Origin of the sequence: Micromonospora okii, from assembly GCF_020884795.1 — a bacterium.
Classification (GTDB): Bacteria; Actinomycetota; Actinomycetes; order Mycobacteriales; family Micromonosporaceae; genus Micromonospora; species Micromonospora okii.
In genome coordinates this window covers 313,801-364,349 of the sequence record NZ_BBZF01000012.1, presented here as the reverse complement: position 1 = coordinate 364,349, position 50,549 = coordinate 313,801, and the positions used below count along the sequence as shown (strand labels likewise).

General features: G+C 74.8%; 36 protein-coding genes and 4 pseudogenes. 17 read left to right on the top strand and 23 right to left on the bottom strand.

Going from position 1 to position 50,549, the window contains the following annotated elements; all coding sequences use genetic code 11:
* Positions 1-968: acyltransferase family protein (locus LPU43_RS01055; protein ID WP_229397889.1), on the bottom strand; the 968-nt coding region annotated here is incomplete at its 3' end.
* Positions 969-1,168: 200 nt separating this feature from the next.
* Between LPU43_RS01055 and LPU43_RS01050 the strand changes: the two genes are divergently transcribed.
* Both LPU43_RS01050 and LPU43_RS01045 read left to right on the top strand, forming a co-directional pair.
* Positions 1,169-1,798 carry an alpha-ketoglutarate-dependent dioxygenase AlkB gene (locus tag LPU43_RS01050; protein WP_229397887.1) on the top strand — a complete coding sequence of 210 codons (630 nt, stop codon included), beginning with the start codon at positions 1,169-1,171 and terminating at the stop codon, positions 1,796-1,798.
* A 107-nt stretch (positions 1,799-1,905) separates the two neighbouring features.
* Entirely contained in the window at positions 1,906-3,252 is a 1,347-nt protein-coding gene (locus LPU43_RS01045) for a uracil-xanthine permease family protein (RefSeq protein ID WP_229397885.1), read from the top strand.
* Positions 3,253-3,295: 43 nt separating this feature from the next.
* Here LPU43_RS01045 and LPU43_RS28750 read toward each other — a convergent pair.
* The 4 genes and pseudogenes from LPU43_RS28750 to LPU43_RS01035 form a co-directional block, all read right to left on the bottom strand.
* Positions 3,296-5,377 (bottom strand): annotated as a pseudogene (locus tag LPU43_RS28750) (DNA gyrase subunit A); the annotation flags it as partial.
* Positions 5,378-5,770: 393 nt separating this feature from the next.
* A pseudogene (locus LPU43_RS28745) lies at positions 5,771-6,661 on the bottom strand (LAGLIDADG family homing endonuclease); the annotation flags it as partial.
* 3 nt (positions 6,662-6,664) lie between these two features.
* A pseudogene (locus tag LPU43_RS28740) lies at positions 6,665-7,072 on the bottom strand (DNA gyrase subunit A); the annotation flags it as partial.
* Positions 7,073-7,152: 80 nt separating this feature from the next.
* Positions 7,153-9,252: a DNA gyrase/topoisomerase IV subunit B gene (locus LPU43_RS01035; RefSeq protein ID WP_229397881.1), complete on the bottom strand. Its 2,100-nt coding sequence runs from the start codon at positions 9,250-9,252 to the stop codon at positions 7,153-7,155.
* Between the two features lie 317 nt (positions 9,253-9,569).
* Here LPU43_RS01035 and LPU43_RS01030 point away from each other — a divergent pair, with 317 nt between their 5' ends.
* On the top strand, positions 9,570-10,841 hold the full coding sequence (locus LPU43_RS01030; protein ID WP_229397879.1) for an SGNH/GDSL hydrolase family protein: 1,272 nt from the start codon (positions 9,570-9,572) through the stop codon (positions 10,839-10,841).
* Positions 10,842-10,887: 46 nt separating this feature from the next.
* Here LPU43_RS01030 and LPU43_RS01025 read toward each other — a convergent pair whose 3' ends face one another.
* Positions 10,888-11,322, bottom strand: coding sequence for an RrF2 family transcriptional regulator (locus tag LPU43_RS01025; protein WP_229397878.1), 435 nt, complete (start codon positions 11,320-11,322; stop codon positions 10,888-10,890).
* A gap of 176 nt (positions 11,323-11,498) precedes the next feature.
* Here LPU43_RS01025 and LPU43_RS01020 point away from each other — a divergent pair, with 176 nt between their 5' ends.
* The 7 genes from LPU43_RS01020 to LPU43_RS28505 all read left to right on the top strand — a co-directional run bounded on the left by LPU43_RS01020 (position 11,499) and on the right by LPU43_RS28505 (position 16,760).
* Complete coding sequence (locus LPU43_RS01020; RefSeq protein WP_229397876.1) at positions 11,499-12,722, top strand: globin domain-containing protein; 1,224 nt, start codon at positions 11,499-11,501, stop codon at positions 12,720-12,722.
* Between the two features lie 245 nt (positions 12,723-12,967).
* Positions 12,968-14,182, top strand: a complete 1,215-nt coding sequence (locus tag LPU43_RS01015) for a glycosyltransferase (RefSeq protein WP_229397873.1) — start codon at positions 12,968-12,970, stop codon at positions 14,180-14,182.
* Between the two features lie 61 nt (positions 14,183-14,243).
* Positions 14,244-15,107, top strand: coding sequence for an alpha/beta hydrolase family protein (locus tag LPU43_RS01010; protein WP_229398584.1), 864 nt, complete (start codon positions 14,244-14,246; stop codon positions 15,105-15,107).
* A gap of 87 nt (positions 15,108-15,194) precedes the next feature.
* Entirely contained in the window at positions 15,195-15,824 is a 630-nt protein-coding gene (locus LPU43_RS01005; protein ID WP_229397871.1) for a hypothetical protein, read from the top strand.
* A gap of 127 nt (positions 15,825-15,951) precedes the next feature.
* A complete protein-coding gene (locus tag LPU43_RS01000; RefSeq protein ID WP_229397869.1) occupies positions 15,952-16,347 on the top strand; it encodes a hypothetical protein in 396 nt (131 codons plus the stop codon).
* Between the two features lie 51 nt (positions 16,348-16,398).
* Positions 16,399-16,569 carry a hypothetical protein gene (locus tag LPU43_RS00995; RefSeq protein WP_229397866.1) on the top strand — a complete coding sequence of 57 codons (171 nt, stop codon included), beginning with the start codon at positions 16,399-16,401 and terminating at the stop codon, positions 16,567-16,569.
* 59 nt (positions 16,570-16,628) lie between these two features.
* Complete coding sequence (locus LPU43_RS28505; RefSeq protein WP_255684253.1) at positions 16,629-16,760, top strand: hypothetical protein; 132 nt, start codon at positions 16,629-16,631, stop codon at positions 16,758-16,760.
* Between the two features lie 9 nt (positions 16,761-16,769).
* On the opposite strand, the gene LPU43_RS00990 is transcribed toward LPU43_RS28505, so the two are convergent.
* Together LPU43_RS00990 and LPU43_RS00985 are read right to left on the bottom strand one after the other, a co-directional pair.
* Positions 16,770-16,964, bottom strand: coding sequence for a GTPase activator (locus tag LPU43_RS00990; protein WP_229397864.1), 195 nt, complete (start codon positions 16,962-16,964; stop codon positions 16,770-16,772).
* Between the two features lie 68 nt (positions 16,965-17,032).
* A complete protein-coding gene (locus LPU43_RS00985) occupies positions 17,033-17,935 on the bottom strand; it encodes a DUF72 domain-containing protein (protein WP_229397862.1) in 903 nt (300 codons plus the stop codon).
* Positions 17,936-18,056: 121 nt separating this feature from the next.
* Between LPU43_RS00985 and LPU43_RS00980 the strand changes: the two genes are divergently transcribed.
* Entirely contained in the window at positions 18,057-19,106 is a 1,050-nt protein-coding gene (locus LPU43_RS00980; protein WP_229397860.1) for an NAD(P)-dependent alcohol dehydrogenase, read from the top strand.
* A 28-nt stretch (positions 19,107-19,134) separates the two neighbouring features.
* Here LPU43_RS00980 and LPU43_RS00975 read toward each other — a convergent pair whose 3' ends face one another.
* A complete protein-coding gene (locus tag LPU43_RS00975) occupies positions 19,135-19,644 on the bottom strand; it encodes a mycothiol transferase (protein ID WP_229397858.1) in 510 nt (169 codons plus the stop codon).
* Positions 19,645-19,735: 91 nt separating this feature from the next.
* On the opposite strand from LPU43_RS00975, the gene recD2 reads away from it, so the two are divergent.
* Positions 19,736-22,000, top strand: coding sequence for an SF1B family DNA helicase RecD2 (recD2, locus tag LPU43_RS00970; protein ID WP_229397856.1), 2,265 nt, complete (start codon positions 19,736-19,738; stop codon positions 21,998-22,000).
* 7 nt (positions 22,001-22,007) lie between these two features.
* Here the strand turns inward: recD2 and LPU43_RS00965 are convergent, their stop codons facing one another.
* From LPU43_RS00965 to LPU43_RS00945, 5 genes are all read right to left on the bottom strand, one after another.
* The gene (locus LPU43_RS00965) at positions 22,008-22,391 is read right to left on the bottom strand and encodes a VOC family protein (protein ID WP_229397854.1); all 384 of its coding nucleotides are present in this window, start codon (positions 22,389-22,391) and stop codon (positions 22,008-22,010) included.
* A 17-nt stretch (positions 22,392-22,408) separates the two neighbouring features.
* Entirely contained in the window at positions 22,409-22,720 is a 312-nt protein-coding gene (locus LPU43_RS00960) for a DUF5988 family protein (protein ID WP_229397852.1), read from the bottom strand.
* Positions 22,721-23,009: 289 nt separating this feature from the next.
* On the bottom strand, positions 23,010-23,747 hold the full coding sequence (locus LPU43_RS00955) for an ABC transporter permease (RefSeq protein WP_229397850.1): 738 nt from the start codon (positions 23,745-23,747) through the stop codon (positions 23,010-23,012).
* Entirely contained in the window at positions 23,744-24,685 is a 942-nt protein-coding gene (locus LPU43_RS00950) for an ABC transporter ATP-binding protein (protein ID WP_229397848.1), read from the bottom strand. The genes LPU43_RS00955 and LPU43_RS00950 overlap by 4 nt, the downstream gene beginning before the upstream one ends.
* A gap of 171 nt (positions 24,686-24,856) precedes the next feature.
* Positions 24,857-25,582: an HAD-IA family hydrolase gene (locus tag LPU43_RS00945; protein ID WP_229397846.1), complete on the bottom strand. Its 726-nt coding sequence runs from the start codon at positions 25,580-25,582 to the stop codon at positions 24,857-24,859.
* Between the two features lie 235 nt (positions 25,583-25,817).
* Between LPU43_RS00945 and LPU43_RS00940 the strand changes: the two genes are divergently transcribed.
* On the top strand, positions 25,818-27,227 hold the full coding sequence (locus LPU43_RS00940; protein ID WP_229397844.1) for an acyl-CoA synthetase: 1,410 nt from the start codon (positions 25,818-25,820) through the stop codon (positions 27,225-27,227).
* A gap of 48 nt (positions 27,228-27,275) precedes the next feature.
* On the opposite strand, the gene LPU43_RS00935 is transcribed toward LPU43_RS00940, so the two are convergent.
* The 3 genes from LPU43_RS00935 to LPU43_RS00925 all read right to left on the bottom strand — a co-directional run bounded on the left by LPU43_RS00935 (position 27,276) and on the right by LPU43_RS00925 (position 28,846).
* A complete protein-coding gene (locus tag LPU43_RS00935) occupies positions 27,276-27,767 on the bottom strand; it encodes a hypothetical protein (RefSeq protein ID WP_229397842.1) in 492 nt (163 codons plus the stop codon).
* A 141-nt stretch (positions 27,768-27,908) separates the two neighbouring features.
* Positions 27,909-28,262 carry a hypothetical protein gene (locus LPU43_RS00930; RefSeq protein ID WP_229397840.1) on the bottom strand — a complete coding sequence of 118 codons (354 nt, stop codon included), beginning with the start codon at positions 28,260-28,262 and terminating at the stop codon, positions 27,909-27,911.
* Between the two features lie 395 nt (positions 28,263-28,657).
* Positions 28,658-28,846, bottom strand: coding sequence for a hypothetical protein (locus tag LPU43_RS00925; protein ID WP_229397838.1), 189 nt, complete (start codon positions 28,844-28,846; stop codon positions 28,658-28,660).
* 661 nt (positions 28,847-29,507) lie between these two features.
* Between LPU43_RS00925 and LPU43_RS00920 the strand changes: the two genes are divergently transcribed.
* Positions 29,508-29,786, top strand: a complete 279-nt coding sequence (locus LPU43_RS00920; protein WP_229397836.1) for a hypothetical protein — start codon at positions 29,508-29,510, stop codon at positions 29,784-29,786.
* Positions 29,787-30,154: 368 nt separating this feature from the next.
* Here the strand turns inward: LPU43_RS00920 and LPU43_RS00915 are convergent, their stop codons facing one another.
* Positions 30,155-30,817, bottom strand: coding sequence for a 4'-phosphopantetheinyl transferase family protein (locus LPU43_RS00915; protein WP_229397833.1), 663 nt, complete (start codon positions 30,815-30,817; stop codon positions 30,155-30,157).
* 238 nt (positions 30,818-31,055) lie between these two features.
* Between LPU43_RS00915 and LPU43_RS00910 the strand changes: the two genes are divergently transcribed.
* The gene (locus LPU43_RS00910) at positions 31,056-31,508 is read left to right on the top strand and encodes a cold-shock protein (protein ID WP_229397831.1); all 453 of its coding nucleotides are present in this window, start codon (positions 31,056-31,058) and stop codon (positions 31,506-31,508) included.
* Positions 31,509-31,537: 29 nt separating this feature from the next.
* Here LPU43_RS00910 and LPU43_RS00905 read toward each other — a convergent pair whose 3' ends face one another.
* A complete protein-coding gene (locus LPU43_RS00905) occupies positions 31,538-32,920 on the bottom strand; it encodes an AMP-binding protein (RefSeq protein ID WP_229397830.1) in 1,383 nt (460 codons plus the stop codon).
* Between the two features lie 1,358 nt (positions 32,921-34,278).
* Here LPU43_RS00905 and LPU43_RS00900 point away from each other — a divergent pair.
* Together LPU43_RS00900 and LPU43_RS00895 are read left to right on the top strand one after the other, a co-directional pair.
* A complete protein-coding gene (locus LPU43_RS00900; protein ID WP_229397829.1) occupies positions 34,279-37,113 on the top strand; it encodes an AAA family ATPase in 2,835 nt (944 codons plus the stop codon).
* Between the two features lie 469 nt (positions 37,114-37,582).
* Positions 37,583-40,420, top strand: coding sequence for a helix-turn-helix transcriptional regulator (locus LPU43_RS00895; protein WP_229397828.1), 2,838 nt, complete (start codon positions 37,583-37,585; stop codon positions 40,418-40,420).
* Between the two features lie 55 nt (positions 40,421-40,475).
* Here LPU43_RS00895 and LPU43_RS00890 read toward each other — a convergent pair whose 3' ends face one another.
* The 4 genes and pseudogenes from LPU43_RS00890 to LPU43_RS00875 all read right to left on the bottom strand — a co-directional run.
* Positions 40,476-41,309, bottom strand: coding sequence for an ABC transporter permease (locus tag LPU43_RS00890; protein ID WP_229397827.1), 834 nt, complete (start codon positions 41,307-41,309; stop codon positions 40,476-40,478).
* Positions 41,306-42,337, bottom strand: coding sequence for an ABC transporter ATP-binding protein (locus LPU43_RS00885; protein WP_229397826.1), 1,032 nt, complete (start codon positions 42,335-42,337; stop codon positions 41,306-41,308). Before LPU43_RS00885 ends, LPU43_RS00890 begins: the two co-directional genes overlap by 4 nt.
* A gap of 104 nt (positions 42,338-42,441) precedes the next feature.
* A pseudogene (locus LPU43_RS00880) lies at positions 42,442-46,548 on the bottom strand (type I polyketide synthase); the annotation flags it as partial.
* Positions 46,549-46,624: 76 nt separating this feature from the next.
* A partial coding sequence (locus LPU43_RS00875) for a type I polyketide synthase (RefSeq protein WP_229397824.1) occupies positions 46,625-50,549 on the bottom strand: 3,925 nt, incomplete at its 5' end.

Below are 50,549 nucleotides of genomic sequence, written 5' to 3'. Positions count from 1 at the left end.
GCGCCGAGCTTCCCGGCCAGCCGCAGCACGGTGACCATGACGAAGACGTGCACCAGGTAGAAGGCGAAGGAGACCTCGCCGAGCCACACCATCGGCCGGGACCGCCACGGCGTCCGCGCGCCCCGCACGTCCGCGTCGGCGGCGGCGGCGATGACCAGCACGTACGCCGCCGCGAGCAGCCCCGCCCACAGCTCGGCGCGGACCCACTGCGCGGCCACGACCCAGGTCACCACGAAGATCACGCTCGCGCCGGTGAGCCCCGGGCCCCGCCACCGCCCCCGGCGCAGCAGCTCCGCCGCCGCGACCCCCATCCAGAACTCCAGCGAGCGCACGACCGGGAAGATCTGGGTGAACCACCAGGTGCTCTCCTGCGGCACGAGGCGCTGCCCCGGCCAGAGCGCCACGATCAGCAGCGGCACGGCGACCACCACCGCCCACAGCACGCCGACCCGCGCCCGGCGGACCAGCGGCAGCGCGAACGGCAGACAGAAGTAGAAGAACAGCTCGCAGGAGAGCGACCAGCTCACCGAGTTGACGCTGTAGAAGTAGCCCGGGGTCGGGTCCCACGCCTGGACCAGGAAAAGGTTCTCCACGGCGGCGCGCACGTTCACCGGGTCGGCGAAGACCCAGACGCCGGTGAGCAGCACCACCGCCCACATCAGCAGGTGGTTGGGGTAGATCTTGGCGAGCCGGCGACGCCAGAAGTCGCGGCGGCGGTCCCCGTCCCGGGCCGACCAGACCAGCACGAAGCCGCTGAGGATGAAGAAGAACTCCACCCCCGACAGGCCCAGGCTGAACAGCCAGTTGACGACGGCCTGGTAGTCGGGCTCGGCGACGATCCGCATGGTGCCGACGTGGTAGCCGAAGACCAGCAGGGCGGCGACCCAGCGGAGCCCGGTCAGCGAGGGCAGCCGGCTCGCGGGGCGGGGCGGCGCGTCGGGGCGTACGGCGGTGGGTGCGCTCGTCATGCCGGCGGCCCGGCCGTCCGCAGGGTCACCAGCACCGCGTCTCCTCCTCGGACGTGTTCCCCGGCGGCGTGCGCCGCCGCAGTGGCGGCGGGCGCGCTCGACGCCGCCCGCCGCACCCTACCGGTTGCCCCGGCCCCCACCCCAAGGCGACGAGCGGCGGCGCTCGTACGGGTGTACGAACAGGCAGGTAGGGTGGGGCCATGACCGCTGCCTACCAGCCGTCGATGCTCGACCTCGCCGCCGACGGGCCGTCCCTCGGCCCGCTCGCCGGGCTGCGCCGGCACCCGCTGAGCCGGGGCGCCTGGGTGGACCACCTCCCCGGCTGGGTGCGCGGCTCCGACGCGGTGCTCGACACCCTCCTCGCCGACGTGCCGTGGCGGGCCGAACGCCGGGCCATGTACGACGCGCAGGTCGACGTCCCCCGGCTGCTCTGCTGGTACGCCGCCCGCCGCGAGCTGCCCCACCCGCTGCTCACCGAGGCCCGCGCCGCCCTGACCGCGCACTACGCCCCGGAGCTGGGCGAACCGTTCGTCACCGCCGGGATGTGCCTCTACCGCGACGGGCACGACAGCGTCGCCTGGCACGGCGACACCCTCGGCCGCTCCGCGCACACCGACACCATGGTGGCGATCGTCTCGTTCGGCTCGCCGCGCCCGCTGCTGCTGCGCCCGCGCGGCGGCGGGGCCGGCCTCCGCTTCCCGCTCGGCCACGGCGACCTGGTCGTGATGGGCGGCTCCTGCCAGCGCACCTGGGAGCACGCGATCCCGAAGACCGCCCGCCCGGTCGGCCCGCGCGTCAGCGTCCAGTTCCGCCCCGCCGGCGTGGCCTGAAGGCCCAGCTCAGCCCGGCCCGGCCGCGAGTGCTGCGGCAACGGCGTGCTAGAAACAACTCTCAGGGTCCGTTGCGCCCCCGTCCCCGACGACGCGAAGGGCGTTCCATGACCCACACCCCCACCGAGCGGCGCTCCCGCTGGTCCGCGTGGACCCTGCACGGCGACGGCCGATCCGTCGCCCCCGGCGCCGTGGTGCGCCCCGACGAGCGGCTCTCCTGGCCGCGCACCCTCGGGGTGGGCGTGCAGCACGTCGTCGCCATGTTCGGCGCCACGTTCACCGTGCCGCTGATCACCGGCTTCCCGCCCGCGACCACGCTCTTCTTCTCCGGCATCGGCACCCTGCTCTTCCTGCTGATCACCGGCAACCGGCTGCCCTCGTACCTGGGGTCGTCGTTCGCGTTCATCGCCCCGGTGCTCGCCGCGAAGGCCGGCGGGGACCTCGGCCCCGCCCTCGGCGGCATCGTGGTGGCCGGCGCCGCCCTGGCCCTGGTCGGCGTCGTCGTCCAGGTCGCCGGCACGCGCTGGATCGACGCGCTGATGCCGCCCGTGGTCACCGGCACCATCGTCGGGCTGATCGGGCTGAACCTCGCCCCCGTCGCCTGGGGCGCGGAGGGCAGCGGCACCGGCTTCCGGGCCCAACCGCTGATCGCCCTGGTCACCCTGGCCGCGATCCTGCTCACCACCGTGGCCTTCCGGGGCTTCCTGGCCCGGCTGTCGATCCTGCTCGGCGTGCTGGTCGGCTGGCTGCTCGCCGCCGCCCTCGGCGACCTCGACCCGAAGGCCGTCGACGGGCTGCGCGAGGCCGCCTGGATCGGCCTGCCGCAGTTCCACGCCCCGAGCTTCAGCCTGCGCGCGACCGTCCTGGTCATCCCCGTGATCCTGGTGCTGATCGCGGAGAACGCCGGGCACGTCAAGGCGGTCGCCGCGATGACCGGCCGCAACCTGGACCGCGACATGGGCCGGGCGCTGCTCGGCGACGGCCTGGCCACCATGCTCGCCGGCTCCGGCGGCGGCTCCGGCACCACCACGTACGCGGAGAACATCGGCGTGATGGCCGCGACCCGGGTCTACTCGACGGCCGCGTACTGGGTGGCCGGGGTGGCGGCCGTGCTGCTCGGGCTCAGCCCGAAGTTCGGCGCGCTGATCCTCACCGTCCCCGCCGGGGTCCTCGGCGGCGCGACCACCGCCCTGTACGGCCTCATCGCCATCCTCGGCGCCCGCATCTGGATCGAGAACCGGGTCGACTTCCACGACCCGGTCAACCTGATGACCGCCGCCGTGGCCCTCATCGTCGGCGCGGCGAACTACACCGTCACCACCGGCGACCTCTCCTTCAACGGCATCGCCCTGGGCACCGCCGCCGCCCTGGTCATCTACCACGGGATGCGCCTGGTCGCCCGCCTGCGGGGCACCACCCCGGGCCCCCGCCCGGGGCCCGAACCCGAGCTCTGAGCCGACGGCGCGGGCGGGGGCGGTGCCCCCGCCCGCGCCCGCGTCAGTCCCGCTCGACGAGGTGGCCGACCACCGACGGGCCGAGCATCACGGCGAAGCCGCTGCCGTCGCGGCGCGGGTCCGCCGGCGGCAACTCCACCGGGTCGCCGATCGCCGTCGCCCCGACCGGCCGGGGGCCGACCCACGCCACCACCAGGTCCGTCTCGCCCTTGAGGAACCGCTGCGCGCGCACCCCGCCGGTCGCCCGACCCTTCGCCGGGTACGCCCCGAACGGCGTGACCTTCACCGTCGCGCCCGTCGAGGTGACCACCATCGGCTCGCCGTGCCCCGGGTCGTCGGTGCGGATCGCGCCGAAGAACACCACCCGCGCCCCGGCCGGCAGGTTCATCCCGGCCATCCCGCCGCCCTTCGGCCCCTGCGGGCGCACCAGCGAGGCGGGGAAACGCAGCAGCGACGCCTCGGACGAGACGAACGCCAGCGACTCCGTGCCGTCGACCAGCCAGGTGGCCCCCACCACCTCGTCGCCCTCGCGCAGCCCGATCACCTCGAACTCGTCGGAGCGCACCGGCCAGTCGGGGGCGCACACCTTCACCACGCCCTGCCGGGTGCCCAGCGCCAGGCCCGGCGACCCCTCGGCCGTCGGGCCGAGCGGGGCCAGGCCGACCACCGTCTCCCCCGGCTCCAGCGGCACCAGCTCGGCGGCGGACATGCCGCCGCGCAGCGACACCGTGCCCGCCTGCTCCGGCAGCACCGGCAGCGGCAGCACGTCGATCTTGAACGCCCGGCCGGCGCTGGTCACCAGCAGCACCCGGCCCCGGGCCGTGGAGTGCACGAGCGCCCGTACCGCGTCGTGCTTGACCCGGCCGCTGCGGCGGCGCCCCTCGGCGGTCTCCTCCGACTCGGCCGCCGTGCGGGCGACCAGCCCCGTGGCGGAGAGCACCACCTGGCACGGGTCGTCGGCCACCTCCAGCGGGCCGGCCGGCGCGGACGCGGCCAGCACCTCCTTCAGGTCGCCGTCGACCAGGGTGGTGCGCCGCTGGCTGCCGAACTGCTTCACCACGGCCGCCAGCTCGTCCGAGACGACCTTCCGTAGCACCTTCTCGTCGTCGAGGATGGTGGAGAGCTTCGCGATCTCGGCGCGGAGCTGCTCCTGCTCGGCCTCCAGCTCGATCCGGTCGAACCTCGTCAGCCGGCGCAGCGGGGTGTCCAGGATGTAGCCGGCCTGGATCTCCGACAGCTTGAACTTCTGCATCAGGCCGTCCCGGGCGGCCTGGGCGTCGTCGCTGCCCCGGATCAGCTTGACCACCCTGTCGATGTCGAGCAGGGCGATCAGCAGGCCGTCGACCAGGTGCAGCCGCTCCTCGCGCTTGCGCCGGCGGTACGAGCTGCGTCGGGTCACCACCTCGTAGCGGTGCCGCAGGAAGACCTCCAGCAGCGCCTTCAGCCCGAGGGTGCGCGGCTGGCCGTCGACCAGGACCAGGTTGTTCACGCCGAACGACTGCTCCAGCGGGGTGAGCCGGTAGAGGTCGGCCAGCAACGCCTGCGGGTTCACCCCGACCTTGCACTCCACGACCAGGCGGGTGCCGTTCTCCCGGTCGGTGAGGTCCTTCACGTCGGCGATTCCGGTGAGCCGCTTGGTCTTGTTGACCTCGTTGGTGATCGCGGCGATCACCTTCTCCGCGCCGACGCCGTAGGGCAGCTCGACGACGGTGATCGCCTGCCGGCCCCGGCTGCCCTCCAGCGGGCCGATCTCCACCCGGCCGCGCATCCGGACCACGCCGCGCCCGGTCTCGTACGCCCGACGGACCTCGTCCAGGCCGAGCAGCAGCCCGCCGGTCGGCAGGTCCGGCCCGGGGACGAACTCCATCAGCTTGTCCAGGGTGGCGTCCGGGTGGTTGATCAGCCACCGGGCGGCCGACACGACCTCGCCCAGGTTGTGCGGGATCATGTTGGTCGCCATCCCGACCGCGATCCCGGACGCGCCGTTGACCAGCAGGTTGGGGAACGCGGCCGGCAGCACCGTGGGCTGCGTGAGCGAGCCGTCGTAGTTGGGCTCGACGTCGACGGTGTCCTCGCCCAGCTCGCCGACGAGCAGCATCGCCTCCCGCGACATCCGCGCCTCGGTGTTGTGGTTGACGAAGCCGCCGGCGAGAAACGAATGGTCCTCCGTTTCGACCCGCACCGAGTACACCTCGGCCGGCTCGCAGCTCGCCACCTCGGTGATCCGCTCGAACCGGTAACCCGAGTCCATGACCGGCAGGATCGTCGCGAGGATCTCGGGCTCCCGGATCCGGTCGATGATGCGCAGACGTTCGGTCTCCCAGCGCTCAACCCTGTCGAAGTTGTGCTTGGTCAGCCACTTGCGCCCGCTCCCCCGTCGGTCGAAGTCCAGGGCACCCCGAACATAGTCGGCGACGAACGGAACATGGTCCTTGCTGAGGCGGTGCGGACGCAGTGGCGAGTGCACGAGCAGCTTCTCCAGCTTCGCCTGCTTGGTCCGCAGGAAACCGACCCGGTTGGCGAACGCCTTGATGTTTCGCAGGCCCGAGACGACCAGCCGGTGCTCCGTGGAACCGCTCGGGCGGACGTACCGGCGCCGACAGGCGATGACGCCGAACTCCGCCAGGAGTTCCTGCACCTCCCCAACGAGCCGCTCACTGTAGCTGGTGTACTGGATGGTGAAGCTCTCGTTCGCCACCCGGACTCCGCCGTCGCCCTCGAAGAGAGCCATCAGGAAGGCCCGCTTGACGCCCCAACCGCCGGTCCAGACGAACTGCGGGACAAACTTGTCCCGTGCCTGGTGGCCGATGAACTCCGCCAACGGGCTCGCTCGGAAGGCATCCATCCCGCCCGCGTGGTCCTGGACGTCCAACTCCTGGATGCGCTTACGGTCGACGCGGGTGTGACGATCGCTGACGTAGCGTCGGCCGCCGACGATGTGATCGTAGGCGTGCAGCACCTCGTCGAAGAAGTGCTCGTCAGTGTTGTTGAAGCCGGCTCGTGAATCGCTCGCCCAGCCCTCTGACGCCCATGCTCCGCCGAGAACGCCGATCGTGTACTCCCGTGCGGTGGGAACAACCTGGGACCAGGCGTTGCGCGCAACACAGACGACCATGTCGGGCCTGATCTCGTCCAGCCTCCGCCACTGGAAGATCGGCACGCCCAGCGGGGCTTCGAGACAGAGGACGAGATGGTTCTCGCTTCCCCTCAGCGAGAACCCTGCCTCGGTGCTGATCCGGATGGTGGGGTGTACGCCGGAGTTGAACACCTTGGTCGCCCGGACGGCCTTGCCATCCTTGTCGAGGACCTCGAAGGCGACGTCCGCCTCGCTATCCGGGGCGAGATCGACCAGGTCCGCGATCCGTGGGCTCGACCCGTCCGCGAGGCGAATCCGGGTATCGCCCGTGATGCAGTAGCGCGCGGCGGCCGGGCCGTCGTCCGGGCTCCCAAAATTCCCATGCCCGTCGATGAGTGGGGCGTTGAGCGAGAAGTCCTGGGCCAGCCGGACCATCGCGTCGTAGATGGCCGTGTCGCCGTGCGGGTGGTACCGGCCCATCACGTCGCCGACCACCCGGGCCGACTTGACGTGCGCCCGGTCGGGGCGGTGCCCCGCCTCGTGCATCGAGTAGAGGATGCGCCGGTGCACCGGCTTGAGGCCGTCCCGGGCGTCCGGCAGGGCGCGGGAGTGGATGACCGAGAAGGCGTACTCCAGGTAGGAGTCGGAGACCTCGGTGACCAGCGGGTTGTCGAAGACCCGCGCGCCGGCCTGGTCGAAGGCGGCCAGGTCCGCCCGGGGACCGTCGTTCTTACGGCGTGCCATGGTTCAGCTCTCTCCTCGGCGGGCCACGGTCGGGCGGCCCTCTTCCGGGCGGGCGGTGATCTGGGGGCGGCCGGCGGGCCTCATGCGTCGATCGCCTCGCGGTCGACCCGGTCGGCGGAGTCGATCAGCCAGTTGCGGCGCGGCTCGACCTTCTCCCCCATCAGCAGCTCCAGGATCCGCTCGGCGGCGTCGACGTCGTCGAGGGTGATCCGGCGGACGGCACGGGTGGCCGGGTTCATCGTCGTCTCCCACAGCTCGTCGGCGTCCATCTCGCCGAGGCCCTTGAACCGGGGGATCGGGGTGACGATCTGCTTGCCGGCCTTCTCCAGCTTGCGGACCGTGGCCTCCATCTCGGCCTGGGTGTAGGTGTAGACGGTCCGCGGGTTGCGCCCCCTGGTGGTGATCTTGTGCAGGGGCGGCATCGCGGCGTAGAGCCGGCCGGCCTCGATCAACGGGCGCATGTACCGGGCGAAGAGCGTGATCAGCAGCGTGCGGATGTGCGCGCCGTCCACGTCAGCGTCGGCCATGATCAGCACCCGGCCGTACCGCAACGCGGAGAGGTCGAAGGTGCGGCCGGAGCCGGCGCCGAGCACCTGGACGATCGCGGCGCACTCGGCGTTGTCCAGCACCTGTTGGAGGTTGGCCTTCTGGACGTTCAGGATCTTGCCGCGAATCGGAAGAAGCGCCTGATATTCGGCAGAACGGGCAAGTCGCCCCGTTCCGAGCGCGCTGTCCCCCTCCACGATGAACAGTTCACTTCTGTCGATGCCCGCGGAGCGGCAGTCGACCAGCTTGGCCGGCATCGACGCGCCCTCCAGGGCCGTCTTGCGGCGGGCGGCGTCCTTCTGCTGCTTCTGGGTCAGCCGGACCCGGGCGGCGTCGACGATCTTCTGAAGCACCGTGCGGGCCTCGGCCTTGGTGCGGCGGTCCTCCAGCCACGCCTTGACGTGCGCCTCGACCAGCCCCTGGAGCACCTTCGTGATGCCGGCGGTGGAGAGCTCGTCCTTGGTCTGCGAGGTGAACTGCGGCTCGGGGATGCGCACGTGCACCACGGCCGTCATGCCCTCCAGGACGTCGTCCAGGGTGGGCGCGTCCTCCTTGGCCTTGAGCAGGCCCCGGGCGTTGCGGGCCGCGTCGGCGAGGGTGCGGGCCAGGGCCCGCTCGAAGCCCTTGCGGTGGGTGCCGCCGTGGGCGTTGCGGATGGTGTTGGTGAAGCACTCGACGGTGCGGTCGTACCCGGTGCCCCAGCGGAAGGCGATCTCGACCTCGGCGCGCCGCTGCACGTTGGACTGCATGACGCCGTTGGCGTCGGCGGCGTTCTCCCGGTACGTGCCCTCGCCGGTGACCAGCAGCGTGCCGGAGACCGGCCGGTCGCCCGCCGGGGCGAGGAAGTCGACCATGTCGGTGAGGCCGTTGGGGAAGTGGAAGGTCTCCTCGACGGGCTCCTCGCCGGTGTGGTCGCGCAGCAGGTACGTGACGCCGGGGACGAGGAACGCGGTGTTGCGCAGCTTGAGCCGGACGGCCTCCGCGTCCAGCACCGCGCCGGTCTCGAAGTATCGGGGGTCGTGCCAGTAGCGGATCGAGGTGCCGGTGCGCTGGCCGCGCTTCATCGCGCCGACCACCTGGAGCCCGGGGCCGGCGGTGAAGGGGGCGTCGGGGCCGGGGCCGTCGAAGACGCCGGGCACGCCGTGCCGGAACGACATCGCGTGGATCTTGCCGGCCCGCCGGACGGTGACGTCGAAGCGGCGGGAGAGGGCGTTCACGGCGGAGGCGCCGACGCCGTGCAGGCCGCCGGAGGTCTTGTAGCCGGAGCCGCCGAACTTGCCGCCGGCGTGCAGCCGGGTCAGCACCAGCTCGACGCCGGAGATGCCGCTCTTGGCGTGCACGTCGGTGGGGATGCCCCGGCCGTCGTCGTCGACCTGCACGGAGCCGTCGGCGTGCAGGACCACCGTGACCTCGGTGGCGTGACCGGCGACACCCTCGTCGGTGGAGTTGTCGAGGATCTCGTTGACGAGGTGACCCACGCCACGGCTGTCGGTGGACCCGATGTACATGCCGGGGCGCTTGCGGACGGCGTCCAGGCCCTCCAGGTGTGTCAGGTCGTCGGCCCCGTAGAGCGTCTCAGGCTGTGCGGTCAACTGGTCGTACTCCCAGGTCTCGGCGGTGGTGGTGCCGCTCACCGGCTCGATCACCTCGCGCGGCGCGCCGGAGGGAGCCTAACCGGGAGGTGGGACAGGACGTCGACGCCCCGCGCGGGGCGGGCCGCCCGGCGGGGCCGGGCAGGGGGCCGGCGGGGTGCGGACACAGGTCGTCAACGCGTCCGGGCCCGCGATTCATCCCGGCGGGCCTCCCGCTCGTCCCGGGCCCTCTCGCCCGCCGGCGGACGGGCCGACCCCGGGCCCGTCACCGACGGTGATGGGACGTTGACGACCGTCGCACGCGCGTGGTGTGATCCCCGTCTCGGAGAAGGTTTTCCATGTATGGATGGAGGACGTGGATGTCCCTGTTCCGTCGCACCGCGCTCGCGGCGGCGCTGACCGTCGCGGCGGCGGCGCTGTCGACCGCCGTCGCGCCGGCCGCCCCGACGTCGGCCGCCCCGGGGGTGGCCGCCCTGCCCACCGCTGCCGTGGCCCTGGGAGACAGCTTCATCAGCGGCGAGGGGGCGGGGGCGTACTCGTCGGTCGTCGACGTCAACGGCGTCAGCCAGGGCTTCCCGGGCTGGAACGCGGCGAACAGCAACGCGTACTTCTGCCACCGCTCCCCCAACGCCTCGCTGTTCCAGGCCGACCTGCCGGGGGTCCAGGCCCGGTTCAACCTGGCCTGCTCCGGCGGCCAGCCGCACGACATCGCCAACGCCTCGGCCGCCCGCGCCAAGGGCCGCTCCGTGGCCTCCCAGCTCGACCAGCTCCGGGCGGTCGGCCGCACCCACGACATCGACCTGGTGCTGGTCGGCATCGGCTCGAACAACAGCTCGTTCACCTTCGGCAACGTGGCGGAGAAGTGCGCCAACCGGTTCATCGCCGACGCGTGGACCGGCTGGTGGGAGTTCTGGGCGTACCTCGGCGGGCCGGTGCCGCAGGAGCCGTGCACCGACGCCGACCTGGCCAGCGCCGCGCAGCTCGGCGCCGCGACGGCCGAGACCACGGCGGCCGTACGGCAGATCCTCACCACCCTCGCCGAGATCGACGCCGACGGCCGGCACCGGGTCGTGCTCCAGGACTACACCAACCCGCTGCCGTTCGACCTCGCCGCGAACTTCTGGGAGGAGGACGGCCGCGCCGACGACCGGGACAAGTTCCGCGACCTGGGCGCCGAGCGGTACGCGGCCGGCTGCCCGATCCACCGGGCGAGCCTGCTGCCGGGGCACCGCTTCTCCACGGGGCTGGGCACCCTGGTCGGCTCGGTGCGCGCCACGCTGGCCGGCGAGTTCCCGGCGACCGACCTGGTCTACCTGAACGTGCAGCGGGCCTTCGACGGCGCGCGGCTCTGCGAGCAGTCGAGCAGCCCGGCCGGGGTGCTGGCCACGCCGATCCGGCTCCAGGACGGCCCGAGCGGCACGTTCGTCACCAGCCTCTCCGGCAAGGACAAGATCGACATCCAGCGGATCGCGAACACCTGCGTGTCGTACTTCCAGACCTGCCAGGAGTCGTGGCACCCGAACGCGGCGGGGCACCGGGTGCTGGGCCGCTGCCTGGCCGGGGCCGCCGCCGCGACGGCCCGCGCGGTGAGCTGCGTCCGCTCCGGCGACGGGACGATCACGGTGAGCTGACCGCTCCAGCGTAAGGAAGGGCCCCTTGTTAATAAGGGGCCCTTCCTTACAGGGTGGGCCGGGGGCCGAGGGCGAGCAGCAGCGGGCCCGTCGGGCCGTCGATCAGGTCGCCGAGCCGCGTCTCGTCGAGCACGGCGAGGAACGCGGCCTGGGCGCGGCGCAACTGCGTCCGCAGCCGGCAGTCCGCCGCCAGCGGGCAGGCCGGTTGCTCGCAGGAGACCACCTCGTCGTCGCCCTCGAAGGCGCGGACGACGGCGCCCACGGTGAGGTCGCCGGCCGCCTCGGCGATGGCCACCCCGCCCGCGCGCCCCCGGATGGTCACCAGCACCCCGAGGCGCTGCAACCGCTGCACCACCTTGGCGACGTGGCTGCGGGGCAGCGCGAGCCGCTCGGCGAGCTCGTCCACCGTGGTGCGCGCCGGCTCGGCGGCGGCCAGCATGGCGATGCGCAGCGCCATGTCCGTGGCCCGGTTGAGCTTCACGCGTCGACCCTAGCCACCGGGCCGTCCCGGCGGCACGGGCCGGGGCGCGGCGCCGCTGTGATCCGGACGACCCTCGACCCGGGACTTTCGACCCTTAAAGAGGAATCCAGGAATCCTGTTTATTGAGCGCGTCGGAAGTCCGGCGGAGGAGGCCGGCCCAACCCGCAGGAGGAAGCGTGCTCACGGAATCATCGGCAGCAGTGGTGCGGGCGACCCTGCCCGCGGTGCAGGCGAACGGCGCGGCCATCACGAGCCGGTTCTACCAGCGGATGTTCGCCGCCCACCCGGAACTGCTGAACCTGTTCAACCGGGGCAACCAGGCCACCGGGGCGCAACAGGCCGCGCTGGCCGCGGCCGTCGTCGCGTACGCCGAGCACCTGATCGACGCCGGCCACGTGCCGTGGGGGCCGGTCCTGGACCGGATCGCGCACAAGCACGCCTCGCTCGGCATCACCCCGGCGCAGTACATGATCGTGGGGCGGCACCTGCTCGCCGCCGTCGGCGAGGTGCTCGGCGAGGCCGTCACCCCGGAGGTCGTCGCGGCCTGGGACGAGACGTACTGGCTGCTGGCCTGCGAGCTGGTGGCCCGGGAGGCCCGGCTCTACCAGGGCGCCGGGGTGGCCGAGGGGGAGCCGATCTGGCGAAGCTGGCGGGTGGCCGAGCGGGTCCGGGAGACCGCGGACGTCGTCTCCTTCGGCCTGACGCCCGTCGACGGCGGCCCGGTGCCCGGCTTCGTCCCCGGCCAGTACGTCTCCGTCGCCGTGGACCTCGACGGCGACCGGGGCCAGCAGATCCGGCAGTACAGCCTCTCCGGCCGCCCCGGGGCAGCGCAGTGGCGGATCACCGTCAAGCGGGTGCGCGGCGTCGCGGGCGCGCCCGACGGCATGGTCTCCACCTTCCTGCACGACCACGTCGCCGTCGGCGACACGCTGCGGCTGAGCCCGCCGTTCGGTGAGGTCAGCGCGGTGGCCGGGGACGGGCCGCTGGTGCTGGTCAGCGCCGGCATCGGGCTCACCCCGGCGATGTCCGCGCTGGAGCACCTGGCGGCCACCGCGCCGCAGCGAGCGGTGACGCTGGTGCACGCCGACCGGGACGGCGCCGCGCACGCCCTGCGCGACGAACTGCCCCGGCTGCACCACGCCCTGCCCAACCTGCGGACCGCCCTGTGGTACGAGGACCCCGAGGGCGCCGACGGTCCCCTGACCGAGCTGCCCGTGCGGGTCAGCCCGGGGCGCGTCGACCCGGAGCTGATCCCCCTGGCCGCCGACACCCACGTCCACCTCTGCGGCCCGCTGCCGTTCATGAACCAGGTCCGCAGCGGACTGCTGCGCCGGGGCGTCCCGAGCGAGCGGATCGCCTACGAGGTCTTCGGCCCGGGGATGCTGCGCGACGCGGGCTGACGCGCTACCGGCCCGAAAGCGAGGCGCGGCCGACCCCAAAGCGAGGCGCGGCCGACCCGCGACCCGACGTGATCCGGGAGAAGTCGACCACCCGGCCGGTTAGGCGGCGAGGGCGAGGGTAGGGACTCTGCCACGCGCGTCCTCGGATCGCCGCCCCGGCGGGGCCCGGACGCGGGGCTCAAGGGGGAACGCGTCGGCCACAGCCGGTTCCCGGCAACGGGGAACCGGCTGACGGAGGAGGAAACATGCGCATCGCGGTGGTCTCGGAGCACGCCAGCCCGCTCGCCGTCGGGGGCGGGGACGTCGGCGAGCAGGGCACGCACGTGGCGGAGCTGGCGGCGGCGCTCGTCGGCGAGGGTCACGACGTGCGCGTCTACACCCGCCGCGACTCCCCCGCCCTGCCCGACGTGGTGCCCGCCGCCGGCGGCTACCGGGTGCTGCACGTGCCGGCGGGCCCGGCCCGGCGGGTGCCCAGGGACGAGCTGCTGCCGCACATGGGCGAGTTCGGGCGGTGGCTCGCCGGCCAGTGGCGCGACGGCGCCTGGCTGCCCGACGTGGCGCACGCCCACTTCTGGACCAGCGGGCTGGCCACCGTGCACGCCGGGCGGCGCGCCGGGGTGCCGGTGGCGCTGACGTACCACGGGCTCGGCACGGTGCGGCGGCGGCACCAGGGGGCCCGGGACACCAGCCCACCAGGCCGGGTCGGCTACGAACGGGCGCTGGGCCGGGCCGTCGACCGGGTGGTGGCGCAGTGCCAGGAGGAGGTCGGCGAGCTGGTCCGCCTCGGGGTGCCCCGCTCCCGGATGGTGCTGGTCCCGTCCGGGGTCGACGAGCGGATCTTCCGCCCGGACGGTCCGGCCGCGCCGCGCCACCCGGGCCGGTCCCGCATCGTCACCGTGGGGCGGATGGTGGAGCGCAAGGGCTTCCAGGAGGTGGTCCGGGCCCTGCCAGCGGTGCCGGACGCCGAGTGCGTGGTGGTCGGCGGTCCGCCGGCCGAGATGTTGCCGGCCGACGGCTTCGCCCGCCGCCTGACGGCGCTGGCCGAGTCCTGCGGCGTGGCGGACCGGGTCAAGCTGCTCGGCGGGCTGCCCCGCGAGGAGCTGGCCTCCTGGTACCGCTCGGCCGACGTGGTGGTCACCGCGCCCTGGTACGAACCGTTCGGCCTCACCGCGCTGGAGGGCATGGCCTGCGGGGTGCCGGTGATCGGCACGAACGTCGGCGGCATCGCCGACACGGTCGTCGACGGCCTCACCGGCGACCTGGTGCCGCCGCGCGACCCCCGGGCGCTGGGCATGGCGATCCGGCGGTTGCTGGCCGACAACGTCCGCCGGTTCACCTACGCCACGGCGGCGCTGGACCGCATCCGCAGCCGGTACTCGTGGAAGCGCTGCGCGGAGCAGCTCGGCGCGGTGTACGAGACGCTGAGCACCGTGGCGCGGCCCGCACCGGCCGTGGCCTGAGTCGGCCGCACCCACCCCCTTGCTACTCACCGGTAGCTAGCGGCCGTAGGGTGGGCCGGTGATCGCGGCCGGGGAGTACACGCAGGAGTTCGTCGACGTCGACGGCGCCCGGCTCGGGGTGCAGGTGTACCCGGAGCCGGACGGGACGCCCGGCGCGCCGGTGGTGGTGATCTGGCCGGCGATGGGGGTCCGGGCGCGCTACTACCGGCCGTTCGCGGCGGCGCTGCGGGCCGCCGGGCTCGGCGTGATCGTCGCCGACCTGCGGGGCACCGGCGCGAGCACCCCCGCCCCGAGCCGCGCCGACCGCTACGGCTACGCGGAGCTGGCCGGCGACGTGGGCGCGGTGCTGGCGGCGCTGAAGCCCCGGCTGGACGGCCAGCCCACGATCCTGCTCGGGCACTCCCTCGGCGGCCAGGTCGCGCTGGCGCACCTGGCCCTGCACGGCACGGACGCCGTCGACGGGGTGGCCCTGGTCGCGTCGGGCATCCCGCACTGGCGCAGCTTCACCGGCGCGCGCGGGTACGGCGTGCTGCCGTACACGCAGGGGATCGCCGCGACCGCCCGGCTGCTCGGCGTCTGGCCCGGGTGGGGGTTCGGCGGCCGCCAGGCGCGCGGCGTGATCCGCGACTGGGCGCACACCGCCCGCACCGGCCGCTACCCCGCCCTCGACGGGGTCGACGTCGAGGCGGCGCTGCGCACGCTGGAGCTGCCGGTCCTCGGGGTGAGCGTGGACGACGACCGGTACACCCCGCACCCGACCGTCGACCTGCTCTGCGGCAAGCTGACCACGGCCGCCGTCGTGCGCGAGCGCCTCACGGCCGCGCAGGCCGGCGCCCCGCTCGACCACTTCACCTGGGTACGCGCCAGCGCGCCGGTCGTCGCCTGGGTGGCCGCGTTCGCCGCCGGTCTGCCCGGCCGCCCCTGATCCGCCGCTCCGGTTACCGGGCACGTCGGCGCGTACTCCCCCGATCGGTGGGTATGCCGCAGCGCCCGTACGGCGGAAGGGGAGCAGATGTCCGAACGGCACACCGCACTGCGCTCGCTGCACGACCTGGGTCTCGCGGCCTGGTTCGGCGGCTCCCTCATGGGAGCGCTCGGCGTCAACGGCGCGGCGGCACAGATCAGCGACTCGACCCAACGACTCCCGGTGGCCTCGGCGGGCTGGGCCCGCTGGACCCCGGTCAACGCGGCGGCGATCGGCGCGCACCTGGTCGGCTCCGTCGGCGAGCTGGTGACCGAGAGCCCGCGGGTGTTCGCCCAGGCCGGGGTGGGCCGGGCGAGCACCGTCAAGACGGCCCTCACGGTCGCCGCGTTGGCGGTCACCGGCTACAGCCGGCTGCTCGGCATGAAGCTGGAGAAGGCGGGCGGCCCCCCGGTGGAGGGGACGACCGAACCGAGCGGAGAGACACCGGCCCACGTGGCCGCCTGCCAGCGGAAGCTGAAGATGCTCCAGTGGGCCGTGCCGGCGTTCACCGGCGCGCTGGTGGTGGTCACCGCCTACATGGGCGAGCAGCAGAAGCCCGGCCAGGTGTTCCGGGGGATGCTGGGCCGCTTCGGTGGGCTGGCCGGCTCACCGGCGATGCTCGGCAAGATGGGGGCGATGGGCTCGGCGAAGCACCACAGGGGCCGGTCCCACTGCTGACCGGCGACGCCGCTCGCGCCCTGTCGGGACCGGCGGGGCGCGAGCGGTGTCGCCGGGCCGGCGGGGCATGAGCGGGGCGCGAGCGGGCAATCAGCGCCCGGACCGCACACCGACCAGCGAGGTGGCCATGACGAGCAGGGACCCATCGACGACCGGCGGGGACGCGCGCGGGCCGGAGTCCGCCGGCCCGTGGGGCAGCACCGGCGGCTTCGACGCCGGCCCGCCCTGGGGCGCCGGGGAGGACTCCCCGATGGACGAGGGCAGCGAGGAGACCGCCGTACCGGGTGGGAGCCTCGGCGACCGGCGGGCCGGCGAGCCCGCCGCGCCCACGCCCCCGGCCGGGCGGCACGGCTTCGGCACGATCGAGGAGACCCGCGCGACCGAGGCCGGCCCGGGCGCGCCGCCGGACCCGGCGCCGGCCCGGCGCACCTTCCCCGACGACACCGCCGGCGGCGACCTGCCGGACAACGCCGTCGAGGAGGCGACCGGCATGCGCCCGGAGGGGGCCCACCGCCGGGGCTGACCGTGGCTCACGCCGCGTTTTGGCCGGTCACGGCCGGGGCACGAGGGGTGGATGGCCGCTCATCGTGATCTCCACCTCGACAACACCCTGCCGCTCGCCGTCCAGGGGTACGGCTGGCTGCCCAACCGGCTGCGCCGCAGCGGCGGCGACGTGCTCGCCACCCGTCGTACCGCTTCGACCCGGACCGCTTCGTCGGCCGGGAGCTCGGCGAGTTCGACCTGATCCCACAGGGCGGCGGCGATCCCCGCACCGGGCACCGCTGCCCCGGGGAGACGATCACCGTGGCGCTGCTGCGCGAGCTGGCCGTGCGGCTGGCCCGCCTGGAGTACCGGGTGCCCGAGCAGGACCTGACGATCCCGCTGCACCGGATGCCGACCCGGCCGGTCAGCGGCGTCGTCGTCGAGGTGGGCTGACGCCCGTGGTCAGGAGCGGGTGCCGTCCTCGGCCCCGGCGGCGGTCGGCGGCGGCTCGGCGACCGGCCGGCCGGTCTCGTCCACCAGCCCCGGGGCCATGCTGCCGCCGTGCGCCTCCTGCGCCTGCCGGGTCCGCAGGGTCGCCGGGTCCTCCGGCACCCCGGTCGCCTCGTCGCCGCGCCGGTCGTGCTGCTGCTCGGTCATGGCACTCCCCCTCCTCGGTCCTGCCTGCGGCGGTACCCGGGCGGACCGGCGGGAAACCCGCCCGATGATCAGGAACGGGCGCCGGTGTCGACCGGCACACCCACGTCGGCCAGGATCTCGGCCAGCCGGGCCGCGTCGCGCTGGGCCTGGCCGTCGCAGCAGTTGTTGAACAGCACGTGCAGCCCGGCGCTCGCGTCGGCCAGCTCCCGCAGCAGCTCCGACCAGCGGCGCAGCTCGTCCTCGCCGTACGCGTACCGGAACCTGTCCTGCTTGTCGCCGCTCTCCCAGGCGGCGCTGTGGCCGTGGAAGCGGATCACGGCGGGGTCGGCGGTGGCGACCAGGATCGGCGGCACCGACGAGACGAACCCCTGCGGCATGTCCACGCAGACGAAGGAGAGGTCGTGCTCGCGCAGCAGGTCCAGCGTGCGCAGGACGGCGTCGTCGGTGAACCACGAGCTGTGCCGCAGCTCCACGCTCACCCGCCACGGCCGCAGCCGCTCGGCCGTGGCGAGGATGCGCCGCTCGGCGGCGGCGCTGCGGGCCAGCCACGGCGGGAACTGCAACAGCACCGCGCCGAGCCGGTCGGCCGCGGCGATCGGCTCCAGCGCCGCCCGGAACCGGACCCACAGCTCGTCGTACGCCCCGGCGGGCAGGTCCCGCCACCGCACCCGGGACGGGCCGCCCGCCGGGCGCAGGTCCCGGGGCAGCGTCGCGACCGGGGTGGGGTGGCCGGTGAAGAGGCTGAACGCCTTGACGTCGAAGGTGAAGCCGGGCGGGGTGGCGGCCACCCAGCCGGCGGTGGTCTCCGGCGTCGGGATCGCGTAGTACGAGGTGTCCACCTCGACCAGTCCGAACCGCTCGGCGTAGAAGCCGAGCCGACGGGCGGGGGTGTTGGCCGAGCGCGGGTACCAGCCGGAGCGGAGCAGCATCTGGTCGGCCCACGACGACGTGCCCACTTTGATCTCACCCATGTGGATCAGTGGACCTCTCCCCCGCCGGATCGGCAACCGGAGCGGCGGCGGGCCGCCGTTTGTCCGGGCGTGGAACGGGGAGGCCACCGGGAAGCGGAACCGAACGGGACAGGAGGCGCACATGCGCGCGTTGCGGCTGCCGAGCTGGAAGTCGGAGCCCGAGCTGGTCGAGGTGGACGAGCCCACGCCCGGCCCCGGGCAGGTGGTGGTGCGCATCGGCGCGGCCGGCGCCTGTCACTCCGACCTGCACCTCATGCACGACTTCGACACCGGTTCGGTGCCCTGGAACCCGCCGTTCACCCTCGGCCACGAGAACGCCGGCTGGGTGCACGCCCTCGGCCCCGGGGTGACCGGTCTGGAGGTCGGCCAGCCGGTGGCAATCTACGGCCCCTGGGGCTGCGGCACCTGCGACCGCTGCCGGGTGGGAGTCGACCCGTACTGCGAGAACCCCGCCGGGGCGCCCGTGCCCGGCGGGGGCGGCGGCCTCGGCCTCGACGGCGGCATGGCCGAGTACGAGCTGGTGCCCGACGCCCGGCACGTCCTGCCGCTGCCCGAGGGGCTGGACCCGCTGCGGGCCGCCCCGCTGACCGACGCCGGGCTCACCCCGTACCACGCGATCCGCCGGTCCTGGCACAAGCTGCCACCGGGCAGCACCGCCGTGGTGATCGGCGTCGGTGGGCTCGGGCACGTCGGCGTGCAGATCCTCAAGGCCACCACGGCGGCCCGGGTGATCGCCGTGGACACCCGGGAGGACGCGCTGCGGCTCGCCGAGGGGTACGGCGCGGACCTGACGCTGCTGTCCGGGCCGGGCACCGCCGAGGAGATCCGGCGGGCCACCCCGGGCGGGCGGGGCGCGGACGTGGTGCTCGACTTCGTCGGCGTCGACCCCACGATGACGCTCGGCGCGGCCGCCGCCCGCACCGTCGGGGACCTCACCGTCGTGGGCATCGGCGGCGGCACCCTGGCGTTCAGCTTCTTCTCCGTGCCGTACGAGGCGAGCATCCAGAGCACGTACTGGGGCAGCCGGCCGGAGCTGGTCGAGGTGCTCGACCTGGGCGCCCGGGGCCTCATCGAGCCGAAGATCACGCAGTTCGGCCTGGACGAGGCGGTCACCGCGTACCGGATGATGCGGGAGGGGTCGCTGGAGGGCCGCGCGGTCGTCGTGCCGTGAGGCGGCCCGGCCCGGGGGCACCGGCCGCTCAGCCGGCGGCGAGCAGGCCCCGGACGTAGGCGGCCTGGCCGGCGTGCTGGAGGTCGTCCTCGGCGACGCTGACCAGCCGGACGCCGAGGGTCACCGGCGGGTCCCACGCCTCGTCGACCACCCGGTCCAGGTCCGCCGGCCGCAGCCCTGCCAGGAAGCCCCGGGTCCGCTCCGCCACCGCGTCGAAGTAGTCGAGCAGCGCCCGGTCGCTCTCCGGCCGGACGGCGGCCACCTGCTCCGGGGTGTGCCCGTAGCCGGTGTCGTCCGGGTCGGCGGGCAGCCCGAACCGGCCCGCCCAGTCGCCGGTGACCCAGAGCTGCTCCGCGCCGAGCACGTCGGCGACGTGGTCGTCCTGGACCCGGGTCAGGTGCCACACCAGCCAGCCGACCGGGTTCGCGCCGGGCGCCGGCGCGCGGCGCAGTTCCTCCGGCGACAGCCCTTCCACGGCGGCGCGGACGAGGCCGGGCAGCCGGCCGTAGGTCTCGGTCAGCACGTCACTCACGTCCACGGGTCCTCCTCGGCATCGGCTCCACCCCCGCGCAGTACCGCAGGACCGGCCCGGCAAACCTCCGCGCCCCGGCTCTGCCATCATCGTCACGATGCCCGCGAACCCGACCGCGCCGGCCGCCGCCGCACCGGCCGAGGCCGGCGCTTCCCCGCGCGGCGCCGTGCTCGAGGCGGTGCTGGAGCGCGTCACGTACGTCAACGAGGAGACCGGCTACACCATCGCCCGGGTCGCCACCGACCGCTCCGGCGACGACCTGCTCACCGTGGTCGGCACCCTGCCCGGCGCGCAGCCCGGGGAGCGGCTGCGGCTGGTCGGCCGGTGGGGCTCCCACCCGAGGTACGGGCGGCAGTTCGAGGTGCACGGCTGCACCACCGTGCTGCCGGCCACCGTCCAGGGCATCGAACGCTACCTCGGGTCGGGGCTGATCAAGGGGATCGGCCCGAAGATGGCGGCCCGGATCGTCGCCGCCTTCGGGGTGGACACCCTGCGGATCATCGAGGAGGAGCCCGGCCGGCTGGTCGAGGTGCACGGTCTCGGGAAGAAGCGGACCGCCGCCATCGGCGCGGCGTGGCAGGAGCAGAAGGCCATCAAGGAGGTGATGGTCTTCCTCCAGGGCGTCGGCGTCTCCACCTCGCACGCCGTGCGCATCTTCAAGCAGTACGGCGACGACTCGATCGCGGTGGTGCGCGACGACCCGTACCGGCTCGCGGCCGACGTGTGGGGCATCGGGTTCCGCACGGCCGACGGGATCGCCAAGGCCGTCGGCATCCCGCACGACAGCCCGCAGCGGGTGCGCGCCGGCATCCGGTACACCCTCTCGGAGGCCGCCGACGGCGGCCACTGCTACCTGCCGGAGCCGAACCTGGTCGCGGACGCGGCGGCGATCCTGGACGTCCCCGCAGAGCTGGTCGCCGCCGCCCTGGCCGACCTCGTGGCGACGGAGGACGGCGTGGTCGGCGAGGCGGTGCCGAACCCGAGCAGCGAGGGCGGGACCATCCCGGCGGTGTACCTGGTGCCGTTCCACCGGGCCGAGTCGTCCCTCGCCGCGAGCCTGGTGCGGCTGCTGCGCGACCCGGTGGACCGGATGCCGGCCTTCGCCGGCGTGGACTGGGCCCGCGCGCTGGCGTGGCTGCGGGCCCGCACGGGCGCGGAGCTGGCCCCGGAGCAGGAGCAGGCGGTACGGCTCGCGCTCACCTCCAGGGTGGCCGTGCTGACCGGCGGCCCGGGCTGCGGGAAGTCGTTCACCGTCCGGTCGGTCATCGAGCTGGCCGCCGCGAAGAAGGCGAAGATCGTGCTGGCCGCGCCGACGGGCCGGGCGGCGAAGCGGCTCACCGAGCTGACCGGTCACCCGGCCACCACCGTGCACCGGCTGCTCCAGCTCCGCCCCGGCGGGGACCCGACCTTCGACCGGGACAACCCGGTCGACGCCGACCTGATGGTGGTCGACGAGGCGTCGATGCTCGACCTGATCCTGGCCAACAAGCTGGTCAAGGCCGTACCGCCGGGGGCACACCTGCTGCTGGTCGGCGACGTCGACCAGCTCCCCTCGGTCGGCGCCGGGGAGGTGCTGCGCGACGTGCTGGCCGCCGAGTCCGTGCCCCGGGTCCGACTGACCCGGATCTTCCGGCAGGCGCAGGAGTCGGGCGTGGTGGTCAACGCGCACCGGATCAACGCCGGGCAGGCCCCGGCCTTCGGGGAGCACCCCGACTTCTTCCTGTTCCCCAGCGACGACCCCGAGGTCACCGCCGAGCAGGTGGTCGACATCGTGGCCCGGCGCATCCCGCGCCGGTTCGGGCTGCGCCCGCGCGACGTGCAGGTGCTCACCCCGATGCTGCGCGGCCCGGCCGGCGCCGCGAACCTGAACAACCTGTTGCAGCAGGCCATCGCCCCGCACCGCGAGGGCGCGCCGGAGCGGCGGCACGGCGGGCGGGTGTTCCGCGTCGGCGACAAGGTGATCCAGGTCCGCAACAACTACGACAAGGGCGCCGCCGGGGTGTTCAACGGGACGGTCGGCGTGGTCACCGCCCTGGACCCCGACGAGCAGACCCTGACCGTGCGCACGGACGAGGACGAGGACGTCGGCTACGAGTTCCACGAGCTGGACGAGTTGCAGCACGCGTACGCGATCACGGTGCACCGGTCGCAGGGCAGCGAGTACCCGGCGGTGGTGGTGCCGGTGACCATGGGCGCGTACACGATGCTGCAGCGCAACCTGCTCTACACCGCCGTCACCCGGGCGCGGAAGCTGGTCGTGCTGGCCGGTTCGCGCAAGGCGCTGGCCATCGCGGTGCGCACCGCCGGGACCGGCCGCCGGCACACGGCCCTGACCCACCGGCTCCGCGCCGACCGCCCCTGAGCGGCGCTTACTGTGCGGTGGCCGGCGCGCCTACGACCTCCCACCGCTGCCCGGCCGGGTCGCGGAACACCACGCGCGGCGGGTCGCCGGCGGCCGGTTCCAGCACGGCACCCGCGGCCAGCGCCCGCTGGAGCAGCAGGTGCGGGTCGGCCGGTACGACGGCCAGCGCCGCCGGGTCGGGCAGCGTCGCCGCCGGCGGGGGCGCCTCGTGCCACTCGCTGACCGTCAGGTGGTGCCCGGCGACGGCCAGCTCGGCGCGCAGCACCCGCCCGTCGAGCAGGCACTCGCGCGCAAGCGGTACGGCCGCGAAGACGTCGGTGTAGAAGGCGATGGCCTCGGCCGTGTCGCCGACCGTGAGGTGCTGACCGGGCCGGGGGTCCTGTGCGCCCATCGTGACGCCGCCTTCCGCTACTCGGCGATCCTGGTACGGCCGGTCCAGCGGAAGACCACGGGCGCGTCGCCGGCGAGCCCGTGGGCGTCGCGCTCGAAGTGCTCGTAGCCGCCGTGGTGGCATACCTTGATCTTGTGCTCGACCGGGGAGACCCGGTGGCTGCGCAGCTCGGCCGGGAGGTTCGTCGGCCCGCCCTCCAGCACCACGTCGATGATGCCGGCGGCCTCGGCGCTGATCGTCCTGGCCTGCGCGGACCGGGCGATCCGGTCGTCGCCGACGGCGGCGGGAGCCGCCGTCCGGGCGGTCGGGGCGGGATCGGAAACTGTCATCGCACGACCTCCGTCGCTCGTCGCTCCGCCTCGCGCGCGCCAGTCGCCGGACGCGCGGGGGATCACGGGCGGGGTGGCACTCGCACCGGCCTCCCGGCCGGGGAGGTGACCACCTCCGTCCCGCTACGAACGTAATCCAGGTCACAGTCGGCGGGACACCCTTACCGACCCCTAGCGGGCCGGGGCAGGCGAGGTCGTGCCCGCACGCACTCGCGCCCGCCGCGGAGGCGGCGGGCGCGTGAGAGGGTGCCCCTTCTCTACCGGAGGCGTCAGGAAGGTGCCCTTCCTTTCACTCCCAGCGGAAGAAGCGGGTGGCGAGCACACTGCCGAGGACCGCGGTCACCGCCAGGGCGAGCAACTGCGGCCACGCCGGGGTGTCGCCCGCCCAGGCGGCGGCGATGGTGTCCACCGTGGCGCCGAGCGGGGAGTAGTCCGCGATGCGGGCCAGCCAGGCCGGCATCTGGTCGCGGGGCAGCCACGCGCCGGCGAGGAAGAGCAGTGGGAAGAACAGCGCCGGCCCGATGGACTGGGCCGCCCGGGCCGACGGCGCGAGCGCCGCGATGAGCAGGCCGATGGCGAACAGGCAGGCCACCCCGAGCAGGAACGCCAGCACGAACGCGGGCACGTTGGCCGGGGCCGGCTGCTCCAGCAGGAACCGCACGCCGATCGCGGTGACCACCGCGCCGGCCACACCCATGGCGAGGTTGACCACGACCTGCGCCACCAGCAGCAGGCCCGGGTTGACCGGGGTGGTGGCGAGCCGGCGCAGCACCCGCCGCTCCCGGTAGATGCCCAGCACCATCGGCAGGGTGAACAGCGCGAGCATGCCGATGGTGAGGGCCAGCGCGAGGGACGGCAGGAAGGTCAGCTCGGCGTGCTGACCGGCGCCCCCCTCGGTCGCGCCCCGCTGCGGCAGCCCGAAGACCAGCATCAGGCCCAGCGGCAGGGCGAAGACGAAGAACAGCGACACCGGCTCGCGCAGGAACAGCTTCGCCTCGACGGCGATGAGCTTGGACAGGGCGTTCACGAGGGCCTCTCGTCGGTCGACGGCGAAGTGGTGGTCCGGGCGGCGCGGCCGGTCAGCGAGACGAAGGCGTCGTCGAGGGTGGGCTGCTCGACCCGCAGCCCGGCGTACCGGACCTTCTGCTCGGCCAGCGTCGCGAGCAGCGTCTGGAGGACCTCCTCGGGGCCGGTGACCGTGATCTCGTCGCCGGTGCGGCGCACCCCGGTCACGCCGGGCAGCGCGGCGAGCAGGGCGTCGTCCACCGCGTCGAGCGCGCGGAAGTGCACCCGGTGCTCCGTGCCGACCCGGCTGAGCAGGCCGCTGGGGGTGTCGATGGCGACCACCCGGCCGGTGTCGATGATGGCCAGCCGGTCGCAGAGCCGCTCGGCCTCCTCCATGAAGTGGGTGACCAGCAGGACCGTCACCCCCCGGTCGCGAATCCGCTCGACCAGGTCCCAGGTGTCGCGCCGACCCTGCGGGTCCAGGCCGGTGGTCAGCTCGTCGAGGATCGCGATCTCCGGGCGGCCGACCAGCGCCAGGGCCACCGAGAGGCGCTGCTTCTGCCCGCCGGAGAGCTTGTGGAAGGCGGTGTTGCGCTGGTCGGTCAGGCCGAGATCGGCCAGCAGCTCGTCGATGTCGGCCCGCTGGCGGTAGAAGGACCGGTACAGGTCCAGCGCCTCGCGGACCCGCAGCTTGTCGGGGAGCTGGCTCTCCTGGAGCTGGGCGCCGACGCGCTGCCGCACCTCGGCGCGGTCGCGGATCGGGTCGAGGCCGAGCACCCGCACGGTCCCGCCGTCGGCGCGGCGCAGCCCCTGCACGCACTCCACGGTGGTGGTCTTGCCCGCCCCGTTGGGGCCGAGCACGCCGAAGATCTCGCCCTGCTCCACGGTGAAGGAGACGTCGTCGACGGCGATCTTGTCGCCGTAACGCTTGTGCAGGTGCTCGACTTCGATGACCGGCATGGGCGTCGTCCTCCGTCAGTGCGGATTGCCGTCCGGAGGGCGTGCCCTCGGGGGAATCGCGGGGTCGTCGTGCTGAAGCGTCCAGAGTCGACCGCGCGCGGGCGATCGACGCCGGAACATCATCCGGCCAACCGAGACGTGAATCAACTCACTCGACGTCGAGTCGGGGTGTCAATCGCGCGCGGGGCCGCCCGGCAGGGGTGCCGGCCGGTCACGATCCGTGCCGGCGCGGCAGGGGGCCGCGCAGAGCGGCAGCAGCTCCCCGATCGCGGTCAGAGCCGCGTCCGGTCCGGCGGCGAGCAGGGTCGGCGGGTCGGTCTCGCCCCAGAGCGCCGCCACGGCGACGACCCCGGCCGCGCGGGCGCTGGCCAGGTCGCTGGGCGCGTCGCCGAGCATCAGCGCGGCGGCGGGCGCGACGCCGAGCAGCTCCAGCGCCCGCCGCACGATGTCCGGGGCGGGCTTGGGCCGGGCCACCTCGTCGGAGCCGACGACGTGGTCGACCAGGCGCAGCATGTCCAGCCGGCGCAGCACGTCGCGGGCCCGCACGCCGCTGCGACCGGTCGCCACGGCCAGCCCGACCCCCCGGCGGCGCAGCGCGGCGAGCACGTCCACGGCCCCGTCCACCGGCGTGACCCGGTGCGCCAACCGGTTGCTCTCCCGGACGAAGGGGCCGGCCATCGACGCGGGCAGGCCCATCAGCCGCAGCACGTCGGGCAGGTACCGGCCGGGGTGGCGGCAGTACTCGTCGACCGGCGCGACGCCGTCGCCGACCACCTCGGCGTACGCGAGGGCGAACGCCTCCCGGGCCACGGCCAGGCTGTCCACCAGCACGCCGTCGAGGTCGAGGACGACCGCCCGGACCGGGCCGGGCGTGCCCCGCGTCGCCGCCGTGACCACCGGCGTCACCTCCCCCGCGCTGCGTGAGACGGCCGGCGCGGACCGTAGGGGTGGCCGGGCCGGGGGCACCCCGACTACGGTCGGGTCGTCCGGGACCTCGTGCCGGTCCCCGGCGACGACGCCCCGCGCGGGCGCCCACGCGAACCCTACCGGCGGCCCCGGGGCGGGCCGGCGTGGCCCGGGGGCGCGTCGCCGGCACCGGCCCGGGTCCGCGCCACTGGAGAGGTCGCCCACCATGCCGCTGCTGCGCTGGCTGTCCGAGTCCGCCGACGACCGCCCGGACGCGATCCGGGTCGACGACCGGGCGGTGTCCTGGGTGGAGCTGCGCCGGCTCGCCTCGGCCGTGGCCGACGAGCTGCGCGGCGTCGACCGGGTGGCCGTGACGGCGACCCCCACCCTGGAGACGGTGGTCGGCGTGGTCGGGGCGCTGCTGGCCGGCGCGGCGGTCGTGCCGGTGCCGCCGGACGCCGGGCCGATGGAGCGCGACCACATCCTGCGCGACTCGGGCGCGGCGGCGCTACTCGTCCCGGCGGGCGGGGACCGCCCCGCCGACGGCGCGGGCCGGGCCGTGGTCCCGGTGGACCTGACCCGACGCTCGGACACGGTCCATCCCGAACCGGACCCGGCCGCCACCGCGCTGATCCTCTACACCAGCGGCACGACGGGTGCCCCGAAGGGCGCGGTGATCCCCCGCCGGGCTGTCGCGGCCTGCCTCGACGGGCTCGCCGAGGCGTGGGCCTGGACGCCGGAGGACCTGCTGGTGCACGGGCTGCCCCTGTTCCACGTGCACGGCCTGGTGCTGGGGGTCCTCGGGCCGCTGCGCCTCGGCAGCCGGCTGCACCACGTGGGCCGGCCGCGCCCCGAGCGGTACGCCGCCGCGGGCGGGTCGGTCTACTTCGGCGTGCCCACGGTGTGGTCGCGGATCGCCGCCGACCCGGACTCGGCCCGGGCGCTGCGCCCGGCGCGGCTGCTCGTGTCGGGCAGCGCCGCCCTGCCGGCGGCGGTCTTCACCGACCTCGCCGCGCTGACCGGCCACGAGGTCGTGGAGCGGTACGGGATGACCGAGACCCTGATCACGGTGAGCGCGCGGGCCGACGGGCCGCGCCGGCCGGGGACGGTCGGGGTGCCGCTGCCCGGGGTGCGGACCCGGCTGGCCGACGAGCACGGCGGGCCGCTGCCGGCCGACGGGGCCGCGATGGGCGAGCTCCAGGTCGCCGGCCCGACCCTCTTCGACGGGTACCTGGGCCGGCCGGACGCCGACGCGGCGACCCGCACCCCGGACGGCTGGTTCCGCACCGGGGACGTGGCCACGATCGCCCCGGACGGGTGGCACCGGATCGTGGGCCGGGCCGCCACCGACCTGATCAAGAGCGGCGGGTACCGGATCGGCGCGGGCGAGGTGGAGGACGCCCTGCTGGCCCATCCGGGCGTACGGGAGGCCGCCGTGGTCGGCACCCCGCACCCGGACCTCGGCCAGCAGGTCACCGCGTACGTGGTGGGCGACGGGGTGGACGGGGCGGAGCTGATCGACTTCGTGGCCCGGCACCTGTCGGCGCACAAGCGGCCCCGCGAGGTGCGGCTGGTCGACGCACTGCCCCGCAACGCCCTCGGCAAGGTGCAGAAGACACGGCTGGCCGCCGACTGAGGGTGGCCAGGGGTGCCAATGTCGCTGGGCCTGTTCGTGTGCGAGACCTCAACTCGCAGTGGGCCGATCCGTCGGCTCGCTCTCTCGACCTCTCCGCTTTCTCTTTCTCTTTTTTGCGGCCCGTTTTCTTTCTCTTGCCTCCTCTATCCGGGCGTCCTCGCGCTGCGCCGATGCCGAGAGAAATATGTTAAACACAAGGAAGGTTACGCCGGCATATCCCCAGCGACTCGTGACATCAAGCAGATCCCAGAAGAAGACCAGGTACCCGACCCCCGCAGTAGTTATCCACAACAGAAGCGGACCGGCTCGCGAGGTGGCGGAGTAAATCAGATAGGCAACCCAGGGGATGAGGGCGAAGGTAAGGTACAGCCAAACGTGCCGCTGCTGGTAAAACCAGCTCTCAAACCCATCGCCTGGTGTTGAATTCCTGGACTGCGGGAGTAGCCAGGTGGCGAATGCGAGGCCCGTCGACCACAGGGCCACCATGAGGTTGGCTAAAGCCACCCAGCCCCGGCGTTTCCTGGGCGCACGAGATGCCATCAGTCGAGTGTAGAGGCATCATCAAGTCGATTCTTCCAAGAGGTGGGAACATCCCCTCGGAGCCGATCTCCTGATCGAGCGAGGCTCCCGCGTCCGACAAGCGGTGGTGTGGACAGTCAACGTGCGTCGGGTGCAGTCCGGCTATCCCTTCCGCTTGGCTAGCTCCTCCAACGCTTCCACCCGGCGGTGTTGCCACTCCATAAATCGCTGGCGGGCCTCCCGTTCCTTCATGACAACTTCGCCTATGCGCCCTCCGTAATTGGCTTGCCCCTTAATGCTCTCTCGGAGCTCCTTCAGCTTGTCGGCAATTCTGATGCGAAGTTCGATTAGCTCTACCTCAAGCTCAAACAGACAAAGCCTTCGTTCATCGAAGATGAGAACTCCCCCGGCTGGATAGAAGACCCGAAGACCTGCCGAGCTCCATGATCCCCCCGGATTCGATACGGTCTTCAAGACGAGCCGGTCGGTGATGCACCAGCCGGAGAAGCAATCCACGCCGCTGAGCAGGTGCTTCTCGAAGTACTCATCATAGTGCTCTTAGGCGTCGCGAACATTGTTGACGTCCAGAATGTGGCAGTCGTAAAGCGCCGTGTGACTGGTCGAGCTGAGACCTGCGTGCCTCACTCGACCAGAGTGAGGAGGGGCAAGACCGTGGCACTGTCACAGCATTGAGCCCATCGCCGCAGCAAGTCCGCTGATCGCTGCGGTCATCCTGGGGCTCCCGGTGGCCGGCAAGGCGATCGTGGCCGCTTTCGCCCTGAGAGGTGCCGAGGCCCAACGATCGTGCTGCGATCGTGAAAGGCCGCATCCGAGCTGTTTCGGTGGTGGCGTCGCTGATCGCCACGGTAGGGCGGCAGCCGGGCGTGGTGACTCTTGGTTGCTGCGCCCGGTCAGTCCTCAGCCGGGCTCGGGCGGTTCTCGGCAATCCAAGCTCGGACGGCCTTGCCATCCCAGACGCGGCCCATCTTCAAGGTGGCGAGCGGGTCAGGGAATCCCTTGCGACCCACGATGATCGTGGCGCGCTGCTTGCTGATCCCGCCCAGCAAGTCGCGGATCTCATCCAACCCGAGCAGCTCCACAAAGCTGACGGTATGGCCCGAGGGTAGTGTGCCAGGCAAAACTGGGTGAGGCAACCCCCATGGGGGTTGCCCTCGTACAACGTCTTGTGCTGCGATGGGTCACATGCCGCGACACATCCCATACGCCCAGTACTTGACCGCCGTGGCCCTGACCCTGGCTCGCAGGCATCGGCCGAGGTGGAACCATCTCCTGGAGCGAGTGACCTGTCGGTGTGGGCGGGACCTACCCTGCCAGGTAAGGCATCGTGTCTCGATCAACCGGGGGCACTGGCCGGGTGAGAGCCGATGACCACGCACAGCCCGGTAATGCCTGTCTGGACGTGCGCGGGGTGTGGTCGGGCCTGGCCCTGTGCGATCCGACGCCGTGAGCTACAGGCCGAGTTCTTCCGCGCTCCGGCATCGCTGCGCCTCTACATGGCGTCTTGCTACCTGAGCGCGAGCCAAGATCTGAGCTGGGCTCCCGCCGGCACCCTCCATCGCAGGTTCTTTGGGTGGCTGCCGTGACCGAGCCTGAGGTGCCGTTCTTGATTCAGGTGGCCTGGTTCGTTCTCGACGACCACACCGTCAAGCGCTACCGCCGGTGCTCCCCGGACGGCTGGTGCCCTCGCGTCGCGGCATCCCGTGCCCGCATTCTGGCCTGGCGGACGGCGAGGACGCTGCGATGAACGCACCCCTGCCGAAGGCCGGCGACCTGGTCCAGGTGACCCGGGCGGCCAGCGTGCAGTTCCAGAAGCCGATCATGTTCCGGGTCATCCGCGTGCTGGAGGACTGGACCGCGAAGACCTACTACGGGTGGGCCTGGCTCGACGGGTACGAGCTCGACGCCAAGGGCGACGCCGTGAAGCGTCGGTCGATCTTCATACGACCGGCGGGGTTGGTCATCCAACGACGAACCGCCCCGGTGCGACCGAGGCGGCCCAGATCGAACGTGCAGGCTTAAGTCGTATCGATGCGTAGCCCGGCATGGGCGGGTGTGGTCAGCCCTCCTGTGTGCCCGTGCTCGGGGGAAGCTTGTTCCCGAGGAGTAGTGCCGCGTTGGTGTGGGTCTGGCCGATGCGAGCCAACAACGCCTGAGCGGCGTTTCCTGGACCGAGTAGAGGCGCTGATGTCGTTGTCGACGCAGCTTGCGACGAACTGCAGGTTCAGCCGTTCGCCGAGCGCGTCAAGGTCCTCGTCCTGTCGGCCAATGCCCAGCTAACGGCCCTCGCGGTCGTCACTGATGCGCCGGTGTTTCACCGTACGCCGGGGGTTCATGGCCGGACCGCGTCCGGGTGCCCGTTGTCACGCGATGCGTCGTGCCGGCGACCCTCAGCCGGCGACCGCGGGGATGCTGATGGCGGTGACCACCAGGCCCCGGTCGACCAGGAACCGGCCGTGGAAGGATGTCACCGGGGCCCCGCCGAGGACCGGGCCGGGCACCAGCAGGCGGGCCACGAACGTGCCGGCGGCGTCGATCACGATGTCCGCCTCCGCGAAGTCCAGCCACCGGGCGGTGAGCGGGAACCACGCCTTGTAGACCGACTCCTTGGCGCTGAACAGCAGGCGGTCCCAGCAGGTCGCCGGGTCGGCGGCGGTCAGCGCGGCGATCCGGGTCCGCTCGGCCGGCAGGGCGATGGCGTCGAGCACCCCCTCGGGCAGCGGCGCGTGCGGCTCGGCGTCCACCCCGAGGGTGGCGAACTGCGTGACACGGCCGAGGACGGCCGCCCGGTAGCCGTCGCAGTGGGTCATGCTGCCGACGACCTCGGCGGGCCAGATGGGGGCGCCGCGCTCCCCCGAGACGATCGGCACCGGGGCGATGCCCAGCTCGCCGAGCGCCCGGCGGGCGCAGTGCCGCACGGTGGTGAACTCCCGTCGCCGCTTGTCCACCGCGTTGGCGACGAGCTTCTCCTCCTCGGGGAAGAGGGTCAGGCCGGCGGGGTCGGTGAAGGACTCGGCCACCACGGCGGCCGGGGGAAGTATCCGCTCGATCACGCCGCCGATGCTAGGCGCTGCGGCGGCGCTCTCCGACCCTTCGCGGAGCCGGAACGCGCCGAAAAGGGGTGGGTACGGGTGGAGGCGGGCGCAAAGGAGTGCGATTCTGGGGGGTGGCCCGGCCCGGTCGGCCGGGCACGTAGTGGCACCGGTGCGCTGGCCTCAGCGCACCGGTCCTCAGTGCAGTGGCGTCAAGTGCGGTGGTCTGGATGCAGTGGTCTCACGGATGCGGGAAGCGATGCTGACTGGCAGGGTGGTGCGGTTCGACGAGGTGCGGGGCTACGGCTTCATCACCCCGGACGGCGGTGGGGACGACGTGTTCGTGCACGCGAACACGGTGGACGGCGACAAGTGGGCGCTGGGGCCCGGTGTCCCGGTGGAGTACGAGGCGGTGGAGAGCGACCGCGGCCCGAAGGCCCTGACGGTGCGGGTGGTCGGGCCGGCCCCGGCGGGCGAGCGCTCCGCGCGGGCCGGTGCGTCGCCGGCCGGGCGCGGCCGCGAGGCCGGGCAGGGCGTGGGGGCGGCCGACGACGAGGAGGGCCTGTGCGACGTGCTCTCCGAGCGGGCGTTCTACGCCGAGACGACCGAGGCGCTGGTGACCTCCGTGCCGGACCTGACGGGGGCGCAGATCGTGGCGGTGCGGGGGCGGATGCTGGCCCTGGCCCGGCGGCACGGCTGGGTGGAGGGCTGAGCGTCCCCCTCAGCCGGGGGCGGGCCGGGTCAGCCGGCGGCCATGAGCACGGACTTGCGCACCCTGCCCAGGGCGCTGCGCGGTAGCTCGTCGACGAAGTGCACCCGGCGGGGGCGATGGCAGGCCGACAGGTGGCGGCCGACGTGGTCGATGAGCGCCTGGGCGGTGAGCCCCTCGGCCGCGACGACGTACGCGGTCACCTGCTCGCCGAGAGCGTGGTGCGGAGTGGCCACCACGGCCGCGTCGCTGACCCCGGGGTGGCTGCGCAGCGCCTCCTCGACCGGCCCGGCGTGCACGCGGCGGCTGCGGCTGTGCACCACGTCGGTCCGCCGTCGCCCGATGATCCGGTGCGAGCCGTCCGCCGCCACGGTGGCGAGGTCGCCGGTGGCGTGCCAGCCGGGGGCGGGCGGGGGCGGCCCGTCGACGTACCCGCTGAACAGCGTCGGCCCCCGGATGCTCAGCTCGCCGACCGACTCGCCGTCGGCCGGCACCGGCCGGTCCTCCCGGTCGAGGAGGCGGGTCTGCACGCCGGGCAGGGGCGTGCCGGCGATCCCGGTGTCACCGGGCGCGCCGGCCCGGCCGGTCACCGCGATCAGCGTCTCGGTCGTGCCGTACCCCTGGATCGGGGCGTGCGTGGTGAGCAGCCGCAGCCGCTCGGTCAGGGCGGGGGGCAGCGGGGCGTCGGCGGAGACCAGGAGCCGCGCGTCGGCCAGCGTGCGGGCCCACGGGCGGTCCCGCGCGATGCGCGCCCACTGGTCGGGGACGGCCAGGTACATGGTGCCGACCGGGCCAGCGGCGGCGTACCGGTCGAGGTGGACGAAGCGGCTGCCGACCCGTAGCGCGCCGAGGAGGCCGACCACCAGGCCGTACGCCCGGAACAGCGGGGCGGCCTGGACCAGGACGTCCTCCCGGTTCCAGCGCCACGCCTCGGCCAGCAGGTCCAGGTCGGCGGCGACGGCCCGGCGGGAGATCCGCACCCCGCGCGGCGGCCCGCCGGTTCCCCCCGTGTAGAGGACGACGGCGTCGACGCCCGGGGGCGGCTCCGGCTGCTGGCCCCAGGACCGTCGCCGCAGGTCGACCGGGACGACGGGTAGCCGGGGGGACGCGGCGACCACGGCCGGGCCGAGGACCACGCTCGCGCCGGACTCCCGCAGGATGCGGGCGCGCTCGCGCGCGTCGGCACCGGGCGGCAGGGGCACCAGCGGTACGCCGGCCTGGACCGCGCCGACCATGCCGACCACGGCCTCCAGGCTGGGTGTCGCGTCGACGGCGACCGCGCCGGCGCCCCGGATCCGGTCCGCGACCGCGTTCACGCAGCCGAGCAGGGCCTCGCTGGACAACGCCCGGCCGGCCACCCGGACGGCGTCGGGCCGGTCCGCGCCGGCTCCCCGCAGCGCCGGGAGCAGTGTCATCGGCGCCGCCCTTCATCGAGGAGGTCGGCGATTCTCGGCGGTGGCTGGGACATCACGGCCACAGAGCCCTTCGCGTCGTCGGTGGGGGTAGTCCCATGTCCGGCCGCCCCGCGTGCTCGCGGGTGCCCCGAAGTTAGGCGCGGTCACCGGTTGGACACAACCCCTAGCCGTGCGGCCGAGCGGGGCGGCGCCGACCGGGGTGCGGGCGGGTAGCGTGCCAGGTGGGGCCCCATACGGCCCGGCTCGCGACCCCGGCGGGACCGGCCGTTCCGCCCCTCGGCACGCCGTCGCCGGTGGCTCGGGGACGCCCGCAAAGAATGGCGACGAATCGCGCGGGGGAATCGCCGGACGCCCGCAACGGGTCTTCCGCGCGTCAATTTTGCAGCCGCACGAGATTGTGTTCCGTCAGCCGGGAAGGCATGTTCGCCGCCCGGCCCGACGGCACCGGCCCGGATTCAACATCAAAACGGCTGTTCTTTTTTAAGTGCCCGAATCGGGCAAGCGCGTGTCGATGCCACCGAAGGGGACGCACCGTTGGGGGTGCCTCGGGAACCGGCGCGCCACGGAGGACGGGGCGGTGCCGCCGGACCGAACCCGACGACCGCACCGACCGCCGCACCCGACGGGGGACGACGCGCTCGGTGGCCACGCGGGGCGCCGTCCGGGCCGACGGCACGGGGCGGGGGCGGGCCGCGCGCGGCGGCGGTCGACGCGGGCCCCGTCCGGTGAGCTGCCGCGCTTCGGCCTCCAGACGAGCTGGCGGGTCGCCGGTCACGGCGTCCGGCAGGGTTGAGCGGCGGCCCACGCCGACCGCCCCGCGGCGGGTCCGCCACCCGCCTCCCTGCCCCGCGGCGGTCGGCAGGCCGTCGCCCCGCCGGGCCCCCGCGCGCCGCTGCCCAAGGCTGTCGCGCCCCGCTGTCCACCGGCCCCGGAAATTGGCGTCGTGCGACGGGAGGACCGCTCACGTATCACGTTGTGAATTCGTCCGGCGACGGTCCGCTGTTGCCCTTCCGGGCGGGCCCGGGGCGCCAAACCACGTTTGCACATCCTTTACCGTCAACCGCTTGCCGCCCATTTGCGGGAATGCCATACTTCCCACCATGCATCGCGGTCGATAGGGGAAGGATGCGTCGGGGCGGCCCAACAATTGTCGATGGACTGGCAGCCTCCCACCCGCAGCCGGCCAGGCAGTCAGGTCTATCGATGCCCCGCTCGCGGCGCGCGGCGGCCGTCCGTATTCGCCACACCGGAATGGGTCCAGAATTGCCGGTCTCCGATTTCGTCAGGCTCGATGGCAGAGCAGGCAGGGTGGTGCACCCGGCGACCGCGAACCCCGCGCGCCGTCCGAGGCCACGCCCATGGAGCTGACCGAACGGTCCCGGCAGCTCGGCCTCCTGGAGCGCCGGCTCGCCGCCCTGCTCGGGCCCGACGACCCGCTCGCCGACGCGCGGCCCGTCACCGTGCTGACCGGGCCCGTCGGCGCCGGCAAGACCACCCTGTTGCAGGCGTTCGCCCGGCAGGCCGGCGAGGCCGGCGTCCGCTTCCTCGGCGCGAGCGCCTCCCGGGCCGAGCGCACCGTCGCGTTGGAGGTCGTCCGTCAGCTCTTCCGGGCCGCGCCGCTGAACGACGACGAGCGCGCCCGCGTGGGACGGCTGCTCGACCAGAGCGCCCTGGACTGGGTCGACACGGACGACGACGACCTGGAGGGCGGGGCCCGGGCCGTCGCCGCGATCGGCGACGTCCTGCTGGACCTGGCCGCACGGGGCCCGCTGGTCGTCGCCGTCGACGACGCGCACCACGCCGACCTGCCGTCGCTGCGCTGCCTGGACTACGTGGCCCGACGCCTCTCCGGCCTCGCCGCGCTGATCGTGCTCACCGAGTCGCCCCGGACCAGGCCGTGGCACCCCGAGGTCTACGCCGAGCTGCTGCAACCCGCCCGGCTGCACCGGGTCCGGGTCCCCCTGCTCTCCCGCGACGGGACGTACCAGGCCCTCGCCGCCCGGCTCGGCACCGTCGCCGCGCGCGGCATCGCCGATGAGGCCCACCGGATCAGCGGCGGGAATCCGCTGCTGCTCCAGGCGCTCGCCGACGACCACGCGGCCGCCCCGCCGGGCCGCGCCGGGCGGCCGGAGGTCGGCGAGGCGTTCCGGGAAGCCGTGCTGAGCTGCCTCTACCGCTGCGAGCACCTGGTGCTCACCTCCGCCCGGGTGCTGGCGGTGACCGAGGAGCCGCTGCACGGCACCCTGCTGCCGCAGCTCGTCGACGTGCGCTCGGGGTCGGTCCTGCGGGCGATCGACGAGTCCACCAGCGCCGGCCTGGTCACCGGCGACGGGCTGCGCCACGGCGCGGTCGGCCGGGCCGTGCTCGACGGCATGACCGCGGAGGAACGCTGCCGGCTGCACCGGGAGGCCGCCTGCCTGCTGCACGAGGACGGCGCACCGCCGCTGCGGGTGGCGCGCCACCTGGCCAGGACGGACGGGCTGAGCGAGCCCTGGATGGCCCGGACCCTGCTCGACGCCGGCGAACAGGCGTTGCGCGACGGCGAGGTGCACGCCGCCCTGCGCTTCCTGCGCCGGGCCAACCGGGACTCCCTCGACGAGTGCCTGCGGGCCCGGGTCCGCTCCGCGCTCGCCCGCGCGGAGTGGAGCCTCGACCCACAGGCCGCCGTCCCCCACCTCGAGGGGGTGGCCAACGCCGTGCGGGCCGGGCACCTGGGCAGCAGGCAGGCCGCGGGGCCGATCCAGTACCTGCTCTGGCACGGCCAGATCGACAAGGCCGCCGAACTGGTGCGCCACCTCGCCGACCGGGCCGACAGCGCCGACCCGCGCTCGGCCGCCGACCTGCTCGTCACCCGCGCCTGGCTCTCGGTCTTCTACCCCGGTGTGGCGGTCGACCGGCCCGCGCCCACCCGGGACCCGCTCGCCATCGCCCGCGTCAAGCATCGCCTCCGGGGCGTCACCCTGCTGGCCTCCGCGCTCGGACGCGGCGACTCCACCGCGGTCGAGGACGCCCAGCGGGCACTGGCCACCACCGGGCTCGACGACGAGCGGAACATGTGGACCGCCCTCTGCGCCCTGATCGCCATGATCTACGCCGACCGGTTGGACCTCGCCGACGACTGGTGCGACCGGCTGGGCCGGGGCGGCAGCGCCCACCGGCACGCCACCCCGGCGGCGATGCTCTCCACCCTCGACGCGGTGATCGCCAGCCGGCGCGGCGACCTGCCCCGGGCGCGGACCCTGGCCGATGCGGCGCTGGCCCAGCTCTCGCCGAAGGGCTGGGGCGTGGTGATCGGCATACCGCTCGCCGTACGGCTGCGGGCCCTGACCTTCATGGGCGACCTCGACGCGGCGGCGGCGTGCCTCCAGGTTCCGGTGCCGCCGGTGATGTTCGAGACCCCGTTCGGGCTGCACTACCTCCAGGCCCGTGGGCTGCACGCGCTCGCCGCCGGCAGCGCGGAGGCCGCCCTGGCCGACTTCCAGCTCTGCGGTCAGCTCATGACGGCCTGGCGGCTGGACCTGCCGGCCATGGTCCCCTGGCGGACCGAGTCGGCCCGGGCGCTGCTCCAGCTCGGTCGCCGACAGCAGGCGGAGAAACTGGTCCGGGAGGAGCTGGGCCGGCTGCGGCCCACACACGTGCGGCACCGGGCCGCCGCGCTGCGGGTGCTGGCCGCGACCGAGGACGGCCGGGACCCGATCCCGCACCTGCGCAGCTCGGTGCGGTTGCTGCGGCAGTGCGGCGACCGCCTGGAGCTGGTCCACAGCCTCGCCGACCTCGGGCACGCCTACCAGCAGGCGGGCGACCTGCGGCGGGCCCGCGAGGCGACCCGGGCCGCCCGGGCGCTGGCCCAGGAGTGCGGCATCACCCGCCTGGCCCCCGGCACCGCCGCCCGCGGCGGCCAGGCCGACGGCGACGGCGACCGCACGGTCGCCGTGGAGGGGCTCAGCGACACGGAGGCCCAGGTGGCGACACTCGCCGCGCAGGGCCACACCAACAGGGAGATCGCCAAGGAGCTCTTCCTGACGGTCAGCGCCATCGAGCAGCGGCTGACCCGGATCTACCGCAAGCTCGACGTGGACTCCCGGCGCGACCTGGCCGCCCGGCTGCGCTCGACCCGGTCCGGCACGAGCCCCGCGGGGCGTCACGCGCCGCCGCGCCCCGGCCCCTGGCCGGACGGCGACGCTCGCTTCTGAAGCGCCGGCCGGCGCCCCGTCCCGACCGATCGGCGGCGGGTCAGCCGCACGGACCGTCCACAATGGATTTTTGGTACGGGCGCAGGCTCCACATTGCCACTTTCACCGTCCATCATGTCGTCTCGCTCCTCCACTCGGCCGACCCGGACACCCCTTCCGGCGGCTATGGCAACCCCTAAGGGCTACCGACACCCGCAGGTTTGAGCGCGAAACGATGGGGTCTCGCGCCCGTTGTCGCACGCCTGGCCCGGTGCCAGACTCGCTGGACACACGGATCGATCGCTGGAAAGCGCGGTCCGGAACGGACAGTTCTTTTCAGGTCCACCTGGCACGGCGGCCCGGTGCGCTCCACCCCTACCACCCCGTACGGCGGGCGGGCGCGGTGGAGGGGCGGCCGGCGGCCCGGGGACGGTGTCGGTGCGCGCCGGTGACCCCGGTTCGGCACCGCGTACGAGAGAGGCTGACACGAGTGGTGCTGGTGCAGCGGGAGGAACAGACGACCCGGCTCCGGAAGGCGTTCCACGCCTGCGCCGAGCAGCAACGCGGACACGTCGCGTTGGTGACGGGCGCGGTGGGCAGCGGCAAGACGAGCCTGCTGGAGGCGTTCGGCGAGTGGGCCGCCGCCGCCGGGGGACGGGTGCTCAGCGCGGCCGGTTCCCGGGCGGAACGCGGACTGCACCTGGGCGTGCTCGGGCAGCTCTTCCACAGCGCCCGGTTGGGGCACGAGGCGGCCGTCCGGATCGAGGAGCTGATGCGGGAGGCCGCCTCCGCCGTACCGCTGCCGGAGGCCGGCGGTGACGCGGCCGACGGGCCGGCGGCCGGCGACCGGCTCTGGGCCCCCCTGCTGCACGGCCTGTTCACCGCGCTGACCGACCTCGCCGAGCGCGGGCCGCTGCTGCTCGCCGTCGACGACGTGCACCACGCCGACCCGGCCTCGCTGCACTGCCTGCTCTACGTCACCCGCCGGCTGCGCCACGCCCGGATCATGGTGGTGCTCGCCGAGGCGTCGACGCTGCGCCCGCCGCACCCGCTGTTCCGCGCCGAGCTCCTCAGCCAGCCGCACTTCTCGCGGATCACCCTTCCCCCGCTGACCGTCGAGGCCATCGCCCGGCTCGTCGACGCCGACAGCGGCGTCGCCGCCCGCGAGGCCGCCGAACGCTACCTCGGCGTGACCGGCGGCAACCCGCTGCTCACCCGCGCCCTGATCGACGAGCGGGCCCGCGAGGCGGGCGACGAGCGCCTCCCGGACCTCACCGGCGGCGACGCGTTCGACCAGGCCGTGCTGGGCTGCCTCTACCGGCACGAGCCGGGGGTGCGCCGGGTCGCGCGGGCGCTGGCCGTGCTGGACCGCCCCGCCCCCGCCGAGCTGCTCGGGCACCTCCTCGACATGGTGCCCGAGTCCACCGTGCCGGCGGTGCGGGTGCTGCGCACCTGCGGCCTGATGGACGGCGACCGGCTCCGCCACCCGCGCATCCTGCGCTCGATCCTGGCCGACATGTCCCCCGAGGAGCGTCGGGGCCTGCACCAGCGGGCCGCCGAGATGCTGCACGAGCACGGCGCCGAGCCGGGCGTGGTGGCCGAGCACCTGGTCGCCGCCGCGTGGGCGCAGGCGCCGTGGGTGGTGCCCGTGCTCTCCGACGCCGCCGCGCACGCCCTGGCGGCGGGCCGCCCCGACCAGGCCACCGCCTGCCTGCGCCTGGCCGGCCGGGCCGAGATGGACGAGCAGCAGCGCACGGCGACCACCGCAATGCTCGTCGACGCCCGGTGGCAGGTGAACCCGACGGCCGTCAACGGGCACCTCACCGAGCTGGTGGAGGCCGCCCGGGCGGCCGGCTGGTCCACCGGCGCGGCGCTGTCCACCGTGCCGTACCTGCTCTGGCAGGGGCGGACGGAGGAGGCCACCGAGGCGGTCAGCGCCTTCTCCCCCGACGACGACCACGGCCCCACCGCCCTCGCCGGCCGGCTGCGGGCCATGCAGCTCCTCGTCTCGCTCACCCACCCCGACCAGCTCGCCTCCGTCCGGGAGACCCCCAGCACGTGGAGCCGGGCGGCGACCGCGCCGACCACCATCAGCCCCCAGTTGCAGGCGGTGACCGTGCTCGGCGCGGCCCTGATGCCGGCGGCCGAGCACGACACCGTCGCCACCGCCGAGCAGCTCCTGCAGCGGCACCACACCGACGACGGCGCGCTGGGCCTGCTCACCGCCCCGCTGCTGGCACTGCTGTGGTCCGGCCGCGCCGACCGGGCCGTCGCCTGGTGCGACGTGCTGCTGCACCGGCCGGCGGTCCGGCACACCCCGGTCTGGCGGGCCGTGCTCCGGGCGGTCCGGGCGGAGGCGGCGCTGCGCCTCGGCGACCTGCCGGGCGCGGAGCACCACGCCCGGGCGGCGCTGGCGGACCTCCCCGCCCCGGCGTGGGGGGTGGCGATCGCCGGCCCGCTGGCCACGCTGATCGGCTGCGCGACCGAGGCGGGCCGCTTCTCCGAGGCCGACCGCTGGCTGGCCCACCCCGTCCCGGCGGGGATGTTCCGCACCCCGCTGGGCCTGCACTACCTCGCCGCCCGGGGCCGGCACCACCTGGCCATGGGCCGACCGCACGCGGCGACCGCCGACCTGCGCCGGTGCGGCGAGCTGGCGCGCACCTGGGGCATCGACGTGGCGGGGCTGGTGCCGTGGCGGCTGGAGCTGGCCCGGGTCCAGCTCAGCGTCGGCAACAAGACCCACGCCACCCAGCTCCTCCAGGAGCAGCTGCGGCTCCCCCACGGCGTCGACGACCGGACCCGGGGCCGCGCGCTGCGGCTGCTGGCCACCACCGCCGCCCCGGACCACCGGCGCAGGCTGCTCTCCGAGGCGGTCAACCTGCTCCAGGGCTGCGGCGACCGGCTCGAACTCGTCCGGGCCCTCGGCGACACCGGGCAGACCCTTCAGCGGGCCGGCGACTCGGCGCGCGCCCGGCTGCTGGTCCGCCGCGCCTACCAGCTCGCCCAGGACTGCGGGGCGTCGGTGCTGGCCCAGCGGCTGATCCGGCGGGAGCCGGGCGGCGGGCTGCCCGCGTACCCGGCCGGGGCGGAGGCGCAGGAGCCGGACGACGGGCTCAGCGAGGCCGAACGGCGGGTGGCGGCGCTGGCCGCGCAGGGGCACACCAACCGGCAGATCTCCAGCAAGCTGTTCATCACGGTGAGCACCGTGGAGCAGCACCTCACCCGGGTGTACCGGAAGCTGGACGTCAAGCGGCGCACGGACCTGCCGGCGCGGCTCGTCGCGTACGCGGAGCCGCTGGCCGAGGAGCCCCAGGGCGCGGCGTCCTGAGCGACACGCACGAAAAAGGGGGGGCGGGGCCCCCCTTTTTCGTGCGTACGTCGCGTCAGTCCATCGCCCGCCGCATGAAGCCGCGGATGCCGATCACGCTGAACAGCACGAACACCCCGGCGAGGACGGTCAGGTCCAGCCAGAGCGGCACCGACTGCACCCCGGGCGGGGCGACCAGCGACCGGGTGGCCTCGCTGACGTAGGTGAGCGGGTTGAGCGCGCAGATCCACTGGAACCAGGGCAGCGAGTCCAGGGCGCGCAGCGGGAACTGGGTGGCGCCGGTAAACATCAGCGGCGTCATGATGACGGTGAACATGACCTGGATGCGGTGCGGCGGCACCAGCGTGCCGAACGTCAGGCCCATGGCCGCGCCGACCATCGCCCCGGCCACCAGCACCCCGAGCACGGGCAGCAGCGTGGACAGCGGCCAGGTGACGCCGAGCATGAGCATGCCGATCGGGATCAGCACGAGGCCGGCGATCACGCCCCGGACCGCGCCGAAGACGATCTTCTCGAAGGCGACCAGCGGAATCGCCATCGGCGAGAGCAGCCGGTCCTCGATCTCCCGGGTGAAGGAGAAGTCCATCACCAGCGGCAGGGCGGTGTTCTCCAGGCCGATCAGGAACGCGTTGAGCGCGATCACGCCGGGCAGCAGCACGTTGGCGAAGTCGTTGCTGGCGTAGCCGAGGCTGGTCAGCACCTTGCCGAAGATCAGCAGCATGAACAGCGGTTGGAGGAACACCTGGGCGCCGAACGCGCCCAGCTCCCGGCTGGTGACGAAGAGGTCGCGCCAGAGCACCGCCCGGAAGGTGGCGAGCTGCTCCAGCACGCGCACCGGTGCGGCCGGCGCGACCCCGGTGGACGGGGCGACGGGTGCGGTGACGCTCACCGAAGTTCCTTCCCGGTCAGGTGGATGAAGACGTCTTCGAGGCTCGGCTGGCCGATGCTGAGGTCGCGGACCTCGCAGCCCAGGTCGGCGAGGATCTTCAACGCCATCGGCACGGCGTTGGCCGGCGCGGTGCCGGTGTAGAGGCGGAAGGAGAGCGTGGCGTCCGGGTCGGCGGGGGCCTCCGGGGCCGGCGGCAGGCCGGGGAACATCGGCATCCCGCCGGGCGCGCCGCCGGCCCGCAGCCGCTCGACGCGCTCGATGTCGGGCACGTTGCCGAGGGCGGCCTGCACCTCCTCGGCGGGGGCGCCGGCCGAGACGACCAGGGTCAGCGTGCTGCTGCCCGGCAGGGTGCGGGTCAACGCGGCCGGGGTGTCCAGGGTGAGCAGCCGGCCGTGGTCGACGATGCCGACCCGGTCGCAGAGCTTCTCCGCCTCGTCCATGTCGTGGGTGGTCACCACGACGGTGACCCCGGCCCGCTTCAGCTCGGCGATGCGGTCGTGCACGAAGAGCCGGGACTGCGGGTCGAGGCCGCCGGAGGGCTCGTCCAGGAAGAGCACCCGGGGCGCGTGCATCAGCGCCCGGGCGATCATGGTGCGCTGCGCCAGGCCACCGGAGAGGAAGTCGGTGCGCGCGTTCGCGAAGTCCTTGAGCCCCATCTGCTCCAGCAGCTCGTCCGCCCGCTTCGTGCGCACCGACCGGGACACCCGGTGGTACGCGGAGTGGAACAGCAGGTTCTGCCGGACGGTCAGCGCCCGGTCCAGGTTCACCCGCTGCGGCACCACCGCCAGCAACTGCCGGGCCGCGGCCGGCGAGCGGGCCACGTCCGCCCCGCAGACGACCGCCCGCCCCGAGGTGGCCCGCACCCGGGTCGTCAGCACCCCGATCGTCGTGGTCTTGCCCGCGCCGTTCGGCCCGAGCAGACCGAAGACCTCACCCGCGGCGACCGAGAAGCTCAGTCCGTCCACCGCCGGTGGCATGTTGGGCTGGTACTGCTTGACCAGCTCCTCCACCACCACTGCCTCGTCCACGTCGCCATGCTCCCGTCCTGGTTCCTGATGGGACAGATGTCCTCGTTGCGATAGGGGCCGCTAGGGGCACGCCAGGGGCGCGCCGCCGGCGGCCGGGGGCCGCTTCACAGGCCCCGCGCGGCCAGCCACCCGTGCACGGCGACGGCCAGGTCCGGCCCCCGCTCGCCGACCATCGTGAAGTGGTCGCCGGCCGCGTCGACCGCCTCGTGCGGGTACGGCCACCGGGACCGCCACCCGTCGGGCTCGCCCTGCCACTGCCCGAGCGGCTCGCTGGCCCGCACCAGCAGCGTCGGCGACGCCATCGGCGCGGGCTGCCAGTCCAGGAACAGCGGCAGGTAGCCCGCCCACGCGGTGGTCCGGTAGTCGTCCATCGGGGTGTAGGCGGTGTCCCGCCCGACCATCCCGTCGAGCAGTTGCGACGTCCAGCCGCCGAGCACCTCGCTGTCGGCCGGGTACGTGTCCATCAGCACCACGGCGGCCGGGGGGCGGCCCTGGCGCTCCAGCTCCCGGGCGACCACGTTGGCCACCATCGCGCCCCCGGAGTGCCCGGCCAGCACGAACGGGCCGTCGCCCACGGCGCGCAGCACGGTGTCCGCGTGCACCCGTAGCAGCGCGCCCAGGTCGGCGGGCAGCTCCTCGCCCACCCCGAAGCCCGGGTTGGGCAGCGCCCACAGGTCGCGGCGGCCCCGGAAGCCGGCGGCGAGGCGGGCGTACTCGTGCGGGCCGGCGAGCAGGGACATGGTGCAGCAGCACACCACCGGGGTCGCGCCGGCCTCGCCCTGGGCCAGCCGGAGGATGCCGGCCGGGCGGGTGAGCTGGGCCGGCTCGGTGAAGCTGGGGCGGAACTGGGCGAGCTTGACCAGCAGCTCGGCGTACCCGGCGGCGTCCTCGCGGGCCTTCGGCTGGCGGAACAGGCCGCCGAGGAGCCCGCCGGCCCCCTCCGGGGTGGCCTCGCCGGGGCCGGCCGCCGCGTCGGCGACCGCGCCCGCGCCGAGGACCTGGGCGAGCAGGTGCCCGGCCAGCGCCGTCGGGGTGGGGTGGTCGAACAGCAGGGTGGCCGACAGCTCCGCCCCGGTGTCCTGGGCCAGCGCGTCACGCAGCTCCAGCGCGGTCAGCGAGTCGAAGCCCAGCTCCAGGAAGTCCCGATCCGCCTCGATCGACCCGGGCGTCCGGTGCCCGAGCACGGTGGCGGCGTGCCCCCGGACCAGGTCGAGCAGGATGCGGTGCCGGTCGGCGGGCGAGCTGGCGGCCAGCCGGTCGCGCAGCACGCGGGCCGGGTCGGTCGCCGCGACGCCGGCCGGGCCGTTCCCGCCGTCCGCCGCCGCCTCGGGCTCGGCGCGGTGGCGCTGCCGGTACGCGGCGAGGTCGGGCAGCAGCTCGGCCACGGCGTCCCGTCGGCCGGCGTCGACGCCGAGGACGGCGGCCAGGGCGGCGGGCTCGTCGGCGTCGACGGCGGCCCAGAACTCCCCGTCGGCGGCGGCCTGCGCCGCCCGCTGGCCCAGTTCGAGGGCCACCGGGTCGGGCCAGTACCGCTCGTGGTGGAACGCGTAGGTGGGCAGCGCGACGCGGGCGGCGTCGGTGCCGGCGAAGAGGGCGGCCCAGTCGACGCCGCCGCCGCGCAGGTCGACGGCGGCCAGCGCGGCGAGCAGCGTCTCCGCCTCCGGCTGGTTCCGGCGGCCGAGGGGCACGAACGCCGCCGCGTCGGCGTCGGGCAGGCACTCCCGGCCCAGCGCGGTGAGCGCGCCGTCGGGGCCCAGCTCCAGGAAGGTGCCGGCCCCGGCGGCGGCGAGGGTGGTCATCCCGGCGTGGAAGCGCACGGTGTCCCGGACGTGGTCGACCCAGTAGCCGGGGTCGGTGGCCTCCCCGGCGGTGAGCAGCGCGCCGGTGCGGTCGGAGACCAGCGGCACGGCCGGCGGGTGCCAGGTGGCCTTCTCCGCGACCACCCGGAAGTCGGCCAGCACGGCGTCCATCCGGGCGGAGTGGAAGGCGTGCCCGACCCGCAGCGGGCGGGTGCGCCGGCCCTGCGCGGCGAGGCGTTCGCCGGCCGCGCGCACGGCGTCGGCGTCGCCGGAGAGCACCACCGAGGCGGGGCCGTTCACGGCGGCCAGGGCGACGGCGTCGTCGAGCAGCGGGGCCACCTCGGCCTCGGAGGCCCGCACCGCCAGCATCGCCCCGCCGTCGGGCAGCGCCTGCATGAGCCGGCCCCGGGCGGCGACGAGGGCGGCGGCGTCGGGCAGCGACAGCACCCCGGCGACGTGCGCGGCGGCCAGCTCGCCGACCGAGTGGCCGAGGAGGAACGCCGGGCGCGCCCCCCAGGCGGTGACCAGCCGGTACGCGGCCACCTCGTACGCGAACAGCGCCGGCTGGGTGAACTCGGTGCGGTCCAGCAGGGCGGCCTCGGGCGTGCCGGGGGCGGCGAAGGCCACCTCCCGCAGCGGGCGGGTCAGGTGCCGGTCGAGTTCGGCGGCGACCTCGTCGAAGGCGGCGGCGAAGACCGGGAAGCGGCGGTGCAGCTCGACGCCCATGCCGGGGCGCTGCGCGCCCTGCCCGGCGAAGAGGAAGGCGAGCTTGCCGCCGGGGCGGGCCACGCCGCGTACCACGTCGGGGGCGGGCCGGTCCTCGGCGACGGCCCGCAGGCCGGCGCGCAGCGCGTCGGCGTCGGCGCCGGTCACCGCCGCCCGGTGCGGCAGCGCCGCCCGGGTGGTGAGCAGCGAGTACGCCACGTCGGCCGGGCGCAGGTCGGGGTGGGCGGCCAGGTGGTCCAGCAGCCGGCGCGCCTGCCCGGCCAACGCCGGGGCGGAGCGGGCGGAGACGATCCACGGCCCCGCCGGGGCGGGCGTCCCGGCGGGCCGGGCGGGCGGGGCGTCGGCGGGGTCGGCCTGCTCGATGATGGCGTGCGCGTTGGTGCCGCTGACCCCGAACGCGGAGACCCCGGCCCGGCGCGGCCCGCCGGTCTCCGGCCACGGGCTGCTCTCGGTGAGCAGGGCCACCGCGCCCGCCGACCAGTCGACGTGCGGGGTGGGCGCGTCCACGTGCAGGGTCGGCGGCAGCACCCCGTGCCGCATCGCGAGGACCATCTTGATCACCCCGGCCACCCCGGCAGCGGCCTGCGTGTGCCCGATGTTCGACTTCACCGACCCCAACCACAGCGGCCGGTCGACGGGCCGGTCCTGCCCGTACGTCGCGATCAGCGCCTGCGCCTCGATCGGGTCGCCGAGCGTCGTGCCCGTGCCGTGCGCCTCCACCACGTCGACCTCACCGGCGGTCAACCCGGCGTTGGCGAGGGCCTGCCGGATCACCCGGCGCTGGGAGGGGCCGTTCGGGGCGGTCAGCCCGCTGCTCGCGCCGTCCTGGTTCACGGCGCTGCCCCGCACCACGGCCAGGACCGGGTGGCCGTTGCGGCGGGCGTCGGAGAGCCGCTCCACGAGCAGCATCCCGACGCCCTCCGACCAGCCGGTGCCGTCGGCGGCGGCGGCGAACGACTTGCACCGCCCGTCGGTGGAGAGGCCCCGCTGGCGGGAGAACTCCACGAAGACCGTCGGGGTGGCCATCACCGACACCCCGCCGGCCAGCGCCAGGGTGCACTCGCCGAGCCGCAGCGCCTGGCAGGCCAGGTGCAGCGCGACCAGCGACGACGAGCAGGCGGTGTCCACGGTGACCGCCGGCCCCTCCAGCCCCAGGGCGTACGAGATCCGGCCGCTGGCCACGGCGGCGGCGCTGCCGGTGCCGAGGTAGCCCTCGACGCCGTCGCCCGCCCCGGTCAGCAGGGCCGCGTAGTCGCCCTGGCTGCTGGTGGCCGCGTAGACGCCGGTGGGCGCCCCGCGCAGGGTGGTGGGGTCGATTCCGGCGGTCTCGAACGCCTCCCAGGCGGCCTCCAGCAGCAGCCGCTGCTGCGGGTCCATGGCGATGGCCTCGCGGGGGCTGATGCCGAAGAACGCGGGGTCGAAGTCCCCGGCGTCGTGCAGGAACCCGCCGTCGCGCACGTACGAGGTGCCCCGGCTGGCCGGGTCGGTGTCGTAGAGCGCGTCGAGGAGCCAGCCCCGGTCGGTGGGGAACGGCCCCATCGCGTCGGTGCCGGCGGCGACCAGGTCCCACAGTTGCTCCGGCGAGCCGACCCCGCCGGGGAACCGGCAGCTCATCCCGATGATCGCCACCGGCTCGCCGAGCGCGGCGGTGAGCTGCTGGTTCTGCTGGCGCAGCTTCTGGTTGTCCAGCAGCGACGCGCGCAGCGCGCTGACGACCTCGTCCAGTGAGACGCTCATCGGGGGCTCCTTGCGGCCAGCCGGGTCACGAGTCGGTGCCTTCCAGGGCCATCCGGACCAGGCCGGCGACGTCCAGCTCGCTGATCTCCGCCTCGGGCGCGGGCGGCGGCGCGGCGGCCGGGCCGGTGACCGCGCGGCCGAGCTGGAGGAGCTGGTCGAGCAGGCCGGCCTCGCGGAGCCGGTCCAGGGGTATCGCGGCGAGGACCCGGCGCACCCGCTCCTCGTCGCCGCCGTCGCCGGGGCCCGCTCCGGCGTCGCCGAACAGCTCCTCGTGCAGGTGCTCGGCGAGGCCGGCCGGCGTCGGGTAGTCGAAGACGACCGTGGTGGACAGCTCGTGCCCGGTCGCCGCGATGAGCAGGTTGCGCAGCTCCACGGCGGTCAGCGAGTCGAAGCCGAGGTCCAGGAAGCCCCGGTCGGTGTCGATGACCTCCCCGGAGGAGTGGCCGAGCACCTTCGCCGCGTCCACCCGGACCATCTCCAGCAGCGCCGCCCGCCGCTCCGGCTCGGGCAGCGACCGCAGCCCGGCGAGCAGGTCCCGGTCGGCGGGGGCGTCCGGCACCTCGGCGGGAGCGGCGCTCAGCGCCCGCACGGCCGGCAGGTCGGCCAGCAGCGGGCTGGGCCGCAGCGCGGTGAACAGCGAGTGGAAGTGCGCCCAGTCGACGTCGACGACGGTGACGCAGGTGTCGCCGACGGCGAGCGCGTGCCGCAGCCCGGCCAGGGCCACGCCGGGCGGCATCACCCGCAGGCCACGGCGGCGCAACTGCTCCGGGGCGCCGTCGCCGAACATGCCCGACTCGGTCCACGGCCCCCAGGCCACGGAGGTGGCCGGCAGGCCCCGGCCGCGCCGCCGCTGCGCGAGCGCGTCCAGGTAGGCGTTGCCGGCCGCGTACGCGCCCTGCCCGCCGCTGCCCCACACGGCGGCGATGGACGAGAAGAGCACGAACGCGTCCAGCTCGACGCCGTCGAGCAGCTCGTCGAGCAGCTCGGCGCCGATCAGCTTCGGCGCGATCACGTACGCGAGGTCCTCGGCGGTGACGTTGGCCAGGGGCACCAGCTCGTTGACCCCGGCGGCGTGCACCACGGCGCGCAGCGGGGGGCCGTCGCGGCGCAGCTCGGCGACCAGGTCGGTCATGCCGGCCCGGTCGGCGGCGTCGCACCGGGCGACCCGGCACTCCACGCCGAGGGCGTCCAGCTCGGCCAGCAGCTCCGCCGCGCCGGGGGTGTCGACGCCGCGCCGGCTGGTCAACACGACGCGCTCCGCGCCGGCGCCGGCCACCCAGCGGGCCACGTGCCCGCCGAGCGCGCCGGTGCCGCCGGTGACCAGCACGGTGCCCCGGGGCCGCCACGGCTCGCCGTCGGCGTCGCCGCCGGCCGGGACGACCCGGCAGGCCAGGACGCCCGAGTCGCGGATCGCGAGCTGGTCCTCGGCGGGACCGCCGGCGAGCACGTCGGCGAGGCGGGCCGCCGAGGCGGGCTCCACCGTGGTCGGCAGGTCGACCAGCCCGCCCCAGCGGGTCGGCTGCTCCAGCGCGGCCACCCGACCCAGTCCCCACAGCAACGCCTGGCGGGGGTTGACGGGCACGTCGCCGTCCCCGACGCCGACCGCGCCCTGGGTGACGCACCACAGCCGGGCCGCCGCCTCGGTGTCCGTGAGTTCCTGGAGGAGCTGCACGGTCGCGGCCAGGCCACGGGGCAGCGCCGGCTGCTCGGCGTGGGGCGCCTCGTCCAGCCCGAGGAAGGACAGGATCGACAGCGGGCCGTCGCCCGCGTCGAGCGCCCCGCCGAGCACGTCGGCGAGTTGGCCGCCCAGCTCGTCGGGGTCGGCGGCGGTGTCGACGGCGACGACGGCCGCCTCCGGGCCGAGCTCGCGGGCGCAGGCGCGCAGCCCGGGGTCGTCGGCCCGGTGGGCGGGCAGCAGCGCCAGCCAGCGGCCGGGCTCCCGCCGCGCCGCCGCGTCGGCCAGCGGGGTCCAGGTCGTGCGGTACCGGGCGGCGTCCACCAGGGAGCGTTCCCGCCCGCGCCGCCGCCACGCCGACAGCGCCGGCAGCACCGCCCCGAACGGCTGGTCCCGCGCCACGTCCAGCTCGCGGGCCAGGGAGTCGAGGTCCTCGGCCTCGACCGCCGCCCAGAACCGGCGCTCCACGTCGGAGCTGTCGTCGAAGGCCGCGGCGGTCGCCCAGGGCGGGGGCTCGGGCCAGTAGCGCTGCCGGTCGAAGACGTACGTGGGCAGGTCGACCCGCCGCGCGCCGGTGCCGGCGTACAGGGCGGACCAGTCGGGGCTGACGCCGTGGGCGTGCAGCGCGGCGACGGCCCGCAGCAGGGCGGCCGGCTCGGGCCGGTCCCGGCGGAGGGTGGGCACGACCAGCGGCTCCCGGCCGCCGGCCGGCGCGCCCCCGGCGAGGACGGTCCGGGCGAGGGCGGTGAGCACCCCGTCGGGGCCGATCTCGACGTACGCGGTGCAGCCCCGCGCCCGCAGGGCGGCGACGGCGTCGGCGAAGCGCACGGCGTGCCGGGCGTGCCGCATCCAGTACGCCGGGTCGCCCAGCCCGGCCGCGTCGACGGGCGCGCCGGTGACCGTGGAGACCATCGGCACGGTCGGGGCCCGGTGCTCCAGCCGGGCGGCGACGGCGGCGAGGTCGTCGAGCACCGGATCCATCAGCGGGCTGTGGAAGGCGTGGCTGACGGCCAGCCGCCGGGTGCGTACGCCCCGGGCCGACCACTGCGCGGCCAGCTCCTCGACGGCGTCGCCGGCCCCGGAGAGCACCACGGCGGCGGGGCCGTTGACGGCGGCGACGCTCACCCGGTCGGCGTGGTCGCCGAGGGAGGCCAGCACGTCGGCCTCGGCGGCGGCGACGGCCCACATCGCCCCGCCGTCGGGCAGGGCCTGCATGAGCCGGCCCCGGGCGGCGACCAGCGCGGCGGCGTCGGCCAGGGTGAGCACCCCGGCGGCGTGGGCGGCGGCGAACTCGCCGATGGAGTGCCCGGCGACCGCGTCGGGCCGCGCGCCCCACGCCGACAGCAGCCGGAACAGCGCCACCTCGACGGCGAAGATCGCCGGCTGGGTGTACTCGGTGCGGTCCAGCAGGGCCGCCCCGGGCGTGCCGGGCTCGGCGAACAGCACGGGCCGCAGCGGCCCCGGCAGGTGCGGGTCGAGAACGGCGCAGACCTCGTCGAGGGCGGCGGCGAAGACGGGAAACGCCTCGGCCAGCTCGCGGCCCATGCCGGGGCGTTGCGCGCCCTGCCCGGAGAACAGGTACGCCACCTTCGGCCGGGGGGCGACCGCGCCGGTGACCACCAGCGGCGAGTCGTCGCCGGAGCCGAGGGCCCGCAGCCCGGCGTCCAGCGCCGCCCGGTCGGCGGCGAGGACGACGGCCCGGTGCTCCAGGCCCGCCCGGGACACCGCCGACGACCAGCCGACGTCGACCAGCGGCGGGGCGTCCGGCCCGGTGAGCCGGTCGGCCCACGGCCCGGCCTGGGCGGCGAGGGCGGCCGGGGTACGCGCCGACAGCAGCACCGGCACCAGGGGCAGCCGGCCCGGCTCACCCCCCGGCTCACCGCCCGGCGCGACCGGCTCGGTCGACGCGGTCGGCTCGACCGACTCGGCCGGGGCGGTCAGCTCGGCCGGTCCGGTCGGCGCGACCGGCGCGGCTGCCTCGGGGGCCTGCTCCAGGATGGTGTGCGCGTTGGTGCCGCTGATGCCGAAGGAGGAGACGGCGGCCCGCCGGGGGCGGCCCGTCACCGGCCACGCCCGGCCCTCGGTCAGCAGCTCCACCGCGCCGACGCCCCAGTCCACCTGGTCGGTGGGCTCGTCGACGTGCAGGGTCGGCGGCAGGAAGCCGTACCGCAGGGCGAGGACCATCTTGATGATGCCGGCGACGCCGGCGGCGGCCTGGGTGTGGCCGATGTTGGACTTGATCGAGCCGAGCAGCAGCGGACGGTCGGCGGGGCGG

Excerpts from the sequence above, each read along its gene's own strand:
- LPU43_RS00910 (WP_229397831.1), top strand. The coding sequence starts at position 31,056 with ATGCTGACTGGCAGGGTGGTGCGGTTCGACGAGGTGCGGGGCTACGGC.
- LPU43_RS00995 (WP_229397866.1), top strand. The coding sequence starts at position 16,399 with ATGGCCGCTCATCGTGATCTCCACCTCGACAACACCCTGCCGCTCGCC.
- LPU43_RS00905 (WP_229397830.1), bottom strand. The coding sequence starts at position 32,920 with ATGACACTGCTCCCGGCGCTGCGGGGAGCCGGCGCGGACCGGCCCGAC.
- LPU43_RS00990 (WP_229397864.1), bottom strand. The coding sequence starts at position 16,964 with ATGACCGAGCAGCAGCACGACCGGCGCGGCGACGAGGCGACCGGGGTG.
- LPU43_RS01050 (WP_229397887.1), top strand. The coding sequence starts at position 1,169 with ATGACCGCTGCCTACCAGCCGTCGATGCTCGACCTCGCCGCCGACGGG.
- LPU43_RS00985 (WP_229397862.1), bottom strand. The coding sequence starts at position 17,935 with ATGGGTGAGATCAAAGTGGGCACGTCGTCGTGGGCCGACCAGATGCTG.
- LPU43_RS01030 (WP_229397879.1), top strand. The coding sequence starts at position 9,570 with ATGTCCCTGTTCCGTCGCACCGCGCTCGCGGCGGCGCTGACCGTCGCG.
- LPU43_RS00950 (WP_229397848.1), bottom strand. The coding sequence starts at position 24,685 with ATGCCGGTCATCGAAGTCGAGCACCTGCACAAGCGTTACGGCGACAAG.
- LPU43_RS01045 (WP_229397885.1), top strand. The coding sequence starts at position 1,906 with ATGACCCACACCCCCACCGAGCGGCGCTCCCGCTGGTCCGCGTGGACC.
- LPU43_RS00980 (WP_229397860.1), top strand. The coding sequence starts at position 18,057 with ATGCGCGCGTTGCGGCTGCCGAGCTGGAAGTCGGAGCCCGAGCTGGTC.
- LPU43_RS00935 (WP_229397842.1), bottom strand. The coding sequence starts at position 27,767 with ATGGCATCTCGTGCGCCCAGGAAACGCCGGGGCTGGGTGGCTTTAGCC.
- LPU43_RS01015 (WP_229397873.1), top strand. The coding sequence starts at position 12,968 with ATGCGCATCGCGGTGGTCTCGGAGCACGCCAGCCCGCTCGCCGTCGGG.
- LPU43_RS00920 (WP_229397836.1), top strand. The coding sequence starts at position 29,508 with ATGAACGCACCCCTGCCGAAGGCCGGCGACCTGGTCCAGGTGACCCGG.
- recD2 (WP_229397856.1), top strand. The coding sequence starts at position 19,736 with ATGCCCGCGAACCCGACCGCGCCGGCCGCCGCCGCACCGGCCGAGGCC.
- LPU43_RS00940 (WP_229397844.1), top strand. The coding sequence starts at position 25,818 with ATGCCGCTGCTGCGCTGGCTGTCCGAGTCCGCCGACGACCGCCCGGAC.
- LPU43_RS00900 (WP_229397829.1), top strand. The coding sequence starts at position 34,279 with ATGGAGCTGACCGAACGGTCCCGGCAGCTCGGCCTCCTGGAGCGCCGG.
- LPU43_RS00960 (WP_229397852.1), bottom strand. The coding sequence starts at position 22,720 with ATGACAGTTTCCGATCCCGCCCCGACCGCCCGGACGGCGGCTCCCGCC.
- LPU43_RS01005 (WP_229397871.1), top strand. The coding sequence starts at position 15,195 with ATGTCCGAACGGCACACCGCACTGCGCTCGCTGCACGACCTGGGTCTC.
- LPU43_RS00965 (WP_229397854.1), bottom strand. The coding sequence starts at position 22,391 with ATGGGCGCACAGGACCCCCGGCCCGGTCAGCACCTCACGGTCGGCGAC.
- LPU43_RS01000 (WP_229397869.1), top strand. The coding sequence starts at position 15,952 with ATGACGAGCAGGGACCCATCGACGACCGGCGGGGACGCGCGCGGGCCG.